At 40.0% G+C, this 57,671-nt stretch carries 41 protein-coding genes, 3 tRNA genes, 3 rRNA genes and 3 pseudogenes (1 of these 50 running past the window's edge); 9 read left to right on the forward strand and 41 right to left on the reverse strand.

What is annotated here, in order from left to right; translation table 11 throughout:
* Nucleotides 1-106 precede the first annotated feature (106 nt).
* From D0T85_RS17050 to D0T85_RS17075, 6 genes are all read right to left on the reverse strand, one after another.
* The gene (locus D0T85_RS17050; RefSeq protein WP_163214741.1) at nucleotides 107-1,954 is read right to left on the reverse strand and encodes a glycoside hydrolase family 13 protein; all 1,848 of its coding nucleotides are present in this window, start codon (nucleotides 1,952-1,954) and stop codon (nucleotides 107-109) included.
* Between the two features lie 514 nt (nucleotides 1,955-2,468).
* The gene (locus D0T85_RS17055) at nucleotides 2,469-3,095 is read right to left on the reverse strand and encodes a chloramphenicol acetyltransferase (protein WP_163214742.1); all 627 of its coding nucleotides are present in this window, start codon (nucleotides 3,093-3,095) and stop codon (nucleotides 2,469-2,471) included.
* 36 nt (nucleotides 3,096-3,131) lie between these two features.
* The gene (locus D0T85_RS17060) at nucleotides 3,132-3,914 is read right to left on the reverse strand and encodes a hypothetical protein (RefSeq protein ID WP_203558515.1); all 783 of its coding nucleotides are present in this window, start codon (nucleotides 3,912-3,914) and stop codon (nucleotides 3,132-3,134) included.
* A gap of 37 nt (nucleotides 3,915-3,951) precedes the next feature.
* Nucleotides 3,952-5,298, reverse strand: coding sequence for a hypothetical protein (locus D0T85_RS17065; protein WP_163214743.1), 1,347 nt, complete (start codon nucleotides 5,296-5,298; stop codon nucleotides 3,952-3,954).
* A 6-nt stretch (nucleotides 5,299-5,304) separates the two neighbouring features.
* The gene (locus D0T85_RS17070) at nucleotides 5,305-6,615 is read right to left on the reverse strand and encodes a tetratricopeptide repeat protein (protein ID WP_163214744.1); all 1,311 of its coding nucleotides are present in this window, start codon (nucleotides 6,613-6,615) and stop codon (nucleotides 5,305-5,307) included.
* Nucleotides 6,616-6,708: 93 nt separating this feature from the next.
* Nucleotides 6,709-8,652 (reverse strand): heavy metal translocating P-type ATPase, encoded by a 1,944-nt coding sequence (locus D0T85_RS17075; RefSeq protein WP_203558516.1) that lies wholly within the window; start codon nucleotides 8,650-8,652, stop codon nucleotides 6,709-6,711.
* A 139-nt stretch (nucleotides 8,653-8,791) separates the two neighbouring features.
* On the opposite strand from D0T85_RS17075, the gene D0T85_RS17080 reads away from it, so the two are divergent.
* The 4 genes from D0T85_RS17080 (at nucleotide 8,792) to D0T85_RS17095 (ending at nucleotide 10,862) form a co-directional block, all read left to right on the forward strand.
* Nucleotides 8,792-9,130, forward strand: coding sequence for a type II toxin-antitoxin system RelE/ParE family toxin (locus D0T85_RS17080; protein ID WP_163214745.1), 339 nt, complete (start codon nucleotides 8,792-8,794; stop codon nucleotides 9,128-9,130).
* A gap of 7 nt (nucleotides 9,131-9,137) precedes the next feature.
* Nucleotides 9,138-9,449, forward strand: coding sequence for a helix-turn-helix domain-containing protein (locus D0T85_RS17085; RefSeq protein ID WP_163214746.1), 312 nt, complete (start codon nucleotides 9,138-9,140; stop codon nucleotides 9,447-9,449).
* A gap of 116 nt (nucleotides 9,450-9,565) precedes the next feature.
* A complete protein-coding gene (locus D0T85_RS17090) occupies nucleotides 9,566-10,270 on the forward strand; it encodes a hemerythrin domain-containing protein (protein ID WP_163214747.1) in 705 nt (234 codons plus the stop codon).
* Nucleotides 10,260-10,862 carry a LuxR C-terminal-related transcriptional regulator gene (locus D0T85_RS17095; RefSeq protein ID WP_163214748.1) on the forward strand — a complete coding sequence of 201 codons (603 nt, stop codon included), beginning with the start codon at nucleotides 10,260-10,262 and terminating at the stop codon, nucleotides 10,860-10,862. The genes D0T85_RS17090 and D0T85_RS17095 overlap by 11 nt, the downstream gene beginning before the upstream one ends.
* 10 nt (nucleotides 10,863-10,872) lie before the next feature.
* Here the strand turns inward: D0T85_RS17095 and D0T85_RS17100 are convergent, their stop codons facing one another.
* From D0T85_RS17100 to D0T85_RS17110, 3 genes are read right to left on the reverse strand one after another with little or no spacing between them, the layout of a single operon-like run.
* The gene (locus D0T85_RS17100) at nucleotides 10,873-11,565 is read right to left on the reverse strand and encodes a Crp/Fnr family transcriptional regulator (protein ID WP_163214749.1); all 693 of its coding nucleotides are present in this window, start codon (nucleotides 11,563-11,565) and stop codon (nucleotides 10,873-10,875) included.
* A 42-nt stretch (nucleotides 11,566-11,607) separates the two neighbouring features.
* Nucleotides 11,608-13,257 (reverse strand): hydroxylamine reductase, encoded by a 1,650-nt coding sequence (gene hcp, locus D0T85_RS17105; RefSeq protein WP_163214750.1) that lies wholly within the window; start codon nucleotides 13,255-13,257, stop codon nucleotides 11,608-11,610.
* 34 nt (nucleotides 13,258-13,291) lie between these two features.
* Nucleotides 13,292-14,152, reverse strand: a complete 861-nt coding sequence (locus tag D0T85_RS17110; protein ID WP_163214751.1) for an ATP-binding protein — start codon at nucleotides 14,150-14,152, stop codon at nucleotides 13,292-13,294.
* 114 nt (nucleotides 14,153-14,266) lie between these two features.
* Here D0T85_RS17110 and D0T85_RS17115 point away from each other — a divergent pair, with 114 nt between their 5' ends.
* The gene (locus D0T85_RS17115) at nucleotides 14,267-14,947 is read left to right on the forward strand and encodes a Crp/Fnr family transcriptional regulator (RefSeq protein WP_163214752.1); all 681 of its coding nucleotides are present in this window, start codon (nucleotides 14,267-14,269) and stop codon (nucleotides 14,945-14,947) included.
* Between the two features lie 407 nt (nucleotides 14,948-15,354).
* Here the strand turns inward: D0T85_RS17115 and D0T85_RS17120 are convergent.
* Nucleotides 15,355-15,441 (reverse strand) — tRNA-Ser (locus tag D0T85_RS17120).
* Nucleotides 15,442-15,770: 329 nt separating this feature from the next.
* On the opposite strand from D0T85_RS17120, the gene D0T85_RS17125 reads away from it, so the two are divergent.
* Nucleotides 15,771-17,432 carry a putative transporter gene (locus D0T85_RS17125; RefSeq protein WP_163214753.1) on the forward strand — a complete coding sequence of 554 codons (1,662 nt, stop codon included), beginning with the start codon at nucleotides 15,771-15,773 and terminating at the stop codon, nucleotides 17,430-17,432.
* A gap of 74 nt (nucleotides 17,433-17,506) precedes the next feature.
* Here D0T85_RS17125 and D0T85_RS17130 read toward each other — a convergent pair whose 3' ends face one another.
* The 14 genes from D0T85_RS17130 to D0T85_RS17195 form a co-directional block, all read right to left on the reverse strand.
* Complete coding sequence (locus D0T85_RS17130; protein ID WP_163214754.1) at nucleotides 17,507-20,071, reverse strand: glycosyltransferase family 1 protein; 2,565 nt, start codon at nucleotides 20,069-20,071, stop codon at nucleotides 17,507-17,509.
* A gap of 31 nt (nucleotides 20,072-20,102) precedes the next feature.
* Entirely contained in the window at nucleotides 20,103-21,761 is a 1,659-nt protein-coding gene (locus D0T85_RS17135) for a glycosyltransferase (protein WP_163214755.1), read from the reverse strand.
* A gap of 331 nt (nucleotides 21,762-22,092) precedes the next feature.
* Nucleotides 22,093-22,545, reverse strand: coding sequence for an ATPase (locus tag D0T85_RS17140; RefSeq protein ID WP_163214756.1), 453 nt, complete (start codon nucleotides 22,543-22,545; stop codon nucleotides 22,093-22,095).
* Between the two features lie 45 nt (nucleotides 22,546-22,590).
* A complete protein-coding gene (locus D0T85_RS17145; protein WP_163214757.1) occupies nucleotides 22,591-24,438 on the reverse strand; it encodes a V-type ATP synthase subunit I in 1,848 nt (615 codons plus the stop codon).
* On the reverse strand, nucleotides 24,435-25,040 hold the full coding sequence (locus D0T85_RS17150) for a V-type ATP synthase subunit D (RefSeq protein ID WP_163214758.1): 606 nt from the start codon (nucleotides 25,038-25,040) through the stop codon (nucleotides 24,435-24,437). The genes D0T85_RS17145 and D0T85_RS17150 overlap by 4 nt, the downstream gene beginning before the upstream one ends.
* Nucleotides 25,041-25,050: 10 nt before the next feature.
* The gene (locus tag D0T85_RS17155) at nucleotides 25,051-26,370 is read right to left on the reverse strand and encodes a V-type ATP synthase subunit B (protein WP_163214759.1); all 1,320 of its coding nucleotides are present in this window, start codon (nucleotides 26,368-26,370) and stop codon (nucleotides 25,051-25,053) included.
* A gap of 11 nt (nucleotides 26,371-26,381) precedes the next feature.
* Nucleotides 26,382-28,139, reverse strand: a complete 1,758-nt coding sequence (locus tag D0T85_RS17160; protein WP_163214760.1) for a V-type ATP synthase subunit A — start codon at nucleotides 28,137-28,139, stop codon at nucleotides 26,382-26,384.
* 12 nt (nucleotides 28,140-28,151) lie between these two features.
* Nucleotides 28,152-28,991 (reverse strand): DUF2764 family protein, encoded by an 840-nt coding sequence (locus D0T85_RS17165; protein ID WP_163214761.1) that lies wholly within the window; start codon nucleotides 28,989-28,991, stop codon nucleotides 28,152-28,154.
* A gap of 9 nt (nucleotides 28,992-29,000) precedes the next feature.
* The gene (locus D0T85_RS17170; protein WP_163214762.1) at nucleotides 29,001-29,591 is read right to left on the reverse strand and encodes a hypothetical protein; all 591 of its coding nucleotides are present in this window, start codon (nucleotides 29,589-29,591) and stop codon (nucleotides 29,001-29,003) included.
* A gap of 446 nt (nucleotides 29,592-30,037) precedes the next feature.
* Nucleotides 30,038-30,148 (reverse strand): 5S ribosomal RNA (rrf, locus tag D0T85_RS17175).
* A 107-nt stretch (nucleotides 30,149-30,255) separates the two neighbouring features.
* Nucleotides 30,256-33,144: ribosomal RNA gene (locus D0T85_RS17180) — 23S ribosomal RNA — on the reverse strand.
* A 192-nt stretch (nucleotides 33,145-33,336) separates the two neighbouring features.
* Nucleotides 33,337-33,410 (reverse strand) — tRNA-Ala (locus D0T85_RS17185).
* Between the two features lie 89 nt (nucleotides 33,411-33,499).
* Nucleotides 33,500-33,573, reverse strand: a tRNA-Ile gene (locus D0T85_RS17190).
* 179 nt (nucleotides 33,574-33,752) lie between these two features.
* Nucleotides 33,753-35,277: ribosomal RNA gene (locus tag D0T85_RS17195) — 16S ribosomal RNA — on the reverse strand.
* Together the 16S, 23S and 5S rRNA genes with 2 tRNA genes alongside form the textbook arrangement of a ribosomal RNA operon.
* 745 nt (nucleotides 35,278-36,022) lie before the next feature.
* Between D0T85_RS17195 and D0T85_RS17200 the strand changes: the two genes are divergently transcribed.
* Together D0T85_RS17200 and D0T85_RS17205 are read left to right on the forward strand one after the other, a co-directional pair.
* Nucleotides 36,023-36,370 carry a translation initiation factor gene (locus D0T85_RS17200; protein ID WP_163214763.1) on the forward strand — a complete coding sequence of 116 codons (348 nt, stop codon included), beginning with the start codon at nucleotides 36,023-36,025 and terminating at the stop codon, nucleotides 36,368-36,370.
* Between the two features lie 3 nt (nucleotides 36,371-36,373).
* Entirely contained in the window at nucleotides 36,374-36,892 is a 519-nt protein-coding gene (locus D0T85_RS17205; RefSeq protein ID WP_163214764.1) for a hypothetical protein, read from the forward strand.
* An 86-nt stretch (nucleotides 36,893-36,978) separates the two neighbouring features.
* Here D0T85_RS17205 and tsf read toward each other — a convergent pair whose 3' ends face one another.
* The 5 genes and pseudogenes from tsf to D0T85_RS17230 form a co-directional block, all read right to left on the reverse strand.
* The gene (gene tsf / locus D0T85_RS17210; protein WP_163214765.1) at nucleotides 36,979-37,803 is read right to left on the reverse strand and encodes a translation elongation factor Ts; all 825 of its coding nucleotides are present in this window, start codon (nucleotides 37,801-37,803) and stop codon (nucleotides 36,979-36,981) included.
* A gap of 134 nt (nucleotides 37,804-37,937) precedes the next feature.
* Nucleotides 37,938-38,774 (reverse strand): 30S ribosomal protein S2, encoded by an 837-nt coding sequence (gene rpsB / locus D0T85_RS17215; RefSeq protein ID WP_163214766.1) that lies wholly within the window; start codon nucleotides 38,772-38,774, stop codon nucleotides 37,938-37,940.
* Nucleotides 38,775-38,894: 120 nt separating this feature from the next.
* Entirely contained in the window at nucleotides 38,895-39,281 is a 387-nt protein-coding gene (gene rpsI / locus D0T85_RS17220; RefSeq protein WP_163214767.1) for a 30S ribosomal protein S9, read from the reverse strand.
* Between the two features lie 6 nt (nucleotides 39,282-39,287).
* Nucleotides 39,288-39,749 carry a 50S ribosomal protein L13 gene (rplM, locus tag D0T85_RS17225; RefSeq protein ID WP_163214768.1) on the reverse strand — a complete coding sequence of 154 codons (462 nt, stop codon included), beginning with the start codon at nucleotides 39,747-39,749 and terminating at the stop codon, nucleotides 39,288-39,290.
* Nucleotides 39,750-40,307: 558 nt separating this feature from the next.
* Nucleotides 40,308-41,072 (reverse strand): annotated as a pseudogene (locus D0T85_RS17230) (VapE domain-containing protein); the annotation flags it as partial.
* Between the two features lie 213 nt (nucleotides 41,073-41,285).
* Between D0T85_RS17230 and yiaA the strand changes: the two are divergent.
* Complete coding sequence (yiaA, locus tag D0T85_RS17235; protein ID WP_163214769.1) at nucleotides 41,286-41,702, forward strand: inner membrane protein YiaA; 417 nt, start codon at nucleotides 41,286-41,288, stop codon at nucleotides 41,700-41,702.
* Nucleotides 41,703-41,730: 28 nt separating this feature from the next.
* On the opposite strand, the gene D0T85_RS17240 is transcribed toward yiaA, so the two are convergent.
* The 12 genes and pseudogenes from D0T85_RS17240 to D0T85_RS17290 all read right to left on the reverse strand — a co-directional run.
* Nucleotides 41,731-42,084 (reverse strand): winged helix DNA-binding protein, encoded by a 354-nt coding sequence (locus D0T85_RS17240; protein WP_163214770.1) that lies wholly within the window; start codon nucleotides 42,082-42,084, stop codon nucleotides 41,731-41,733.
* Between the two features lie 19 nt (nucleotides 42,085-42,103).
* A pseudogene (locus tag D0T85_RS23230) lies at nucleotides 42,104-43,135 on the reverse strand (DsrE/DsrF/DrsH-like family protein); the annotation flags it as partial.
* 165 nt (nucleotides 43,136-43,300) lie between these two features.
* Nucleotides 43,301-44,539, reverse strand: a pseudogene (locus tag D0T85_RS23235) (FAD-dependent oxidoreductase); the annotation flags it as partial.
* Nucleotides 44,540-44,738: 199 nt separating this feature from the next.
* The gene (locus D0T85_RS17250; RefSeq protein ID WP_163214772.1) at nucleotides 44,739-46,064 is read right to left on the reverse strand and encodes a PAS domain-containing sensor histidine kinase; all 1,326 of its coding nucleotides are present in this window, start codon (nucleotides 46,062-46,064) and stop codon (nucleotides 44,739-44,741) included.
* Between the two features lie 67 nt (nucleotides 46,065-46,131).
* Nucleotides 46,132-47,478: a sigma-54 dependent transcriptional regulator gene (locus tag D0T85_RS17255; protein ID WP_163214773.1), complete on the reverse strand. Its 1,347-nt coding sequence runs from the start codon at nucleotides 47,476-47,478 to the stop codon at nucleotides 46,132-46,134.
* A gap of 22 nt (nucleotides 47,479-47,500) precedes the next feature.
* Nucleotides 47,501-47,809, reverse strand: a complete 309-nt coding sequence (locus D0T85_RS17260) for a type II toxin-antitoxin system RelE/ParE family toxin (protein WP_163214774.1) — start codon at nucleotides 47,807-47,809, stop codon at nucleotides 47,501-47,503.
* Nucleotides 47,806-48,048, reverse strand: coding sequence for a hypothetical protein (locus D0T85_RS17265; RefSeq protein WP_163214775.1), 243 nt, complete (start codon nucleotides 48,046-48,048; stop codon nucleotides 47,806-47,808). Before D0T85_RS17265 ends, D0T85_RS17260 begins: the two co-directional genes overlap by 4 nt.
* Nucleotides 48,049-48,123: 75 nt before the next feature.
* Nucleotides 48,124-49,368, reverse strand: a complete 1,245-nt coding sequence (locus D0T85_RS17270; RefSeq protein ID WP_163214776.1) for an ABC transporter permease — start codon at nucleotides 49,366-49,368, stop codon at nucleotides 48,124-48,126.
* On the reverse strand, nucleotides 49,365-50,615 hold the full coding sequence (locus tag D0T85_RS17275; protein ID WP_163214777.1) for an ABC transporter permease: 1,251 nt from the start codon (nucleotides 50,613-50,615) through the stop codon (nucleotides 49,365-49,367). The genes D0T85_RS17270 and D0T85_RS17275 overlap by 4 nt, the downstream gene beginning before the upstream one ends.
* Nucleotides 50,616-51,284, reverse strand: coding sequence for an ABC transporter ATP-binding protein (locus D0T85_RS17280; protein ID WP_163214778.1), 669 nt, complete (start codon nucleotides 51,282-51,284; stop codon nucleotides 50,616-50,618).
* A gap of 166 nt (nucleotides 51,285-51,450) precedes the next feature.
* Complete coding sequence (locus D0T85_RS17285) at nucleotides 51,451-53,784, reverse strand: BamA/TamA family outer membrane protein (protein ID WP_370460001.1); 2,334 nt, start codon at nucleotides 53,782-53,784, stop codon at nucleotides 51,451-51,453.
* A 5-nt stretch (nucleotides 53,785-53,789) separates the two neighbouring features.
* On the reverse strand, nucleotides 53,790-57,671 hold the 3' portion of the coding sequence (locus tag D0T85_RS17290; RefSeq protein WP_203558517.1) for a translocation/assembly module TamB domain-containing protein. The gene runs 432 nt beyond the window's last position; only the last 3,882 of its 4,314 coding nucleotides appear in the window; its start codon lies beyond the right edge, outside the window; it ends in the stop codon at nucleotides 53,790-53,792.

Genomic DNA, 57,671 nt, shown 5'->3' on the forward strand with positions numbered 1-57,671 from the left:
CCTCAGTACAAAGTATCGCATGAAGCCTTCCTTTGGCGGAGACAAAGATAGAAAAAATATTTAATTTAATTTGGAATTCAACACAGTACCTCTGTGTTCAATTTACCTACAACTCAATAACCAATGACTCCCTTGCCGTCATTTTCAGTTTATTATCTAAACCAATAGTGCGGCCTGTTATCACATCTTTCCCTTGTTTCTTATCTTTCAGAACCTCTTTATAAACATGGAGTGGAAGAGTAACTTCCGAATCCTTGCCATTCAATATAACTAAAACTGTTTTTCCTTCGTGTTGACGGGCATAAACATATACACCGTGTTGAGGCATGAATTGTACCATTGAACCTTTTGCTATCACATCATTACCCTTGCGCCAGTGCAACAGTGTACGATAGAAATTGAAGCTTTCGTTCTGAATCTGTGTACGTCCCTGAGCAGTAAAAGCATTTGAGCCATCACCAGCCCATCCACCGGGAAAGTCCTGACGAATATGTCCGTCGCTACCTTTTCTTATTCCATTCATCATAACCTCTGTACCATAATACAATTGCGGAATACGACGGGTAGTAAGCAATAAAGTTACAGCCTGTTTTAATTTAGTAAGATCCTGAGTTTCGCGCAAGAAACGTTCAGTGTCATGGTTTTCGTAAAAAGCAAGAACCATTTCGGGGTTGGGATACAGGAAATCGTATACAAAGTTATTGTAAATACGGTTTAGCCCCTGTCCAAAATCATCAGTCTGTTCCTCATTAGCCATATTGATTTTCTCGAAGAAGCTGAAATCCATAACCGATTTCAAATGACTGTTTAAAGGAGCCGATATTTTAGAATCCTTCTGCCACCAGGCTGTATATGCCGGCTCGGTTACCCATGTTTCGCCAACCACATTATAATTAGGATATTGTTCGTTCAGTTCCTTCATCCAGTTGCTCATTGCATCATAGTCGGCATACGGATAAGTATCCATACGGATTCCGTCGATACCGGAATATTCAATCCACCAAAAACTGTTTTGTACCAGATAGCGGTAAACATGTGGGTTCTTCTGGTTCAGGTCGGGCATGGCAGTAACAAACCAACCATCGTTCATTTTCCAAAAATCATATTCAGAAGCATAAGGGTCTACCATAGGAGGCAAACGGAAGGAAGTTTGAACAAAATTTGTTTCGTGATCCGGATTGTTAAACCAATCTCTCGAAGGCATATCTTTAATCCATGGATGCTCAACACCACAATGGTTAAAAATCATATCCATAACAATTTTAATATCCCGGCCGTGACATTTAGATATTAACGACCTGTATTCTTCATTGGTTCCAAAACGTGGGTCAACACGGTAATAATCGGTTGTTGCGTAACCGTGGTACGAACCACCCGTCATGCTGTTTTCAAGGATGGGAGTAAACCAAAGGGCAGTAACTCCCAAATCGGTAAAATAATCAAGGTGCTGTTCAATACCTGCAAGGTCGCCACCGTGACGAACGTTAGGTTCACTGCGATTTACAGTATACGGAGCCAGTCCTTCTATCATATCGTTACTAGGGTCGCCATTGGCAAAGCGGTCGGGCATTAATAAATAAAGTGCGTCCGAAGCATCAAAGCCCATGCGCTCGGCTGGATCTTTTTCGCGGGTTCTTAGTTCGTATCCTTTCACTGTTTTTTTCTTCCCTTGTGTAAAAGTAAGATTTACTATTCCCGGCTTAACATCTTTCTCAAGATTAAGATAGACCAAAAGATAGTTTTTACTCTCAACACGAACCGTATTGCTGATATACACTCCGGGATAGTTAACCGTTACGGTTGCATCGCCAATACCATCGCCGTAAACCATGAGTTGAAGTTGTGGATTATTCATACCCACATACCAGAAAGGTGGATCGATTTTGTTAACATTAGCTGCGTACACACTCACTGTGAGCAAGAAAATGCTGAGAGATAGAATTAATTTTTTCATGATATCATTTATATTGGTTTATGTAATTTAATCCGCCTGCTAATATAAAACAATTTATCCGCTTGCATGTTTTTACCTATTTTAATAAAGACAGGTATTTTATGCAAACGTTTGTATCTTACCTGAGGCACTTTTGTATCTTACCGAAGATACTTTTGTGTCTTGCCTAAGATACTTTTGTATCTTGCCTAAGATACTTTTGTACCACCGGCGTGGTACTTTTTTCTCAAGGGTAAAAAAACGGTGGTACTGTAAGATTTTGATTTTCAGAACAATAGATTTTCATCGAAATTGAAACGCTAAGTTACTCGGAGTTTCGCGGAGTTTTTATTGCGATGCCGCAGGAAAACTCCGCGTAACTTAGCGTAACTCAGCGTTTCAAAAATTCAGCCACTAACTGAACGAGTATGAATAATGTAGGTTATAGATCTTTAAAGTAAGTGCTAATTCACAATTTTGTGAGGAGTGGTATGGCTAAATGATATAACTAGAATTTTGAATCCATGCAGATATTTTACAGCTCCAACAACTCCAAAAACCGCCCTACATGGTAACCATCCATCAACCCATGATGGCAGGTAATTGAAATGGGCATCATCAATCTATCCCCTTCTTTAAAGTATTTCCCAGTTGAAATCTTAGGTATACTATCGCCCGACCGCATACTGGTAGGATGCTTCATATCTGTAAAGTTAATCCAAGGCACGGCAGAATAATGTATGGCATTGGGTCTGTATACACCACCACCTTTGTTTAATCCTGTGGTATGTTGCAGACGTTCTATTTCGGCTTTTGCTTTCTGAACAAATACAATTTCGTTGGCATCATACTCAAAAGATGCAAAAGAAAAAGTATGATCGGCCCGGGCAACGGTTCCTTCGGGCGAAAGACTGTCGTAACAAACAATCTTATCTCCCTCTATACGATAGCGGAACTCCTCTACTTTGCATGCAGTAGTAATGATGCGGTGCAAAACTAATAAAGAAAAAGATAATCCTGTTTCTTTTGCGTATTGATAGGTATTTGTGCAGTCAACGTTGGTAGTAACTCCGAAGAAAGGATCATCAAAAGCACTAAAGTGTTCAAAGTGTTCTTTACGATTCCAGTTTTCCTTATCAATAATTTTTTCAATCTGGTTCATGTTGAAGGATTTAGTAATTATCGGGCAAAGGTAATACTACCATCCCGAAACTAATAAATTCCTAGCAGCTTTTTCACCACACTTCTGGAATTTTGAATATGCCAGATAAGCCCTTCTTCTTATTTCTTCTCTGGATTCATTGTTTATATAACCGGTTATTGCATCGTGTATGGTATAGGCTTCGGGAGCCATAAGATGCGATGTCCATACAAGAGGATTTACATTTGCACGTTTTAAATGAGGTGAGAAGAAATGTTTGCTGTAACATGCCAGTACAATTACATCTCTTGTTTGTTTATCGGTATTCTCGAAAGTGCCCGGTAGTGCAAAATCCATTAAGCCATCGTGACCGATATAAGCTATTAGTTTAGAGTTACCTGCAATGCCAATCTTTTTTCCATCAACATCAATACTTTCCTTGAGTTTACCACAACTGCTGTTCATAAAATCTTTGGTACATTGATAGATGTGTTTGCCATTGTATGCATCGGCAACCAGATAATAATCTTTAGTGGCATGTTTAAAGATAACTCGTTCCAGTTTTATGGAATCTATCTTTTCGGTTTTAATAAATTTCCACTCCTGACTTTTCTTAAAGTAGGTTCGTATGCCATAGCCACATCCCCAATAAAGGTTGTTGTCAGGGTCTTGTCCATTTCCTATTTTCACAGGAACCTTCACTATCCCCTGATATTTGTTATCGCATAAAGCTACATAGATATGAATTGTATTACTTAAAGAATCCGAAGAAACACCAAGTGCTTTGCTGCTTATTGCAACAAAGCACGTTATTAAAAGAATAATCCTATAAGATTTCATGATAGGGAATTAATGGTTATCGCTGTAAAGATAAACATCATTTTTTAATATCCTCTTCTTTTACTCCATCTCTGAAAAATTTTTCTACACGCATATCTTTCAATCTGGCATCAGCCTGAATGTAATAGTCTATTTCTTCCCTTTTCTTTTTTTTCTCTACCATTACAGGGGCAAACTTTCCATCTTCTAGTAGAAATTGGGGAGATTTTATGTCCATGCTTTCGGGTTTAGTTTTCATGAACATTTCCAGATACCGTTCAGCATTTTTCTCATCCTGTAAGAAATCGTGGTAAACAGTCCCTATCCGATATAGTATAAGATTGTTTTGCGGATCGTATCTTAATTGTTCTTTTAATGCTGCAATCTGATTTTTTCTATTTTCATCCCTACCGTACGATTCGGCTAAAGCAGCATATAACTTTGCCATTTCAATATCTTGCGGAATAGCTAAAGCAAGTGCCATTTCAAGATACATAATACCTTCTTTTACTCGTTTAGTTCTACAAGCAGCTGTTCCTACATAATACAAGAGATTAATGTTAGTTGGATCATTGGCTAATGCCAAAAGCAGATACTTGTATGCGTTTTCGTAGTCTAACAAGCTAATACAGCTTACACCGTAATAATAGCAGGTTGTTTTGCTTGTGTCTCCTCCTTCAATCAGAGGCTTGTATCTTTCTACTGCTGTTTTATAATCTTGCGCTATACAGTAAGCCTGTGCATTGACTCTGTTTACAAAAATATTGGTAGGATCAATCTTGCGATACTCCTCTGTTAACCTAAGAGCCATCTCTGTATCGACCTCAATATTTAAAGTGGCAATTCGGGAAACAGAGATATAATCGCGCGGATTCTTTTCAATTGCTTTTTGATAATGCAGCATTGCCATAGTGTCATTTAAAAGTGCGTCGTAAGATTGTGCTGTTAATCTCAAAACATAAGCAGTACTATCATTTTTTAGCATTTCCTTGCATACATCAATAACCTGATGATGTTTATCGAGCCTGTAAAGCAGGTTGATATATTGAAGTTTCAGGTATTTGTTATGAGGTTGCTTGTTTATGGCTTCTTCGTAATACTTTAATGATTCGGAAAACCTTCCTCCCAAACGATAATTGTCTGCAAGTTCAATTGTAGCCTGATTGTTTTCGGGGTCTGTTTTAAGTATTTCCTGTAAACAGTTTGCAGCCTCATCGTACAAGAATAGTCCTCTGTAAGCTTTGGCTTTAAGTAACATAAGAGGTATTGTGGATTCTTGCTGATCAATCAGTTTAATAACAGTTTCGTACTCATAGTTATCCATTGCTCTGGATATAGAATCGGTCTTTTGCGCTTGTACTACTGTACATGCTAACAAGCAAAAAAGAAAAATATTCCGTTTCATAGTTCTCTATTTTTTAATATCCTCTTCTTTTACTCCATCTCTGAAGAAACGTTCTTCTTTCAGTTTCTTTAGCCGGCTTTCTGCTATCCGGTAAGTTGCATTTGCATCAAGCACCAAAGCACCGCCTTCCATGGTTGGATCGTTGTTTGCTTCCTTTGGCTTGGTTTTCAAATACATTTCCAGGTATTTTATGGCATTCTTTTCATCCTTCATATAATCCTGATATCCGGCACCTATCATATAAATAAGGTAGTTTGTGGGCGCATATTTTCGTTGCAGGTGTAATGCTTCCATGTACTTCCCCCAGTTCGAAGCACGTTTTGCACAATCAACCATGCCGCCATATAAACTGCCAACAGTCTCGTTTGCAGGTATGGTGATATCTAAAGCCTGTTGCATATATTCAATTGCCTGATTTTTCCACGATGTTCGGGCACATGCCTTTGCCAGATAAAAAAGTATACTCACGTTTTGCGGATCGTACTTTAATGCTACTTCTAAACAATCGTGCGCATCGAAAAAGCGATCTTTCGCAAAGAAACTCACACCTGCATAATAGCAAGTGTAGCGGGTACTGTCTCCTTGATTCAGTAATTGGGTATATCTTTCAACGGCCATATCGTGCTCCTGACTAAGACAATATGCCTGAGCGTTTTGCCTGTTTATATAGATATTGTCCGGGTCTTTTTCTCTGTACTTTTCAGTAACATCGATAGCATAGGCATAGTCGTTGGTTTGTATATATATGTTAGCAAGTTTACTTACCGAAAAATAGTCGTCAGGTTCTTTCTCTATTACTTTTATATACCAGTCTCTGGCCGAAAGGATTTCAAGTAGCCCTTCATGACATTGAGCCATCATTCTTATAAATACAGTTGAACTATCTCTTGCCAAAGCATTTTCGCATACGGTTTTGGCTTTCGAATATTTATTGATCATCAACAATAAGTTGAGATATTGTATTTGAGCGTAAGTATGATTGGGATTAAGTTTAAGCAATTTCTCATAGTTTTCAATGGCTACATTGAATCTACCAGCCTGTCGCGAGCATTCTGCCAATTCCATAATAACCTGAGAATTATTGGGCAGATCGGTAATTATTGTTTGCAACAAATCAGTTGCTTCAGCATATTGATACAATCCTTTCAAAGCTTTTGCTTTCAGAAAAAGTAATTGGGGAGTGGGTGATTGCTGATCAATGAGATTGATTGCTGTTTTGTAATTGTAATTATCCATTGCCTCAGTAATGGATGTAGATTGTTGCGCCCATACAGTAGAACTAAGCAACAATAAAACTCCTAACAAATGCCGTTTCATGGTTTTATTATGTTTAAGTTTGAACTATTATACGGACGCTAAGGTAATAAAAAGATTCAGTCTACTAAAAATAAGTAGAAGCTTTAAGGATGATTAACTTAAGCTAACTTCTTTATAATTTAATACCCTCACGGCATTTAAGATGGCTAATAAAGCTACACCCACATCAGCAAAAACAGCTCCCCACATGCTTGCAAAGCCAATTGTACCCAGAATTAACACAGCTAATTTAACAGTGAAAGCCATAGTTATATTCTGTTTAACAATCCGTCGGGTTTTCTTGCTTATTTTTATTGCCGAAACAATTTTAGAAGGCTCGTCGGTTTGTATTACTACATCTGCTATTTCAATTGCTGCATCAGAACCCATTGCTCCCATGGCTATACCAATGTCACTAAGTGCAAGCACAGGAGCGTCATTAATGCCGTCGCCCACAAAAGCCACTTTATGTTCCGGATTCTTTTTTAACCGTTCTACATATTTGATCTTGTCTTCCGGAAGTAGGTTTCCATAGGCTTCATCAATACTAAGTTCGGATGCCATTTTCTCAACAATGGATGCTTTATCACCGCTCAGCATAACTGTTTTTATACCATACTCTCTCATCTTACTGATTGTATATGCTGCATCTTTTTTAACCTCATCTGCAATAGTAACATATCCGGCATATACATTATCTATTGCGATTATAACAATTGTTTCGGGAATTGAATCAATTTGTTTGTCATAACCAACATTGTATTTATCCATTAACCGGGCGTTTCCGGCAAGAATTGTTTGGTTATTTACAACACCTTTAATACCATGCCCTGCAATTTCTTCGGCTTCACTAACTGGCATAATAGGTATCTGCTTTGTATTGCAATAAGATAATATCGCTTTGGCAATTGGGTGTTTAGACTGACTCTCAATACTACCGCATATCGACATAAAGGTATCCGGATTATGGTTTGTAGCTATATTCTGAACTTCGAATACCCCTTTGGTTAATGTTCCGGTTTTATCCATAGCCACTACGTTAATGGCTGGCATCATATCCAAATAGTTGGCGCCTTTAAAGAGAATACCATTTCGCGAAGCTGCTCCAATCCCACCGAAGTATCCTAACGGAATGGATATTACAAGTGCACAAGGACAAGAGATTACAAGGAAAACCAAAGCACGGTATAGCCAGGTTTGAAAAACATAGTCGGAAATAAACAATGCCGGAACAGTTGCAATAGCTAAGGCCAAAAAGAACACAATGGGAGTATATATCCGGGCAAATCTTCTGATTAACAATTCGGTTTTGGCTTTACGAGATGTTGCATCTTGTACCATAGCAAGGATTCTTGAAAAAGCACTATCCTCATATAGTTTCTGAACTTGTACTTCAATTACCTTATCTATATTCATCATGCCAGAGAGTACTGTTTCATCTTTCCGGATGGTTCTGGGTTTACTTTCGCCTGTAAGTGCCGAAGTATTAAAGCTGCTTTCCTGCGAAAGCAATATTCCGTCTAAAGGAACTTTCTCGCCAGCTTTTACCTGAATTGTTTCACCAATCTTTACCTCCGAGGGAGAAAGAGTGATATACTCTCCATCACGAAGCACAGTTGCCATATCTGGTCGGATATCTAAGAGTGCTTTAATATTACTTTTGGCTTTGTTTACAGCGGCATCCTGAAACAGTTCTCCTACCGAATAGAAAAGCATCACTGCAACCCCTTCCGGATACTCTTTAATGAAGAATGCTCCCAGAGTAGCAATAGTCATTAAAGTAAACTCATTGAAGAAGTCTTTGTGCGAGATGCTTTCAACTGATTCTTTTAACACCGGAATACCTACAGGTAAGTATGCCAGAATATACCATGCAAGTTTTATGTATCCGGTAAAGAATGCTACATGAAAAACATGTTCTGCTAGAAGTCCTGCAACGAGCATTAAGAAACTGATTATTGCCGGAAGGTATTTTTTCCAACTTGAATGTTCATTGTTTGGTGTACAATGATCGTTATGACAACAGCAAGTATGTTGAGTTTTTATTAAATTTGCCATATCATTAATTGTTTTATATGTTTAATGAAGGCAAAGGTCGGTAAAAGTTGATGCAACTTGGTTGCAAATGGTATTGCAGGAATAGTTTCTGTTTATGGAAACATTTACTATCTTTGTATTGTTTAAACATAATGAATCGATGGAAGTAAAACGGAAATTTGAAGTTGCTTATCTACAAGAAGCCTTAGAATTCTTGCAAGATATTGAAGATAAAGCACGAGATAAGATTATTTACAACATAGATAAAGCAACCTATGTGATGGATCCTAAATTATTCAAGAAGTTAGAAGATACCGACATTTGGGAATTTAGAACCCAATATAATAACAAACAGTATCGTTTATTAGCTTTTTGGGATAAAACAGGAGAAAAAGATACGCTCGTTATTGCTACACATGGTTTCATTAAGAAAACAGATAAAACGCCTTTAAGGGAGATTGAAAAGGCAAATAATATAATGAAAGAATATTTTAAATAATATAGCTATGGAAAAGAAAGTTTATACACATGAGGAAGTTGTAAATGAGTTTATAGGCAAAAAAGGTACTCCTAAACGTGATAAATATGAGGAAGATTTAGAAATGTTTCTTATTGGCGAGGCTATTAAACAGGCACGACAAGCCAAAAACCTAACTCAAGAGGAATTAGGTAAATTGGTAGGCGTACAGAAAGCTCAAATCTCTCGGATTGAAAGCGGTAAGAATCTAACATTTTCCACAGTGAGAAAACTATTCAAGGCAATGGGATTAGCCGTCTCTTTGGAAGTGGAAAGTTTAGGCAAAGTTTCCCTTTGTTAAAACTATTATTTTATATTTTTACTCGTTTGTTACCATAAAATAGGTATCCAATACCAATAAATAGCGATTGTGAACTTAGAAAAGTTTACGTTAATTTGCATATTGAAAACAGATGCATGGATAATACACAGAAATACAAACCAACAGATAAGATGATTGACCTGATAAGCAATAATTATAATTTGTTACAGGTAATGAGTCGTTTCGGACTGTCGTTGGGATTTGGTAATAAAACAGTAAAAGAAGTATGCGAGATGAATGGAGTACATTGCCCCACATTTCTTGCTGTTGTGAACTTTGTTGAGGAAGGTTTTTCAAGGATAGACAATACACACTATGAAATTTCAATACCTGCATTGGTCGACTATCTTAAACAAGCACACATATATTTCCTTGATTTTTGCCTTCCCGGTATTCGCCGGAAGTTAATATATGCCATTGATTGTTCGGATGATGATGTTTCTTTCCTGATTCTAAAATTCTTCGATGAATACATGAATGAAGTAAGAAAACACATGGAATACGAGGAAAAAACCGTTTTTAAATATGTAGATGCATTACTCAATAATAATCCCCCCAAGAACTATCAAATCAGTACATTCTCCAAGCACCACGATCAGATAAGTGAGAAACTTACCGAGTTAAAGAATATAATAATTAAATACTGTCCGGCAAAAGCGAATAAAAATATGTTGAATGCTGCATTATTCGATATATACACTTGCGAAGAAGGACTGGACTCTCATTGCAGTGTTGAAGATTACCTTCTGGTTCCTACCATTTTGAAACTCGAAAGGAGGATATTGGGAAATGAAAAATAGCGAGGTTATACGAATTGCTATTGCCGAGTCTTCTATTATTATTCGTAGTGGTATGATGCAGGCTTTAAAAAGATTACCTAATTTAAAAATTCTGTCTGTTGAGTTGGCGTCGGTAGATGCCTTGCGAGATTGTATCCGCAGCCAACCTCCTCATATTCTGATGGTAAACCCTACTTTTGGTGATTATTTTGATGTAGCACAATTCCGCGCTGAAGCCTCTGCCCGGAACATACGTTTAGTTGCCTTGGTTAGTGCTTTCACTGATGCAACCTTGTTAAGTAAGTATGATGAAAGCATTTCAATATTCGATAGTTTGGAGGTTATTAATGATAAAATCAATTTGTTGCAGAACATTAAGCCACAAGAAGAAGAAAATCCGGACGCATTAAGTCAGCGGGAAAAAGAGATAATTGTATGTGTGGTAAAAGGCATGACTAATAAAGAGATTGCAGAAAAGTTATATTTGTCTATTCATACGGTTATTACTCACAGAAGAAATATTTCACGCAAATTACAGATACACAGTGCATCTGGTCTTACTATTTATGCTATAGTGAATAAGTTAGTTGAGTTAAATGACATTAAGATATAAGGCACTTAGTTCACACCAAGTATTCGTTTAAAGCCCTCATATCCAGCATTTGTACTGTTTTACCTTCTGCCTTAATCAATCCTTCTTTTATCAATTTATTTATTTCCTTTGATAAAGCCGGACGGGTTACACAAAGATACTCGGCAAGTTGTTGCTGATTATGTTCCATAACAGCTACAGTTCCATTGGGTTGCAGATGTTCGAAGAGATATTGCACAAAACGATTACGAACATTTTTATGCGAAAGAGCTTTTAAGCGTGTTACAGTACACTTATTACAATTCCCAGTAATACAAAGAAAGCTTTTCAGAATGCCGGGTTCTTCACTTATCAGTTTAAACAGGGAGTCTTTTGTTGCTGTAAATAAATAACCATCATCTAAAACAGTGAATGTAGCTGGCAGAGTATTATCTGTACTGAATAAATGCGGAGTAGCAAATGCTCTGGGAGCAATAATGTATTCAATCATTACTTCATTTCCCAGAGCATCTATAATATCTACCCGAAGTTTGCCTTTTAACAAAACCATTAAACGTTTGCAAGGGGTACTTTGCCGGGCAATTATATCTTTTTTTCTGATATCATATAGTGTATAATCCAATCTGTTGAGCAGAGTAGACTTTACATTTAGTGGTAAATCTCTGAACAGAGGAATATCAAACAATATTTTCTCATGTTCGCCAGTGCATTCTATTTTGTCCATGCGCAGTTATATAAATAACATTCACCAGACAAAGATAGTAAATTACACCGGATTTACCCACATTGACACATCCTCATCGGCAGTAGAAATTGTACCAAGTCCGAATTTGTCAACCAGAATATTGGTTATATTGGGCGAAACAAATCCCGGAAGTGTTGGTCCTAAATGGATATTCTTTACCCCAAGACTGAGAAGTGCCAACAATACAATTACTGCCTTTTGCTCGTACCAGGCTATGTTGAAAACCAAAGGAAGATCATTTACACTATCTAATCCAAAAGCATCTTTCAAAGCCAATGCGATAAGAACAAGTGAATAACTATCGTTACACTGTCCGGCATCCAATACACGAGGGATTCCATTGATATCACCTAATGGTAATTTATTATATCGGTACTTTGCACATCCGGCAGTTAATATTACAGTATCTTTTGGAAGAGCAAGTGCAAAATCAGTATAATATTGGCGCGACTTCATGCGTCCGTCGCATCCGGCCATTACAATAAACTTACGGATAGCTCCACTTTTAACCGCATCTACAACCTTATCGGCTAAAGCAAGAACCTGATTATGGGCAAAGCCTCCGATAATCTCGCCATGTTCAATTTCCTGTGGAGGTGTACATTTCTTAGCATGTTCAATCAGGGCAGAAAAATCTTTTGGTTTACCATCCTTACGCGGAGGGATATGAGTTGCCCCAGGATACCCTGCCGAACCTGTTGTATAAACACGATTGGTATAGGTAGCTTTACTTAAAGGCGGAACAATACAGTTGGTAGTGAAAAATATCACTCCATTAAATGTTTCGAACTCTTCACGTTGTTTCCACCAGGCATTTCCATAGTTTCCGGCAAAATGCGGATACTTTTTAAATGCAGGGTAATAATGTGCCGGCAACATTTCGCTATGGGTATAAATATCTACTCCCTGATCTTTGCTTTGTTCCAATAGTTCTTCCAGGTCTTTTAAGTCATGACCGCTTATCAGGATTCCCGGTTTGTTGCGCACACCGATATTTACTTTGGTTATTTCAGGATTGCCATAAGTAGAGGTATTTGCCTTATCAAGTAATGCCATTGCTTTTACCCCACCCTCGCCTACATTCAGTACAACACTGGTTAACTCATCAAGAGATATGTCTTTCCGGCTGACTTCGGCTAATGCGTTTTCAAGAATTTCGTATACATCATTGTCTTCATATCCCAGATTAAGAGCATGCTCTGTATAGGCCGACATCCCTTTAACTCCATAAACAACCATCTGTTTTAACGAGCGGATATCTTCGTTTGGTTCTGATAGAACACCCACTTGGGGGGCAACAGTTTCATATTCAGCCTCGGCAGGTGCAAATACTATTTCATCGGCTTCGGGAAGCTCTATTCCACGTTTCTTTGCAGTACCAATTAATTTGTTTTTAGTTTCAATAGCATGTTTAATACGTTGCTTAAGCGCATCATCATCAAAATTAGCATTGGTAATGGTAGCAAAAAGCGCATCAAGTATCTGGCGACTTGCTTCAACATCAGAAGCTCCTTTTTCGCGCAAAGCACGGTTAACAATTGCTATTCCCCGAACCGTGTACACCAATACATCCATAAGTGCGGATGTGTTGGGTTCTTTTCCACATACTCCTTTTATTGTACAGCCTTTTCCAAAAGCTGTTTCTTGGCACTGATAACAAAACATGTTCATAGTTTTTTCCATTTAGTGTAATATAATTAATTTATCAAATCCATTTCTCGCTTTGGACATCTCCCTCAACACCAAGAATAACAACTTTAATGGGAATATGTTTAGCTTGTTCGCGTGCCATTTCTGCTATCCGAAGCAAACCTCCGCAACAAGGAACTTCCATAATAAGTACAGTAAGTGTTTCCAGTTGGGCATGCTCAATCATTTGTGCCAGTTTATCCACATATATTTGTGTGTTACTATCTAATTTAGGACAGGCAATAGCTAATGTTTTTCCTTTGAGAAAACGACTATGAAAATCACCACAAGCAAAAGCTGTACAATCTGCAGCCAACAAAAGATGCGAACGATGAAGATACCCTGCTCCCGGATTGAGCAGATGAAGCTGAACAGGCCATTGTTGCAATTCGGATAACTGAGGTGCCACTGGTTTTACTCCCATACCTCCTGAAAATGTAACAGTTTGTTGAGGGCGTTTAATCTCTCTATCCATTGTTCCGGGGCATCCACAAGGTAACTTTTCCTTTTGATCTTCTTTTTGATGAAAACCTATAGAGATATGATGTGTTTGCAAATAATCGAGCCCTTCTTTCAAAAGTCCTTCTTCACCATGTTCTTTTAAATGATTGAGGTGTGCCTGAATTATCTTTTCACCTTTAGGAACCAACCGTTCCATTACGGCTACTTCGCTGTATGGTTCGGCTTCGCGTTCTTCGAGCGTAATAGCACCTACAGGGCATTCGCCTATGCAAGCTCCTAAGCCGTCGCAATACAGTTCGCTAACAATCACTGCTTTATTATCTATTAATTGCAATGCTCCTTCATGACATCCGCTTACACATTGTCCACAACCATTGCAAAGGTCTTCGTCTATCTTAATTATAGTTCTTTTCATAAGTTTCTGATTTTAATTTAGTGCAAAGGTAAAGGATGATGAAGTGAGAGAACTGTCACAAATGTTACAGATGGTTCTTTTTATTAATCGAAGATTTTATTTAAGTTTGCAAATATGAACATCAATCTAACTCCCCTAACCCAATGCAACCTTTTCAGGTCGTTGAATGAACAGGAAATAAATTCTCTGTTTTCAACTATCCCTGTTAAACAGCAACAATTTAAGAAAGGCGAAATACTCGCCTGGCAAGACGAACCTTGCAACCGATTAATCTTTTTACTCAATGGTAGTGTAAAAGCTGAAATGACCGACCCTACAGGAAAGATTATTAAAGTTGAAGACATCCATGCCCCTAACCCGCTGGCCATTCTTTTTCTGTTTGGTGACAATAACAGATTTCCAGTTCAGGCAACAGCAAATGAAGAAGTAACTGCACTTATCATCCCCCGCTCTTCTGTATTAAAAATGTTGATGGAAAATGAATCTCTGCTGAAGAACTATCTGGATATCTCGGCCAACTTTGCAACCCGATTAAGTCGTCGGCTACATTTTATGTCTTTCCGAACAATCCGCCAAAAGGTATCTGTGTACATACTCGAATTGGCTAAAGAGCAACAATCCGATACGATTGAGCTCCGAATGTCGAAAAGTGCAATTGCTGAATATTTCGGAGTGTCGCGCCCTTCACTGGAACGTGAATTAACACACATGCAACAAGAAGGATTAATTGAATCTGAAAGAAGAAGGATAACAATTAAAGAAAAGAACAAATTGATTAAGTTGATTAATTTCTGATCTAAAAAACTGTTAATACACAGTTGCATACATCATCGTTTTTTTGTATCTTTAGTTTAAGATATGCAGGTATTATATGGGAATGCGGGTAATTTGAAATTACTACCATTCCCGTATTTTATTTTAGAAAGCTACAGAGTTTTCTGTAGAAAACTACAGACTTTTCCAAAGAAAGCTACGGAGTTTTCCAAAGAGAACTACAGAACTTCCCTAAGAAAACTACAGAGAAATACGCGGATAGAATAGAAAATACTTTTGGTGAGAATGGTTAGAGGAAAAACGAGGGTTAATAATATATAAAAGCTAAAAAAGTTGAGAGGTAATTCAAGGTCTATGGCATCTTAATAAACTTTCTTTAAAACAAAAAAGGCCTACAACACGTAAAACGTAATTGTAGACCTTTTTAGCGGAAGCGGCGAGATTCGAACTCGCGGAACAGTTGCCCGTTCGTCAGTTTAGCAAACTGGTGGTTTCAGCCACTCACCCACACTTCCTTGAAGTGTCATTCCCTCTGGAATGCGGATGCAAATATAGAGCGAACTTTTGAACTATACAAATGTTTTCAGAAGTTTTTTTTGCAAACAACAGTACGAGTTATTATAACAGTCTAGCTTTCAATCTCATAAGTTTTTAGTTTATTTTTATAAGATTCAAACAATAACAATTGGGGCGTTATATCGTTACTTTTAAATAACTTTGCGCCTCGAAAGCCCAAAGGTATGACAAATACGTTTTTAAAATTGCTAAAAAATACAATTTCACTCGAAAATGCATTTGGGTAAAATCTTCTATTGATATTTAAAACAACAAAAGAAAAGTCAAGATGGAATGGCTTAACAGTATATTATTCGAGCACTCAGCAATACAGGCAATCGTAGTATTGGCTTTGGTTTGCGCAGTTGGTTTGGTATTAGGGAAAATACATTTTCTGGGAATTTCGTTAGGAGTTAGCTTTGTGTTTTTTGCCGGAATTCTTGCCGGTCATTTCGGTCTTTCCATTGAACCGGAGGTACTGACCTTTGCCGAAAGTTTTGGCCTTGTTATCTTTGTCTATGCACTGGGGCTCCAAGTAGGTCCTGGTTTTTTTAGTTCATTCCGAAAAGATGGAATTACACTCAACAGTTTAGCAATCAGTGTAGTGCTTTTAGGAACCTTTCTTACGGTGCTAGCCAGTTTCATTACCCAAATATCTTTGCCCGATATGGTAGGCCTATTATGTGGAGCCACAACAAATACGCCTGCTCTTGGAGCTGCTCAGCAAACCTTAAAACAATTAGGTGCAGATAGTAACTCACCGGCTTTGGCATGTGCAGTGGCTTATCCACTAGGTGTTTTAGGAGTAATACTAGCCATCATTTTTATTCGTAAGGTACTGGTTGATAATAAGAGTTTAGAATTAAAAAAGAAAGAAGAGATTAATCGTCCATACATAGCTGCGTTTAAAGTTAGAAATCCGGCTGTATTCGATAAAAGCATTCAGGAAATAGCTTCGATGGGACGTATAAAGTTTGTTATTTCGCGCGTATGGAGAAACGGAAACGTATTTATCCCTACCTCGGAAAAACTAATCAGGGAAGGAGATCAGTTATTGGTTATTTCATCAGAAAAGAACCTTCCATCACTTAAAGTTCTTTTCGGAGAGCAAAATACGGACGACTGGAACAGTGAAGATATTGATTGGAATGCCATAGATAGTCAACTGGTTTCGCGACGCATAGTTATCACCCGCCCCGAACTGAATGGAAAGAAATTAGGAACCTTGCGTCTTCGTAACATTTATGGTATTAATGTGAGCCGTGTATTCAGATCGGGGGTAGAACTACTTGCAACCCCGCAACTGACATTACAGTTTGGCGACAGACTTACTGTTATTGGCGAAAAAGTAGCTATCCAAAATGTAGAAAAAGCATTGGGAAACACAGTTCAGAACCTTGAAGAACCCAATCTTGTAACTGTATTTATCGGAGTAATTCTGGGATTAGCACTTGGAGCTGTACCTGTGTTCCTGCCGGGAATGAGTATGCCAATTAAACTGGGACTTGCTGGTGGTCCGATCATTGTTGGTATATTGATTGGTACATTTGGTCCAAGATTGCATATGATAACCTACACCACACAAAGCGCCAACCTGATGTTACGTGCATTAGGTTTATCATTATTCCTGGCTTGTTTAGGAATTCGTACCGGAGGCGATTTCTTTGAAACTGTTTTCCGTCCCGAGGGTCTTTTGTGGGTTGGATTAGGATTCGGACTAACTGTACTCCCAGTACTGCTGGTTGGAACAATAGCACTTAAAATATTAAAGATTGATTTTGGTTCGGTCACCGGAATGATATGTGGCAGTATGGCCAACCCTATGGCACTTAACTTTGCCAACGAAACTATTCCGGGTGATAATCCTTCGGTGGCTTATGCAACTGTATATCCTTTAAGTATGTTCCTAAGAGTTATTCTGGCGCAGATTACTTTGATGTTTTTCTTATAGCTATGGCTATTGAGTAAAATAAAAGGAGGTAAAACAGATTGTCTTACCTCCTTTTATTATTTCAATACTTTATCTTAGTAGAACCAACGCACATAACAGAAATCCTGTCTGTGAGGTAGATCCTGATTTTTAGGGAACATACGATAAGCAATCTTGAAGCTTCCGGCATTAGACAAGCTATGTTTTACCTGGAATGTGTACAGATTACCTTCTTTCTTAATTACATCAAACGGTTCAACAGAATAGATGTGTTGTTTTCCTTCTGCATTGGTGAAGGTAGAAACCAGTTCTATACCAATTGCATCATTCAAACCTTTTTCGTCAACAACATACGTTATTGTGTATTCCTTACCACTTTCAATTGATCCGTTGATAAGTTCTTCTGTTTTCTCGGCCGATACAATTTCTATCGAATCCCACTTAGCAACTACTTCTTCTTTCCATGCAGCCAATTCTTTTGCTTTTGCATTGTTATTAGCAGATAGAAGTTTGAAACGGGTAGCCAGTTTTGTATAGAACTTGCTATAATAATCATCTAACTGACGCTTCATTGTATAATGAGGAGCAATCTGAGCGATAGAGTTCTTGATGAATTTCACCCAACCTTCAGAGTAACCTTTCTTGTTATGAGCGTAATACAACGGAAGTATTTCTGTTTCAAGAATACTGTAAATTGTAGCAGCATCTAACTGGTCCTGATGATCCTGATTTTGATAAGTGCGTTTTTCTGTCAAAGCCCATCCAGCACCTTCGCGATAGCCTTCCAGCCACCAACCGTCGAGTACAGAGAAGTTCAATACACCATTCATTAACGCTTTCTCGCCCGATGTACCCGATGCTTCTAAAGGACGGGTTGGAGTATTCAACCAAATATCAACACCGCTCACCAACCGACGGGCAAGGTGCATATCATAGTTTTCGAGGAATATAATCTTTCCTAAGAATTCAGGACGACGAGATATTTCTATAATTCTTTTGATTAATCCTTGTCCGGCTCCATCGTGTGGATGAGCTTTACCGGTAAACAAGAATTGAACAGGATAGTTGGGGTTGTTTACAATCTTAGCCAAACGGTCCAGATCGGTAAACAAAAGATGTGCACGTTTGTATGTAGCAAAACGACGTCCAAAGCCAATCAGCAATGCATTGGGGTTGATTTTATCCATCAATGATACAATGCGCGAAGGATCTCCCTGGTTTTTCAACCATGATTCGCGGAATTGTCGGCGGATATAATCAACTAATTTATTCTTCATGGCCTGACGGGTACCCCAGATCACTTCATCGGGAACATTATAAATAGCTTCCCAGATTTTAGGGTTCGACTGGTCGAACATGAAGTTTTCGTTGAAATATTTACCATAAAGTTGCTTCCACTCAGTAGCACTCCATGTTGGGAAATGCACACCATTGGTAACATATCCTACATGACTTTCTTCTGGGAAATATCCTTTCCAAACAGTCGAAAACATTTCCTGAGATACTTTTCCATGCAACCAGCTTACACCGTTCACTTCCTGAGAAGTGTTACATGCAAATATAGACATACAGAAACGTTCGTTTTTATCACCCGGATTATTACGGCCAAGGTCCATTAAATCGTCCCAGGTTATACCCATTTTTTCGGGATAGCCACCCATGTATTTGCCAAAGAGTGATTCGTCGAAATAATCATGTCCGGCAGGAACAGGAGTATGAACAGTATACAATGACGATGCACGAACAAGTTCAATGGCTTGGTCGTACGTCATTCCATCGGCCACATAATCACAGATACGCTGTACATTAATTAAAGCAGCATGTCCCTCATTGCAATGATATACATTTTTTTTGATTCCTAATGTTTTCAGTGTTAGCATACCGCCAATACCCAAAAGTATTTCTTGTTTCAAGCGGTTTTCCCAATCGCCACCATAAAGCTGATGTGTTATTGAGCGGTCGAATTCACTGTTCATGTCGTTGTCGGTATCTAACAAATAAAGAGAGATACGACCTACATTTACTTTCCATACATACGCATGTACAAAGTAATTAATATAAGGTACAGTAACAATAAGTTGTTGACCGTCTTCGCCCAATACTTTTTCAAGAGGAAGCTGACCAAAGTTTTGTGCTTCGTAGTTAGCTATTTGCTGACCGTCCATTGCTAACGACTGAGTAAAATAGCCGTATTTATATAAGAAACCAACCGCACACAAATCAACATTACTATCAGATGCTTCTTTTAAATAATCACCTGCAAGCACACCTAAACCACCAGAATAAATTTTCAACACGCTTGTCAATCCATATTCCATACTGAAATATGCAACAGAAGGACGTGTTGAATCTGGCTTCACACTCATATATTCATTGAACTTAGCATACACCTCGTTCATTCTTTTAATGATAACTTTATCTTTTGCCAGTGCTTCAAGTTTTTCATAACTCATACTTTCCAGCAAAAGAACAGGATTATGACCTGAATTTTTCCACAACTCAGGATCAAGATCTCTAAAAAGTTCTGTGGCCTCGTAATTCCATGACCACCAGATGTTTCTTGCTATTTCTGATAGTTTTCCCAATTCCTCCGGCACGAAAGATCTAACTGTTACATCTTTCCAATTCGGAGTATTTGCATTACTCACTTTAACCTTCATAAACTCGTTTTTTTATTAATACCTAAAATACCTAATTTAACTGACGTTTCTCAGCATTGCGCAAAGCAATATCGTATGCTTCGTAATAATACTGTATAAAATGTTTCCAAAGTGCTTTCTCGGCTACTTCGCTTGCATTTTTACGTATTTCTTTTATTTCATTTTCTGTTTTAGACGAAAAGAAAGCTATTGTTTCTGTTATTCCATCTGCTACATCAAAATAATTATTGTCCGAACGATGTATAACTTCTACTCCATCGTTTATTCCATGATTCTTGAAACTTTTTACCCATAATCCAAACCCAGCTAAATCTGTAGTTATGGTGGGCACCTTAAATGCTACACTTTCTAAAGGAGTATATCCCCATGGTTCATAATATGAGGGATAAACACTGAGGTCTTGTCCAAGAAGCAAATCGTAATATTCTTTATTAAATATACCGTCTTTACCATCCAGGTAACATGGTACAAAAATAACTTTCACATTATCATCTGCACTATTATGCATGTTCAGATATTGTAACGTTCTTAACACATTATCGTGTTCCATATTATGAAGCCAATGTGTTAAATACGGACATTCCAAAGGGGTAGTATATTTTTGTTTGCTTTTCAGGCGTACTTGCAAATCCTCACGGGCACCTGCTACCCACGCCGGAACATTAATAAATGCCAGAACATTTTTCTTTAAGTTTTTATCTTGTCTTAATCTACTTAAAGATTCCAGAAAAACATCAATCCCTTTATTTTTGAATTCATATCTTCCGCTGGTACCAATTATCAATGTATCATCTCCCCAATCTGTTCCCATTAATTTATTGGCAACATTCAACATGGCTGCACGAGCGCGCTTACGCTTTCCCGAAAAAGTAACACCCTTTGGCACAAAATCATCTTCAAAACCATTCATTAAAATAACATCAGCAGGTTTTTCCAATAACTCCTTACATTCATTGTTAGTGATTTCGCTCACTGTTGTAAAACAATCCACATAATGGGCTGTTTGTTTCTCAATAGAATGTTTGGATTGCATATTAAGTTCCTGTGCCATCTGATCGCCATTATATGCAAAAAGATAATCATATAAGGGTTTGTTATTTCCTGCTATCGACCTTCCGATAGAGGTTGCATGGGTAGTAAAGATATTGGCTATTTCAGGGACACGCGTTCTCAGATAAAGAGCAGCAATTCCGGTCATCCACTCGTGCGCATGGAAAATAACTTTATCTGTTCTTGATAGGTTATACAGATAGAAGCTTTTCACTACTTTTCCTGCTGCGTAGGCAAACATGGATGCTTCATCGTAATCACCATAAGCGTGTAAAGAATCAACTTGATAGAATTCCCAAGCTAAAGTATAAATTTCATTTTTACTTTCAAAGAAGGAATTAAAATCTACCAGTATAACAATTGGATTTCCGGGAATGTTCCAACGACCTATCCGGACCGAGAGCCCTGACTTTTCTTTTGCATACTCTCTCCATTCTGCAAAGAGGGTTTCTGACTCAGTGAATAAGGGATTTTCCTTATCTTTCCAAATATCCGGTCCTACAAAAAATAATCTATCTCTAAAGATTTGTTGTAGTGTATTTGCCCTGGTAGACAATACAGTGTATATACCTCCTACTTTATTACATACTTCCCAACTTGCTTCGAAGATGTAATCGGGAGTTAATAACTCGTTTATCATATAATGTTCTAGAACTCATTTAATTCCGTGCAAAAATAGGGAATATTTATTAAAAAATCATAGTTTCTCAAAAAAAACAGTACAAACAGCCTACAAACGTTTGCGGTATTCAACATCTTTGACCTCTTTATTACACAGATACTACATTAACTAAACTATTTGTATTTATCCTACCGGGATAAAGCTGTTGTCCTACCGGGATAAACCGTTTCTCCCGGTAGGATGAAGCCTCTATCCCGGTAGGACAAAAGAGTTATCCCGGTAGGATAAAAAAAACCGGAGCAATCAACAGTAATCGCTCCGGGTTCTAAGCTTTATAATAAACTGTTTTTTAAGCAGGAATTAATCCTGAGATCAAAATCAGTACTAATAATCCAAGAATAGCATAAAGTTCAGGGAATACGGCAAGTACCATTGTTGTACCAAACACATTGTGGCCTGAACCAATAGCAGCAATACCGTTTGCACAAACCTGTGCCTGACGAATGGCAGAGAACAATGCTACAAGTCCTAAACCTAATCCGGCTCCGAATATAGCTGCTGCTGCATACCAGGTAATACCTTCAACAAGGAAAGCACTTAACAAGAAGTATCCAACAAATCCATATAGTCCCTGTGATGATGGTAATGCAGAGAGTGCAATATAAGATCCGGATGCACCAGGATTTTTCTTCAAAGCGCCTACAGCAGCATTACCACAAATTGTTACTCCATAAGCACTTCCGGTACCTGATAACCCTACCATCAGTGCAATTCCTAAATAAGCTAATACAATTGGTTCCATAATTTTCTGTTTTATATTATTATTATTAATTTATTTGTTTGTTTTCTATTTCTTAAATGGTTTATATGTTCTTCCACCACCTTCGAAACCTGCATTTTTATAAAATTCGACAAAAGTAAGACGCATAGGATGTACTAAAGACGAGATTAAGCAAAGTCCAAAGTTTATTGAATGCCCAAATATAAGAATCAGGAATGCTGCAATAAACCGGGGAACAGGCGATAACGTCTCTGTTAAATCGAAAGCTAAAGAGTTAAAAACTCCACCTAAAATACCTCCGGTTAATCCTAACGCAAATAAACGAATGTACGAAAGTGTATCTCCTAATAGCCCTGTAGCCATATTATATGTATCCCACAAGCCAGAACCGAAGTTCGAGAAAATACTCTTATCGGGCGAATTGTAGAACATTATAAACAACACACTAATAGCTATAATGCCATATAACAAGTAAGTTACTACAGCCGGAAATGCTACACCTAAAGCCGGAACACCAAATGTAACTGCAATAGCTAAAAGAAGCACTACCCAAGCTATTTTGGCTAAAGCATACTTAATGCCAAATTGTTTAGTAATCTTAATTGCATTTACACACATACCAAAGAGTATTTGTACAAGCCCGATAACAATGGCAAATACCATTAGCGGACTATACCCTCCTAATAAATGAGCATAGTTCTTTTCAGTAATAAAATACTGTTTAACTCCTTTCAGCCACGACCACTCTACCGAGTCTAAAGCTATTCCAAAGAATGAACCGGTAAGAATACCTACCACAATGGTAGCTAATCCGAAAAATTCGCCAAGGGTACAGAAACTCTTTGCCGATTCGGGTACTTTCTTTTTCAGGAACCAACAAGCCAGGAAGATTAATAAGCCATATCCTCCATCGCCCATACACAATCCAAAAAACAGCATAAAGAATGGAGCAAACAAAGGTGTCGGATCTAATTCACTGTAATTCGGCAAAGCGAACATGCGTGTTATAGGCTCGTATAATTTTGAAAAAGAATTATTTTTCAGCAGAATAGGCACATCATCAGTCATTGCAACTTTTTCTTCCTGATAAAAATGGTGTTCCCCTTCAAGGAAATCAATTAATGCGGTTTCCTTATCTTTGGGTATCCATCCTTGTAGAAGAACCAGTTTATCGCCGGCACATTTATCGCCCCCCAAAACTATTCTGGAGAACTCAATTTCGGAAAGCACTTCATCCTTTGCCAGTTCTAAAGATTCGGCTTCGGTATTTGAAAGAGTAGCTAGTTTGTTCTTTAACGCTTCCAACTCTTCTTCAATGTGCTGGTGTTGTTCTTTCAATTCCGAAAGAGAATGTGTGCTTAATCTGGCACGTTCAACAGGAATATCTATATATTCTCCATCTTTGCTGAGTACAACAAAACAATAATGAGAACCCGTTTGGTTTATAATAACTGCCTGATAAAGATCAATCCATTCCTGCTTGAAATCTCTTGTTGTAGAGATATAGAAATGCAACTTATATCCGGCTTTTTCAAGGTCTTTAAGTACAGTCCAACTAAACTCTCCCCAAGGTTCCATTATATCTGCTTCCTTTTGTACAGATTGGAGTTGTTGGGTTAGCTTTTCGGACTTTTGTTTAAGTACCTCTACCTCTTTAGCCAGTTCCAAACCTCTTTCAACAGATGCCGGTTGAGTTGTTCCTTCTAACTTTTTATCAGTAAACTTTTGCAGATAAGCAATGGAAGAGTTTATCGATGAATATGTTTTCATCGACTCTTGCAGTTCAGGATTAATAGCCTGTCCTTCTTGCTTTTCTTCAATGTGTACTGCTCCTAGTTCACGCAGTTTGAGCAAAAAATCTTCGTATTCCTTGTGAAAGATCAGGAAGGTAAATTTCTTCATTTTCGTAATCATACCTCAGCCTCCTTTCTTTTCGCTTGAATTGACTTTAATATTTTCTGAGAAGATTTAGAAAGGTTTTCTTCATCTTCCATGAACCGTTTTATCTTCCGCAAAGCATCTTCATAACCAGGTATTTGCACTTTCTCAAAAAGATTCACTTTTTGAGTGGTTTTCCTACGGGCATGTTCAAGTAAACTAAGTTTTGCCAAAGTAAACTCGCGTTCAATAGCCGTATGAGCCAGTTGCTTAAGAATATGTATTCCATCGGCATACCATTTAGGGCTTGTAAAAAGACTAAATGAACGTATCTCGAAATCAATATTATCAATTAACGGAACTCTTACTCCAGCAATCTTTTTTATTCCCAGATGAACATCTTTTACTTTTAACAATGATGGATCAAACTCGTTCCAAAGTGCAAACATGGCTTCGTATGCCTGGATTTGTTTCTCCAGTTTCTCTTCATATCCGGCAGCTTCTTCTTTACTCTTTTTTACCTCCATACGAAGCGCACTTTCCTTATTCTTAATAATAGGGAGTGTTCGCTTCCGGACTTTGAGTTGTTTCTCAAGCTGCTGAAGTGAAGTTTTATTATATTGAAATTTTATAGCCACTTTGTTTTATTTATTTCTTCCAGTATTTATCAACCAGTTCTTTCTTGATGTTTACTTCCTCAGGACGGAAATATTCTCCAAACAATCCCCAGGCAGTATCAAGCATCTCTGTTGTATTAACATTCACATCAATCGCCAATAATTTATCGGCATACGATTTTGCAAATGCCAGCGTACGTTCGTCATAGTTGGTCAGGTCGAAACCATTCTCCATTTTGGTTCTTGCATTCGAAGCATCAGCATACAAACGAACCGCAGCGTTCATTACCTGTGGATGGTCTTCGCGGGTTTTCTTTCCGATAACCAATTGTTTCAAACGTGAAAGCGAACGGAACGGATCAACTATTACTTTACCAATGTCACTATCACGTCTCAGGAACAGCTGTCCTTCTGTAATATAACCGGTATTATCGGGTACAGCATGGGTAATATCTCCACCCGAAAGCGTTGTTACAGCAATAATTGTGATAGAACCACCATCGGGGAACTGCACTGCCTTTTCGTAAATCTTCGCCAAATCGGAATATAACGAACCGGGCATAGAATCTTTAGAAGGGATCTGGTCCATACGATTCGATACAATAGCCAAAGCATCGGCATATGAAGTCATATCTGTTAAAAGTACAAGTACTTTCTGATTATGCTCCACAGCAAAATATTCGGCGGCAGTAAGTGCCATATCAGGAACCAGCATACGCTCAACAGGAGGGTCTTCGGTTGTATTGATAAAACTTACAATTCTGTCGAGTGCACCTGCATTAGAGAATACATTCTTAAAATACAGGTAGTCGTCATTGGTCATCCCCATGGCTCCCAGAATAATTTTATCTGTTTCGGCACGAAGGGCAACATTTGCCATTACCTGATTAAAAGGCTGGTCGGGATCGGCAAAGAATGGAATCTTTTGTCCAGACACCAAAGTGTTGTTCAAGTCGATACCTGCAATACCTGTTGCTATCAGTTCTGATGGCTGTTTACGTCTTACCGGATTTACTGATGGACCACCAATTTCTACTTCTGTACCTTCAATCTCTGGTCCACCATCTATCGGTTCGCCAAACGGATTAAAGAATCTTCCGGCCAGTTGTTCACTTACTTTAATGGTAGGAGCCTTGCCCAGAAATACTACTTCAGCATTGGTAGGAATACCTTCTGTACCACCAAATACTTGTAGTGTTACCTCATCACCGGCAATCTTAACTACCTGAGCCAGTTTACCGTCGATAATTGCCAGTTCGTCATAACCAACACCCGTTGCTTTTAAAGCACAGGTAGCTTTTGTTATCTGGCTAATCTTAGTGTATATTTTTTGAAAAGCTTTTGTTGTCATATTCTTATCTCTTATCCAACTTTTTTCTCGGCGATTAATGATTCAAGTTCCTTTTTGTATCCTGCATACTTATCCGATTGAAATTCCGAATAGTTCATTTGTTTGCATATATTGATCATCTTCTTGAAGTAATCCATAACGTTTATAAAGTTTTCGAACTTAAATTCGGTATGGCAAATATCCATTACCATATTAAGTATCTCTTCCTGACGTTCCATTGGTGTTACTGCATCAATATCGTCGAATGCATCTTGCTGAAGGATAACAAAGTCTATCAGTTCCGACTTCCAGAATGTAACGTGGTATTCAACCGGAACTCCATCATCACCAAGAATGTTTATTTGCTCGGATATTTCCTTACCACGCAGAAGACGGGTTTTGATTTCGTTAACCTTGCCAGTCCATTGGTCATTGATTCTTTCGGTAATATATTCTTCGAACTCCGGATATTCCAGGTATTTGGAGTAAGAGTCGATAGGATTTACTGCCGGATAACGTTTTCTGTCGGCACGTTCCTGTTCAAGGGCATAAAAACATCGTGCAACTTTCTTTGTATTTTCGGTTACCGGTTCTTTGAGGTTACCACCTGCAGGCGATACAGTACCTATAAATGTAATTGAACCTGTTTTATCATTATCCAATATCACATATCCGGCACGGCCATAGAAGTTTGAGATAATAGATGATATATCCATAGGGAAAGCATCCGGCCCTGGAAGTTCTTCCAAACGATTCGACATTTCGCGTAGAGCCTGTGCCCAACGTGAGGTTGAATCGGCCATCAACAATACTTTCAATCCCATTGCGCGGTAAAACTCGGCCATTGTCATTGCTGTATATACAGAAGCTTCACGGGCTGCAACCGGCATGTTCGAAGTATTTGCAACAATGATAGTACGTTCAATCAGTTTACGTCCGGTATGTGGGTCTATCAGGTGAGGGAACTCAGCAAAGATTTCCACTACCTCGTTAGCACGCTCTCCACAGGCAGCCATAATAACGATATCGGCTTCGGCTTGTTTAGAGATGGCATGCTGAAGTACCGTTTTACCAGTACCAAATGGTCCGGGAATAAATCCGGTTCCACCTTCAACGATAGGGTTTACAGTATCGATAACCCTCACTCCTGTTTCCAGTAATTTAAAGGGTCTGGGTTTTTCCCGGTAGTTAGTCATGGCTTTCTTAACCGGCCATTTCTGGACCATATTTACTTCAATGTCTTTACCATTTTCATCGGTAAGAACAGCTATTGTATCTTCAACTGTATAGTCTCCTTCTTTGGCTATAGACTTAACGGTAGCCGTACCCACCATGGTGAAAGGAGCCATTATTTTAAGTGGTTGAAAGTTTTCGTCAACTTCGCCAAGCCAAGCTGATGATTTTACTTTATCACCTGGAGTTACCAAAGGTACAAAATGCCATTTCTTTTCCTTATCGAGCGGATATGTATATTCGCCACGTTTAAGGAAAACGCCAGTCATTTTATCCAAGTCGTTTTGCAAACCATCATAATTCTTTGATAGCATTCCGGGGCCTAATGTTACTTCCAGCATGTGCCCGGTAAACTCTACTTCAGCACCAACTTTTAATCCGCGGGTGCTTTCGAATACCTGAACATACACATTGCTCCCCACTACTTTAATCACCTCAGCCATTAAATTATCGCCACCTGTCGAAATATAACATATTTCGTTTTGTGAGACAGGGCCGTCAACAGTGAGGGTAACCAGATTAGATATTACGCCATTAACAGTTCCTTTTGTTGCCATATATTTGTATATTTATTTTCTGAATTCTTCAGGTATCCGAACATCGTCTTTTAAATTCTGAATAAACTCCCTGAATTGTTTACTTCCTGCTTCTTTATCAAGATATAACCAACGTTCAATGGTTTCTAGTTTTACAAGAAAAACAAATAGTTTTTCTACAGTAAAATAGTTGAAGAAAGATTCTTCTTCCATCCAGCCCCATTTAAGCAGGTCTATTTTCTTTTCTCTTTCTGTTAGTTCATGGATTTCACTTATTCGAACCAACTCTTCCCAATAGGTTATTGTACCTGTAAGTCCAAAATCGCGTGCGTTTGATGTTTTCACTGCTTCACTTACTTCGGTATTCCCTATAATATGAGTAGCTATTTCATATTTATACTTCCGGGCTATTAATGCAGCAAATATGTTGTTAACATTAAGATTAAATTCAAACCAGGAAGATACAAACTGATTTTTGTTTCCTATCGCATATTCATAATAATATGCTGCAAGTATATTTTCCGGCAATCGTTCATCATCATCCGAAAGTTGGAAGTACTCAGTCAGGAAAAAGAAAAGATAAGATGGGTATTTTTTGTCTGGTTGATCACCATCTTTAACGCCATCTATTAAGGCCAGAAGTTCATCAGCCGAGTAATTCCCTTTTGTATTGATGGACGATTCTTTGTTTTTCAACAAATCCAGTAAATTAGCGTTATCATATTGCAGATAGAATAAATCAATAACCTTTTTGTCATTATCGGTTAACTCCGGATAAATCTCTGTTTTGAAATTCTCTACCGTATAACTTAATTTACCATCATCCAGAGTAATGTCGGGTAATCCGGCAATTAGATAATAGTATTGAGCCATAAATTTCTTTTAAAACAACATTTCGATTAGTTGAGGACGGAGAAATGATTTGAAGTAGTTTTCGAACTCTTCTTCACCAAAATTCACCTTGTAAGAGCCGTCGGCAGGCGATACGGAAAACAATGTTTTCATGCCGTTAACCTGTTCAATAGTAACTCCTTTGTCTAGCAAATCTTTGGCTTGAGATGCAAAATGTTTTTTCAATGAATCCGCATCTGCTGTAGAAATAGTAATGGCTTCTGTTTCACACCACTTGGAAGCCAGCGAAAGTATAAAGTTATTTAGCAAATCTTTATCTGCTGTGAATGCTTTTACCGAATCGGATATGGTTTGATTGGTTAATAAAGTTGTTATTTCCGATTTCAAAGCATTTACTGCCTGTCCTGCAAACAACTTTAATTCCGACTTGGTGTTTTCTGCTAATTCGTTAGCCGACTTATTAGAGGCTGCCAAAATAGAATCGGCTTCTTTTTTAGCGTCTTCTATAATTTTCTTTGCTTCTTCCTGAGCTTTTTCAATAAGACGTTGGGCTTCTTCGTTTCCTTTCTCAACGCCTTCACGATAAATCTTATCAGTCAGCTCTTGAATTTTGTTTTCCATATGCACGGGTACTATTTAATGTTTATATTATATTTTGTTACTTAACTAAGATTTTGGTCAAATTTAAAAAAATTAATCCGATAATAGAAAATTGAAAGAATAAAAGTCGGCTAAGTTTAGAAAAGTTTTATGGAAGGATGCAGTTTTTGGCGAAAAGAGGCTAAATGATGAACAAAACATAAAGAGTTTCCATGTTTTTAGATGCTATCTTTTTAGAGATGCTATCTTTTTAGACACGGATTACACGGATTGCACGGATTAAAAAACACGGATATAATTTAGTTTTTAATAAGTAAGCAATTACCCCTGCCGGGGTAATTGCTTACTTACAATTTTAATCCGTGTTCTTAAATCCGTGCAATCCGCGTAATCCGTGTCTAAAAAACACAAACTAGCATAAACAAAGAAATCCCTCTCAATCTTTCGACTAAGAGGGATTCTCATTAAAACGGCAACTACCTACTCTCCCACTATTACGCAGTACCATCGGCGTAACAAGGCTTAACTTCTCTGTTCGGAATGGGAAGAGGTGGAACCCTTGTGCTATAGTCACCTAAATAAGTTAGACACGAAGCAAAGCAAAAAATAAATAGAATATTATAATAGTTATGTTGACTGTAGTCGAAACAGATAGTCAACTAAACCAAAAGTATCAAACAACCAATAAAAAAAGTGACCGGGCAATTAGTAACGCTCGGCTAAACACATCTCTGTGCGTACACCTGCGTCCTATCAACGTTGTAGTCTACAACGACCCTAGAGAAATCTAATCTTGTGGCCGGCTTCGTACTTAGATGCTTTCAGCACTTATCCGATCCCGACGTAGATACTCGGCAATGCAGCTGGCGCCACAACCGATAAACCAGAGGTCAGTCCAACACGGTCCTCTCGTACTAGTGTCAGAGCCACGCAAATTTCATACGCCCACGATAGATAGAGACCGAACTGTCTCACGACGTTCTGAACCCAGCTCGCGTGCCACTTTAATGGGCGAACAGCCCAACCCTTGGGACCTTCTCCAGCCCCAGGATGTGACGAGCCGACATCGAGGTGCCAAACCCCTCCGTCGATATGAGCTCTTGGGAGGGATCAGCCTGTTATCCCCGGAGTACCTTTTATCCTTTGAGCGATGTCCCTTCCATACGGAAACACCGGATCACTATGCTCTAGTTTCCTACCTGATCGACGTGTATGTCTCCCAGTCAAGCGCCCTTATGCCATTACACTCTACGGACGGTTACCAATCGTCCTGAGGGCACCTTTAGAAGCCTCCGTTACGCTTTTGGAGGCGACCACCCCAGTCAAACTACCCACCAAACAGTGTCCACCTTACTAGGTGTTAGAGCTCAAACAACCAAAGGGCCGTATTTCAAGGATGGCTCCACAAATACTGGCGTACCTGCTTCAAAGCCTCCGGCCTATCCTACACATCAATTGCCCAAGCTCAATGTTAAGCTATAGTAAAGGTTCACGGGGTCTTTTCGTCCCATCGCGGGTAATCGGCATCTTCACCGATACTACAATTTCACTGAGCTCACGGTTGAGACAGTGTCCAGATCATTACACCATTCGTGCAGGTCGGAACTTACCCGACAAGGAATTTCGCTACCTTAGGACCGTTATAGTTACGGCCGCCGTTTACTGGGGCTTCAATTCAATGCTTCTCTTGCGATGACATCTCCTCTTAACCTTCCAGCACCGGGCAGGTGTCAGGCTATATACTTCATCTTTCAATTTCGCATAGCCCTGTGTTTTTGATAAACAGTTGCCTGGACCGATTCTCTGCGCCCTCCCATCGCTGGGTAGGGACCCTTTATTCCGAAGTTACAGGGTCAAGTTGCCTAGTTCCTTAACCGTGAATCACTCAAGCGCCTTAGAATATTCATCCCGACTACGTGTGTCCGTTTACGGTACGGGTACCTTAAAGATTAAGTTTAGCGGATTTTCTTGGAAGTATGGTTACATGTACTATTGGATTGTTCAAAGAACGCTCCATACTATCAGGTTCGACTCAGATTGCGGATTTGCCTACAATCATCAACATCTACACCCTTCAACGGCCTATTCCGTCAGACCGCGACACTTTCACAACTCCGTCCCCACATCACTCTAAAAGGTAGTACTGGAATATTAACCAGTTCTGCCATCGGCTGCGCCATTCGGCTACACCTTAGGACCCGACTAACCCTGATCCGATTAGCGTTGATCAGGAAACCTTAGTCTTTCGGCGAGGGGGTTTCTCACCCCCTTTATCGTTACTTATACCTACATTTGCTTTTCCACACGCTCCAGAGTAGCTTACGCTACGCCTTCAACGCAGAGTGGAATGCTCCCCTACCGATGTAATTAATACATCCCACAGCTTCGGTAACCTGCTTATGCCCGATTATTATCCACGCCGGAGCCCTCGACTAGTGAGCTGTTACGCACTCTTTAAATGAATGGCTGCTTCCAAGCCAACATCCTAGCTGTCACTGGGCCCTGACTTCGTTAGTTCAACTCAGCAGGTATTTCGGGACCTTAGCTGATGGTCCGGATTCTTCTCCTTTCGGACATGGACCTTAGCACCCATGCCCTCACTCCCTGTCTTAACTTGTACGCATTCGGAGTTTATCAGGACTTGATAGGCGGTGAAGCCCTCGCATCCAATCAGTCGCTCTACCTCATACAAGTAATAAACAGAGGCTGCACCTAAATGCATTTCGGGGAGTACGAGCTATCTCCAAGTTTGATTAGCCTTTCACCCCCACCCTCAGGTCATCCGGAAGCTTTTCAACGCTTATCGGTTCGGTCCTCCAGTTAGTGTTACCTAACCTTCAACCTGCCCAAGGGTAGATCACTTGGTTTCGCGTCTACTCCTACTGACTACTCGCCCTATTCAGACTCGCTTTCGCTTCGGCTACTGCTCTCAAGAGCATTAACCTTGCCAGTAAAAGTAACTCGTAGGTTCATTATGCAAAAGGCACGCCGTCACACCATAAAGATGCTCCGACCGCTTGTAGGCACATGGGTTCAGGAACTATTTCACTCCTCTATGCGAGGTGCTTTTCACCTTTCCCTCACGGTACTGGTTCACTATCGGTCTCTCGGGAGTATTTAGCCTTACCGGATGGTCCCGGCAGATTCACACAGGATTCCTCGTGTCCCGCGCTACTCAGGATACTACTAGGGTTACTATATCTTCAAGTACAGGCCTGTCACCTTCTATGGAGCAACTTTCCAGATGCTTCTTTTCGATATAGGTCGTCCCACAACGTAGTCCTACAACCCCAACAATGCCGTAACAATGTTGGTTTGGGCTAATCCGCGTTCGCTCGCCACTACTAGCGGAATCATTTTTATTTTCTTTTCCTACAGGTACTAAGATGTTTCAGTTCCCTGCGTTTGCCTCCTGCATAGCAGGATGACTGGTCTTCAACCAGCCGGGTTGTCCCATTCGGAAATCTTGGGGTCAAAGGTTATTTGCACCTTACCCAAGCTTATCGCAGCTTATCACGTCCTTCATCGCCTCCGAGAGCCAAGGCATCCACCATGTGCCCTTATTTACTTTCTTTGTTCACAGTAGCTAGGAGTTAGGAGCTAGTAGTAAGTAGCCTTGCGGATACTTATATACTAGATAACACTAGCTAAGTGGGTTGAATCATACTTTTAGCTCGTTACTAAAAATATTGTTTACTTTTTGCTTGTACATCATGTCAAAGATCGTGTATTAAATGGAAAATTATCAATTTTCAATTTAAAAGAGTGGAGAATAACGGATTCGAACCGTTGACCCCCTGCGTGCAAGGCAGGTGCTCTAGCCAGCTGAGCTAATCCCCCGAAAGTAATGAAGAATGAAAAATTAATAATGAAAAATTTACATTAAAGCGAATTCTTAATTCTTAATTCATAATTCTTAATTTAATTCGTAGTCCCAGGCAGAGTTGAACTGCCGACCTCTACATTATCAGTGTAGCGCTCTAACCAACTGAGCTATAGGACTAGTTCAACCTAACCCCACGGGGCTCGGCTTCTAATTTCTCTTGTTACAGATCATATATATAAACATAACAAACAAGAAAGTACAAGAAAAAACCTTGTAACGATAAGTCAACTCCAATTAAAAATAGAATTACGAATTAGTAATTCCAAATTCCTAATTAATAACAAGACATGCTCCAGAAAGGAGGTGTTCCAGCCGCACCTTCCGGTACGGCTACCTTGTTACGACTTAGCCCCAGTCACCAGTTTTACCCTAGGACGATCCTTGCGGTGACGTACTTCAGGTACCCCCGGCTCCCATGGCTTGACGGGCGGTGTGTACAAGGCCCGGGAACGTATTCACCGCGCCGTGGCTGATGCGCGATTACTAGCGAATCCAGCTTCACGAAGTCGGGTTGCAGACTTCGATCCGAACTGAGAGAGGCTTTCAAGATTAGCCAACTGTTACCAGTAAGCAACTCGCTGTACCCCCCATTGTAACACGTGTGTAGCCCCGGACGTAAGGGCCGTGCTGATTTGACGTCATCCCCACCTTCCTCACATCTTACGACGGCAGTCTCATTAGAGTCCTCAGCATGACCTGTTAGTAACTAATGATAAGGGTTGCGCTCGTTATGGCACTTAAGCCGACACCTCACGGCACGAGCTGACGACAACCATGCAGCACCTACACAGATGCCATTGCTGGCTATATCGTCTCTGATATATTCATCTGCATTTCAAGCCCGGGTAAGGTTCCTCGCGTATCATCGAATTAAACCACATGTTCCTCCGCTTGTGCGGGCCCCCGTCAATTCCTTTGAGTTTCACCGTTGCCGGCGTACTCCCCAGGTGGAATACTTAATGCTTTCGCTTGGCCGCTTACTGTATATCGCAAACAGCGAGTATTCATCGTTTACTGTGTGGACTACCAGGGTATCTAATCCTGTTTGATACCCACACTTTCGTGCATCAGCGTCAGTTAAAGTCCAGTCAGCTGCCTTCGCAATTGGAGTTCTTCGTGATATCTAAGCATTTCACCGCTACACCACGAATTCCGCCAACCTTTACTTTACTCAAGACTCCCAGTATCAACTGCAATTTTACGGTTGAGCCGCAAACTTTCACAGCTGACTTAAAAGTCCGCCTACGCACCCTTTAAACCCAATAAATCCGGATAACGCTCGCATCCTCCGTATTACCGCGGCTGCTGGCACGGAGTTAGCCGATGCTTATTCATATGGTACATACAAAAACGTACACGTACGTCACTTTATTCCCATATAAAAGAAGTTTACAACCCATAGGGCAGTCATCCTTCACGCTACTTGGCTGGTTCAGACTTGCGTCCATTGACCAATATTCCTCACTGCTGCCTCCCGTAGGAGTCTGGTCCGTGTCTCAGTACCAGTGTGGGGGACCTTCCTCTCAGAACCCCTATCCATCGATGCCTTGGTGAGCCGTTACCTCACCAACAAGCTAATGGAACGCATCCCCATCTATTACCGAAATTCTTTAATAATCAAAACATGCGAATTGATTATACTATCGGGTATTAGTCTCCCTTTCGAAAGGTTATTCCCGAGTAATAGCCAGGTTGGATACGTGTTACTCACCCGTGCGCCGGTCGCCATCAATCTATTGCTAGATCATGCTGCCCCTCGACTTGCATGTGTTAAGCCTGTAGCTAGCGTTCATCCTGAGCCAGGATCAAACTCTTCATTGTAAAAATATTGTTGATTTGTAATATAAACCTATTCTATCACCTTTATGCAAAGTGTAAAATAAACAAATTATACAAAAATCTTAGCTCTGTTAGGATGTCTTATTTATTGAACTTATCACCTGATATAAATCAAGTTATTGACAAGGTTATTTTTTTCCTCTTTACTTTATTATACATAAAGCAAAGATGCTTGTACTACTTGTTGTTATGAAAATAATTCAAAGAACGATTGCTTTTTAAGAGCTGCTTCATTTCTGAAAGCGGATGCAAAGATAAAGACTTTTTAGTTTAACTTCCAAATTTATTTTAGATTATTTTTAGAAAAGTTTTAAAGGCTTCTAAAACTTAAAATAAATGTGAACAATACTTCAATCTTTTTGTTGCTGCTGTACTCTCTTGTAAAGCGGGTGCAAAGGTAGGAACTTTATCCGTAAATCCAAATTTTAAAGAAGAAAAATATGAAAGTTTTTTAGAGATAAACGCTAAGTAACTGATAATGAAATGTGTTGTAGAACATAAATTTTGGAAGATTAATTAGGGAGCGAAAAAGGTACACCTTATTATATGTATAGGACTTACTAATACTATGTGTTTTTTCTATCTACCCATATAAATATTGAGAATAATAACAGCAGTCACTTCATAGTTTGGGTTTTATCTTTTTGTTTTTAGACGAGCAAAGCTGGAAAAAATTGCAATCTTAGCAACTAAATATTACTTTTGAACCTCAATAAACAATAGATATATGAAAAAGAACGATTGGAAAGACAGATTAAATGTTGTATACTCCACGAATCCCGATTATAATTATCAATCCGAAGAGGAAGAAGAATTGGAAACTCTTGAACCTGCCAAACAAAACCTGCGTGTACAGTTAGACCGTAAAAACCGAGGTGGCAAAGTTGTAACCCTTATCACCGGATTTGTGGGTACAGAAGATGATTTAAAAGAGCTTGGTAAACTTTTGAAAACCAAATGTGGTGTGGGTGGAGCAGCCAAAGATGGAGAGATCATAATACAGGGAGATTTTAAGCAGAAGATTCTTGATTTACTCATAAAGGAGGGATATTCCAAAACCAAGCCCAAAGGTTGAGCAATGAAACGAAGAGAATTCTTAAAACTATCCGTATTTGCAGGTATTGCCCTTGCCGGATGTTCCAATAATTCTAAGGGCACACCTGTTGCGCATTACCTGGACAGCAAAGTTGGGAAAGATATTAATCTGGAAGGACAGATTGTACATGTTTGCCCCATTGAAAAGCGCATGATAAAATTAAAGCTTGCTGATGGTGAAATTATACGTGTGATAAATCCGGACAACTCGGTATTCGATACAGAGCTCAATAATAAGGAAGTCCGTGTTTCGGGAAGGTTAAGCCTTGATAAATTATCAAGAGAAGAAATTGCTAAGAACTTCAACGAAAAAAAGCTGCTTTGCCATATAAGCCATAAACCCTGTCTTGATGAAAAATGGGTTGCAAACCGTTGGAAGGATGGATCGGCAGAGAAAATGCTTAAAAGGGATAATAATAAACTGTTAATGAGGATGAAAGAGTATAAGGTCGATTTTGTAAGAGTGTTTACTATTACGGTAGGGAAACTGACGATGTTATAATAGCCTTAACTTCAATAGTGACGAATTTGGCATTAAAAAAGCCGCACTGTAACCAGCGCGGCTTTTCTATTATATAGACCTTGTTTTTATTCTACGTTCAAAGTGAAACGTTTGAAATCAACTACAGTTAAACCAGCACTTGTTTTAGTAAGGTATTCACCGATAGTCATTTTAGCGTCTTTTACAAATTCTTGTTCAAGCAAGCAAACTTCTTTGTAGAACTTGCTGATACGACCTTCAGCAATTCTTTCGATCAGGTTTTCTGGTTTACCTTCCTGACGAGCTTTGTCGGCAGCGATAGCTTTTTCTGATTCAAGAACGTTTGCAGGAACACCATCAGCGTTGATAGCGATAGGGCTCATTGCAGCAATCTGCATAGCAACATCTCTTGCAACTTGTGGGTCAACGTTTGGTTGATTGAAAGCAACGATTGTAGCCAGTTTGTTACCTGGGTGGATGTAAGAAGAAACACTTTCGCCTTTAACGATTCCGTAACCATCTACTTCCATTTTTTCGCCTGTAATACCGCTACGGTCAGTAACAGCATCGGCAATAGTTGCACTTCCAAGAGAAAGGGTCTTCAATGCTTCAAGATCAGCTGGTTGGTTGGCGGCAGCGATGTCAAGGATTTCCTGAGTTAAAGCAACGAAGTCGGCATTTTTAGCAACAAAGTCAGTTTCGCATTTCAAAGCTACCATTGCAGCAAGGCCATTTTCATGTTTTGCCAATACGCAACCTTCAGCAGCTTCACGATCCGAACGTTTTGCAGCCACAGCCTGTCCTTTTTTACGGATAATTTCAACAGCTTTGTCGAAATCGCCATCCGAGTCGTTCAATGCATTTTTACAGTCCATCATACCAGCTCCGGTCATTTTGCGCAGCTTGGTTATTTCAGCCATAGTAACAGCCATAGTATTTTTCCTTTCTTTATTTTTAAATAGTTAGTAAAGATAATAAAGGAGATAAAGTTAGGTAAAGTTTAACAGAGAAAGTCTTTTTACTTTATCTCCTTTACCTATCTTTACCTCCTTTTATTCTATATATATTATGCTTCTTCGTCTTCCTTAATGAAAGCTGCTGCTTTTGCAGCATTGATTGCTTCTTCGTCAGACTTATCGAGTCTTGCTTTTGCAGATTTTCTCTTGCCTTTGTTAGCAGGAGCTTCACCGGCAGCTTCCATATCTATTTTTTCAGCTTTTCTTTCTTCCAAGCCTTCAGCGATAGCTGCACAACAAGCTTCCAGAATTACTTCGATAGATTTTGTTGCATCGTCATTTGCAGGGATTACGAAATCGATATCACTAGGATCCGAGTTAGTATCAACGATACCAAATACAGGAATACCTAAACGATTAGCTTCGCGAACAGCAATATGTTCTTTCATTACGTCGATAACGAACAATGCAGATGGCAAACGGGTAAGATCGGCAATTGAACCTAAGTTCTTTTCCAATTTAGCGCGTTGACGTGAGATTTGAAGAACCTCTCTTTTAGACAGGTTTGAATAAGTACCATCGTTAGTTAGTTTGTCGATAGTAGCCATTTTCTTCACAGCTTTACGGATTGTTGGGAAGTTAGTCAACATACCGCCTGGCCAGCGCTCGATTACATAAGGCATATTTACAGAAGCAGCTTTGTCAGCAACAATCTGTTTAGCTTGTTTTTTAGTAGCAACAAAAAGTACCTTCTTGCCCGATTTTGCAATTTGTTTTAAAGCATCAGCTGCCTCATCTACTTTAGCAACTGTTTTGTGGAGGTCAATGATATGGATACCATTGCGTTCCATGAAAATATAAGGAGCCATTGCTGGGTTCCACTTTCTTTTAAGGTGTCCGAAGTGTGAACCGGCTTCCAATAATGTATCGAAATTTGTTCTTGACATTTTTTTATTGTTAAATTGTTTACCTTCTTTTTTGTTTTTCTAAACCAACCGCCGAGTAGCCAAGGTGTGGATCTCAGTGGTTTAGATACTAAACTCCTAACTTTAAGCTCATAACTCCAATTAGCGTTTACTGAACTGGAATCTTTTACGAGCTTTCGGACGTCCTGGTTTCTTACGTTCAACAGAGCGTGGATCGCGAGTCATGAAACCTTCGGCACGAAGAGCAGCTTTATCGTCTGCATTCATTTTTACCAACGCGCGAGCGATAGCCAAACGTAATGCTTGTGACTGACCAGTGTAGCCTCCACCGTACAGGTTTACTTTAATATCATATTTTTCTGCAACGCCTAATTTGTTCAATGGTTGTTTCACAACATATTGAAGTATAGAAGATGGAAAATACACTTCAAGATCTCTCTTGTTAATAGTAATTTTTCCGGTACCTTCGCTTACATAGATACGGGCTACAGCTCTTTTACGTCTGCCTAATGCATTTACTACTTCCATTATATCTTATTTAAGTGAGTTTATATCAATTACTTTAGGGTTTTGAGCTTCGTGTTTGTGTTCGCTTCCAGCGTAAACATACATGTTACCCAATAATTTAGCTCCCAGTTTGTTTTTAGGTAACATACCCTTTACAACCTTTCTCAGCAATCTGTCGTCGCCATTAGGTCTTGATTGTAAACGTGCGGGAGTCATTTCTCTTTGACCGCCAGGATAACCGGTATATGATAAATATACTCTGTCATTCCATTTGTTTCCTGTCATTTTAACTTTGTCTGCATTGATGATAATTACATTATCGCCGCAGTCAACATGAGGGGTAAAGTTTGGTTTGTACTTTCCTCTCAACAATTTCGCAACTTTAGAACCGAGACGGCCTAATACCTGATCGGTTGCATCAACAATAACCCATTCTTTGGTTACAGTTGCTTTGTTTGCAGAAATGGTTTTGTAACTTAAAGTATCCACTCTTAATTTAATTTTTTAATTGTTACTACTAAAAAGCTTCACCACAACTTACTTTTCCCCGGACAAAGGATTGGCTAAGTTGCTATGAATTAATCTCTTATATGCTTCTGATAATAATCGGCTTGCAAAATTACGGCTTTTCTTTTAATTGGCAAACTATTTCTTTCTTTTTTTGGGAATCAGGGGATTAGGGAGAAGGACTACTTTTTCCTGATTATAGTATGAATAATTCAGGTTAGATTTGACCTGCATTACTCATACTTCATCAATTGGGTTCAAATCAGATTGGTGTTGAACCGCTGAGTTACGCTAAGTTACGCAGAGTTTTATTTCGATGCCGCATGGAAACTAAAACTCCGCGTAACTTAGCGTAACTTAGCGTTTCAAAATTTCAGCCTCTAACTGAGCATCATTTTAGAAAAATATAACCTCATTTTTTCCCTCTCCCAGAGAATAAAAACCGTTTTTTCTCGTCACATCAACACGCACGCGCATATCTCACTGAGCAACAACTAATTACCCCGTGTTGAAAAGCGTGTTGTCAAAATAGAGGAACCTTTATTCGTCACGCTCTACTACATGATAGAATATACCGAACCGGGTACGCTTGAATGGAATGCTGTGCTTGCGTAATATCCTTCCGAACATCCGTACTTTACCGGGCGACAATGGCATTTTCAGTTTCCCCAGTATTTCGGCAGGCGATAACCACTTACCCTCATCATCATTCTCTGCAATACGAAAATAGCGATCAAAGAGTTGCTCTTCGGCCGGGATCTGTTCAAAATCACGGTTGTGCTCAGTCATAATCTGCTCTTCCTGTTGGTTGAACCAATAACGTTCGCCATTATCTATTTCGTGCATAACCTGAGCATAGAGTTGGTTGTAATCTATGGGGCCGGTATTGATAACGCCAATTACCTCGATACAAATAAAACGGCGGCTGCCCGATGGGTCGGTAAGCAAATCCATCTGGTTGCTGGTAGCTATAAACGATGCATAACGTTGCATCTCCAGTACAGCATTGGCATACGGCTTGCGTACATTTACTACAGGCTTTTGCAGGATATGTTTTAAAAAACCTTGCTGGGTAGGGCTAATCTGATCGAACTCATCAATATTGATCAGCGCAAAACGGTTGAGGTAAAGTTCGGCATCGCGCTTGCGCGAAAAATCAATGCTATCTGTGTAGTAGTTACGAAGCTCGGGCGGAATAAGGTTACGGCAGAAAGTAGATTTCCGTGTTCCTTGCGCTCCCACCAACAAGGGCGATACGTTATTGGCAAACCGCTTGTCGGTATTGCCCCGCCAGTGTGCTACCATCTATGATACAAAAGTACCACCCCGGTTGGTACTTTTGTTTCATGCTTAAAATAACCAGTGAAACTTTTGTCTCAGCGTTAAAAAAATAGTGGTACTGTAATTTGTTGATTGTTAGATTATTGGTTGTGCTGTTTTAAATTTCCTTATAGCTTATCTTGTTTTTCTGAAATATACCTTTAAATTTGCCCTCTCATTTATCAATACTTAAAAACCATGGAAGAAGAAAGACTAAAAAAGACTGAAACACCCAAAACTAAAAGTCCATCACCCGCTTATGTAACAGCAACCTGGCTGGTATTGATTGTTGGAGTAGTAGCTTATCTGGTAGGTTTATACAATGCCGAAATGCAATTGAATGAAAAAGGATATTATTTCACCCTCCTGCTTTTTGGTCTTTTCTCGGTAGTTGCTTTACAAAAAAGTGTACGCGATAAGATGGAAGACATTCCTGTTACCAACTTATTTTTATATATCAGCTGGTTTGGTACACTTGCATCCATTACCCTATTAATTATTGGTTTATTCAATGCCGAACTTCTTTTAAGTGAAAAAGGATTTTATGGCATATCCTATATGATGAGTGTTTATGCTGCTATATCTGTGCAGAAAAACATCCGGGATAGTGAATAACTAAATCCTGAAGTCGCAAATTGCGGCATCAAGCTAACAAAGGACGCAACGTTTCAGGTATTGTAATAGCATCGCACGAAACTGTATTCAGTTTGTCTCTTCCTATAGTGGTTAGCGAGAAATACATCTGCCGTTTATCTACCTTACCAACAGCCCGCTCTATCAATCCTTTATCCTCAATCGAGCGAATCACTTTCGATGTATGCGATGTTGTCATCTCCGTTTGTTCGGCAATGGCGGTTGAGGTCATACCCTCTTCTGTATCTTTTAGTAAACACAAAACCATGGCCTCATTCAGTGAGAGGCCATAAGTTTTTTCAAACCCCATTTCAAATGTGGTGATGGCCTTGTAGATATCCCTCATTACACAAATTGATTTCATAATTAAAAGAAGTCCTTTTTTATATAAATAAATTAATATTCGACTGATCGGCACGCTCCATATATGTGGCAACACCACCTATTGTAACCTCATCCAGTAGTTCTTCCTTCTTTACCCCCATTACATCCATAGACATCTGGCAGGCAATAAATTCAACACCACTATCCAATGCTTGTTGGCGGAGCGATTCTAAAGAGTCGATTCCCTTTATCTGCATAATGTGACGCATCATCTTTCCACCCATACCGCCCATGCTCATTTTAGATAATTTCAGTTTCTTAGAGCTCGAAGGCAACATCATACCAAACATTTTTCCCCATATATCTTTCTCTACTTTGGGCTTGCGAGGTTTCTTTATCACATTCAGTCCCCAGAAGGTAAAGAAGATGGTAACCTTCTGTCCGGTGGCAGCCGCTCCGTTTGCCAGCACAAAAGTAGCTAAAGCTTTGTCTAAATCGTCGCTAAACATGATAAAACTTTTGTTTTTACTGTCGCACGATGAAACAGTATTGCATGCTTTCGGTTCATCTTTTTCAATAACTACAGTTGTTTTTCCGCCTTCCGAATTCCGGGAAATAAACTTGTTGCCTGTGCTTCTGGCCCATGCTTCGGCATCGCGTGCAAAACCCGGATCGGTTGCAACAATCTCTGCGCGCTCGCCTGTGCTTAAGGTGTCGATGGTCTTTTTCATTTTCAGGATAGGACCCGGACATTGCAAACCGCAAGCATCTACACGAATGGTTTTAAACGGAACTTCTGCCAAAGGCTCAGCAATCTTATCCGGTTTATCCTGCCAGTGAATAGCAACCGGCGCTGTTGCTGCAATGTAGGTTTTGTACCCACCCGAAAGATTCCTGACATCCTTAAAGCCGTGCTGCATTAAAATGCGTGTGGCTAGATTTCCTCTTAATCCAATTGCACAATACACATAGATTGGTTTATCGGTTGGTATCTCGTGCAAACGGTCGCGCAATTCATCTACCGGTATATTAACCGCTCCCGGAATGGCACCCAGCATAAACTCGTGTTGGGTACGGGCATCCAGTACAAACACATCGCCCGGCTGCATACCTGCCAAATCACGCCAGTAGTAAAGCCTCATCCTATCGGCCATAATATTGTCAGCCACATATCCGGCAATGGCTACCGGATCTTTTGCCGATGAAAATGGAGGTGCATACGCATGTTCAATCTGCATTAAATCGTAAATGCTTCCCCCATGTTTAATAACCATAGCAAGCTGATCAATACGTTTATCAACACCATCGAACCCCACTATCTGAGCCCCATAGAGTTTGCCTGTCTTTTTATCGAAGGTTATTTTAATACTTAATGGCAGCGAGTCGGGGTAATATCCGGCATGCGATGATGAATGCGTTGTTGACGATACATACTCAATACCTTCCTGCTTTAAACGTTTAGCCGGAAGTCCGGCAGATGCCACCGTCATATCAAACACTTTAGCAATAGATGTTCCGATGGACCCTTCGTAGGCCGTTTTATTACCTAACACAATATTATCGGCAACAATACGGCCTTGCCTATTGGCCGGCCCGGCCAGATAATTTAACCAAGGTTTACCTGTTATGGGATGCGGATATTCGATAGCATCGCCAATGGCATAGATAGCCGGATCGGATGTTTGCAGGTAATTGTTAACCGCTATACCACCCGCTTCGCCAATAGTTAACCCGGCAGATTTAGCCAATGACGTTTCCGGACGAACACCTATTGACAGTATAACGATATCGGCAGGAATCGATTTACCATCTTTAAACATCACTTCAATATGATTATTTACTTCTTTAAACGAGGCTACTGCATGTTCCAGATACAGGTTTACTTCCTTCTGCATTAAATGCTGATGCACCAGCGAAGCCATAGAGTAGTCTATCGGTGCCATTACCTGATTGCCCATTTCAACAATAGAAACAGCTGCCCCAAGTGTATGCAGGTTCTCGGCCATTTCTAAACCAATAAAACCAGCACCTACCACTACGGCCCGTTTAATGTTATTACGGGTTACATATTCTTTTATAACATCGGTATCGTTAACATTGCGCAGGGTAAAAATTCCCTTTGTTTCTATTCCTGGGAAAGGCGGCCGCACAGGGTTGGCTCCTGTAGAGATTACAAGCGTATCGTAACTTTCGCTATATGTTTCTCCGCCCGGTTGGCGCACCGTTACTGTTTTTGCATGCTTGTCGATAGAAAGCACTTCGTTTTCTACACGCACATCAACCCTGAACCTTTTCGAGAATGTTTCGGGTGTTTGCACAAAGAGTTTCTCACGATCTTCTATAACTCCACCTATATAATAAGGTAGTCCACAGTTTGCATAAGAGATATACTGCCCTTTTTCGAGCAGTATAATCTCTGCAGTTTCATCCATTCGTCTTATTCTTGCTGCTGTTGTAGCGCCTCCTGCAACACCGCCGATAATAATTACTTTCATTGTATATGGTTATTTGTTTTAAATCGAAATAGTTTCCATTGGAAATAACATCTGCAAGATATAACTTGTTCAAAAGATGGGCAAATATATGCTGATAGAAACTTTCTATCAGTAGTAAGAGTTTATGTATGTACTCCGATTTTTCGTAAATGAGAAACCGGAGTTTGATAAGGAAGTGCAAATGTTTTAAGGAAGAGTTTTACGATGCCGACGGAGTATCAGAATCAATACAGTGAATAACAAACCGTGTCCAGCCATCCCCTGAATTCAAACTGAATTTACACCCATGGTTCATTAAAACATCCCTAACAAACATTAGTCCAATACCTTGGCCCGTAGATTTCGTTGTAAAGAAAGGAGTGAATAATTTTTCTTTAACTTCCTGCGGTATCCCCGGCCCATTATCTTCAATAGTAATTGTTGTGGGATAAGATTGGGTGCTGATCTTTATCTCTCCATCTGAGCCTATTGCTTCATAAGCATTCTTAACTATGTTCACCAATACCTGTTCAAACTGAATTCCATCTATATGAACCAATCTATCCTTTATATCAGGCATAAGGGTTAACTTGATGTTGCGTTTCTGACACTCCATACGGGTAAGAGCATCGACAGAACAAACCAATTCATTCAACGAAACACTGGTAACAGACGGCTCAGGTATTCGTACCACATGTGCCAGATTACTGATGAATTGTGCCAGATTACCACACCGGTCATGCGAAGCCTCAACTGCCGGAAGAACATCTTCCCATTCTTTTTCCTCTCCCTGCCGAAATATTTCTGAAACAACACTTAAGGTTGATCCTATGGCACCTACGGAATTATTCACTTCGTGAGACATCATGCGGATAATGCGTTCGTAAGATTCCTTTTCGATCCTCAAAAGATCACGTGTGAGCTCTTCAATCAAAATAAACGGATGTTCAAACCCTTGGTCAACAAAGGCCGACCGCACACAACGGTATATGGATATACTGGAAGTGCGAACCACAATTTCATCTTCCTTCTTCATGGCTCCCAGTTGTTGTGCTAGCTCCAAACCCGATTCCTGAAGAAGCTTACCTTTCACCAGAGATAAATCTTTGATATCCAACAAATGAAGCCCAGCGGGGTTAATGTCGCTTATTCGTTCATCAAAGTTAAGGATGATAATTCCTTGTGGAGATGCTTGAATAAGTAGATCAAGGAATTTATTCTTTTCCCTCACCAGTAGCCTTTCTTGCCGTAAGCTAGTCATCATACGGTTAAAAACCTCTATCATCTGATTGGCTTCTTTGCCTTTAACGGGGCGTAAACGTGTAGAAAAGTCTTGCTCATTCAACATTTTTAGCCCATTAATGATTAACTGATAGGGCTTAATCAATTTCCTGTTGAGAAAGAAATAAATAATAATAGGGACAACAAGAATACCTGGTAGAATCCATAAAGGTTTGGATTCCATTTTTAAATACATATAAACGGCTCCCATGCCGATACCTGCCAGGAAAACAATAAGTAAGCCCAAAAAGAGTTTGTATCTCATATTATAGTTATGAGTTACAAGTTATGAGTTACAAGTATGCTTATTACTTGTAACTCGTAACTAATAACTACTCTGGTAATTTTATGTCATATTTCTCAAGCCGCCGATACAAAGTCTGTCTGGTTAATCCTAACGCTGTAGCTATTTTCGAATGATTGCCACCATATAGGGCAATGGCTTTGCGGATCATATTTTTTTCGACAGTTTCCAACGATTGCACAGAGTCGGGTAAGGAACCTGCTGACATTGGTATCTCGGTATATTGTTCTTTAAAGTCAATATCTGTAATAACATCCTTGCCGGATATAAGAATGGTTCGGTCTACAAGATTTTTAAGTTCGCGTATATTACCCGGATAAGGCAGGCGTTTTAAGTAACTGATAGCCTCGGATGATATCTCAATTTTATTCTTCCCCAGCACACTGGCCTGTTTGGTAGCAAAGTGATTAACCAGCAATGGAATATCTTCCAAACGTTCGCGAAGTGCCGGAACCCTGACTGTTATCAAATTAATACGATAAAAAAGGTCTTCACGGAAAGCACCGTTTACCACCATTTCCGGAAGGCTGCGGTTGGTTGCACTGATTATCCGGGTATCAACCTGATGAGTTTTACTATCGCCCAACGGCTCGAATGTTTGATCTTGCAATACCCGTAGCAATTTTACCTGACAGGTGAGGTCTAGTTCACCAATCTCATCCAGAAAGATACTGCCTTTGTTGGCCATTTCGAACCGACCGATACGGTCATGGTGTGCATCAGTAAAAGCCCCTTTCTTATGGCCAAACATCTCACTTTCGAATAAAGATTGCGAAATTCCTCCCAGGTTTACTTTTACAAAAGGGCTTTTATTCCGGTTGCTGCTTTCATGTATAGCTTCGGCAATCAGTTCCTTCCCAGTTCCACTTTCTCCTGTAATAAGTACAGGGGCATTGGTGTTTGCAATGCGGGATACTGTATGTAATACCTGTGTTAACAGGGGTGACTTACCTATTATTTTATGGAAAGCATCGGTTTGGTTTGACATGTCTTCTTTTCCGCTTTCTTCGTATAGTTGAATGGCGGTTTCTATGCTGTTAAGAAGCATCAGGTTATTCCATGGTTTAGTAATGAAATCGAAAGCACCAGCTCGTATGCCTTGAACTGCCAAACCTATTGATCCCCAGGCTGTGATTAATATTACAGGTACATCGGGGCAGAATATTCTTACTTTGGCCAGGAGTTCCAATCCTTCTTGTCCGGTAGTGGTATTGGAGTAATTCATGTCCATCAATATAAGTTGCGGACAAGTATGGCGCACAAAATCTATAACTTCTTTAGGGGTAGCGGCTGTAGCTATCTCGTAGCCGGCCCTTTTTAGAACAAGGGTTAACGAAGAGCGTACAGTTGCGTCATCATCACAAATTAATATCATGGCTTAAACTTTCTGCTACCTATCATAAATCTAATTTCTTGGGGTCTTGCCGACAGTTCCATACACGAGCTATAACAATATATTTACCTTCAACATAATAGAACATCTGATACAAACCATCAAGAATAACAAGTGAACGTACAACTCCCGGAGTATTTGAAAAGCGATGGTCTATTTTACCTATATTAGGCCAATTAAGTAGCTGTTCGGCTTCGTCAATAACTTCGTTATATAAGCGGGTAGCCACTTGAGGTGCAAGTACATAATAATAGTTGTATAAAGTATCGAGATCATTTAAAGCTTTAGAAGACCATTCGAGTTCTAATGTCATAATACCTTACGCTTAACTTGTTTGTGCGGAATTGTTTTTCTTTGATGGAATTCATCTATTGCTTCAGATATGCTTTGATGCAGTTCTTCCTGAGTTTCACAATGGTTATTATCTTTGTTAGAAGAAACAAGTCGTTTTAATAAAGCGATTGCTTCTTGTAACATATCCTCTGTGTCTATCTTATTGGCTATAAGTTTGAAGAGTTCTGTTTTCCGAGTTTCCAATTCTATTGTTGTCATAATATTCTCCTCTTTATTATTGTTATCTCTAACAAAGATAAGCAAAAAATAAATCAGTTTCAAACTGTAAATAAATTATTCCTCCCTTAAAGCATCTGCCGGATTCATATCAGTAGATAGCTTTGCCGGAAACCATACGGCTATTCCTGATAATAAAGCAAGTAAAACAAAAGTTACAATATAGTTAATAAAGTCCTGCCCTGATCCTATGCCTGCCATTACCCTATCAGCCAGTGGTATACCTAACCCTTGCAGTATTTCGGTCTGTCCAAGGTTGAGACAGATATAAGTAGATACAATGCTGGCAAGAAATAACATTAACAAGGCCTCGGTGAGCATCATCCAACGAATTTGTTTTTTCGATGCTCCCAATGCTAAACGTAATCCTGTTTCGGCTTTGTGCGATTGTACTTTCACCCAGAAAGTACCGATAATACCCAACAGAATATTGGCCACCAGAAAAATTATAATGGCTGATATACTTTTCACATTATTATCGGCTCGCCATGAGAAATATTGTTCTTTCCGTTCGCTTATTTTTGATAATTTGGTAAAGCTATAAGGAGGTATTGCAAGCTGAGCCTTCATGTCGGCACTGAACCGGATAACAAAATCTGTATTATCCGCTTGTGGAGATACTCTGATAACAATTTCCTGCTCGGGGCTTATGTCGTCTTTTTCCATTGGAATAAAAATCCCACTATAAAAGGGATCAAGGAAATGTGTTCTTACCCTTTGAGTAACCCCTGATACATTATATGTTTTTTCACCATAACTAATCGTTTGCATATCCATTGCATTGATACTGGCATTGGGATATTCGCCAAACTTTCCGTTACGGTCGGGGAATACCACCAACTCTTTATCGCTTTCGTAAGGACTGAAAGCTTTTCCGCGTTCAAATTCTATTTTAAATACTTTAAAGAAATCGGGGGTTACTCTTCTTACCTGTGCTGTGTAATAAGTAGAGTCATTATTTACCCGAACACCCCATGAACTGCTGCTCCATGCATAAGGTATGGCTGCACTCGATATGCTAACACATTCAACTCCGGGGTAATTTCTTATACGCTCTAACAGGGTGTTGGTAATTGAATATTGCGTATCTTCATCGGGCTCTTGTTCCAACGAATTAGCACTTATATCTACTATATATGTGTGTTTATCATCGTATCCGGAATATTCGAAATAGCTTTTCCCCAGAAAATAAAAGTAATCAATACAGAACCAAAGAATACAAAATACCACAATAAACTCCAGTACAATCCAAGCATTGGTTTTACGCTCGTGCCATATTATTTTAAATAGATGTTGTATCATACTTCTCTGTCGTTTTGATTAATAGAATTGGTGATAGGCAACCGGGATGCTTTCCAGGCTGGCAGCCCTGCCGATAAGAGGTTTATAATAACACATATACCAAATACAGCGATAAATATCCATGGAGACACCAGGGTGTTGATTGGAATATTGCTATCTGTTGGAATATCCAGAAGCCAGGTTCGCATATGATAAATCACCAGATAAGAAGCCAACAATCCCAGTATGCCACCAATAAGTGAAGTGATAAAGTTTTCGTAAAGAACCTGCATTAGTATCACATACTTTTTGGCCCCAAATGCTTTGCGTACACCAATCTCGCTCATTCTCTTTTTAATACGCGATAAACTGAATCCCGACAGATTAATGGCAGGAACAAGTAACAGGATGATAAATATGAATATCTTTTTGCGATACTGAACAGCAAGTTTACTTTTAAGCTCTTCCTGATTATTGGCATTGATTTGCATAGCGAATGTTTTATGATTGTAAGGCCCTGCCCATGCTATTGTCAAGGGTTTATTATCTGCATTAAATTTCTGCTCCGCCTCTCTTGTTTCGGCATAAATTGCCGGGAAATCTTTTTTATCTTTGGCCTTAATAAAAACACTAAAAGCCTTTTGTTTATGTGGTACCGAGGTATATGGTAACCAAATAGGTGCATAAGCATTACGGAATATATGCGGAACATCTTTTACTATGCCAATAACCCGGTAAGGAATGTTATTCAGCAAAATGTCCTTGCCCAGAATATTTTCTCCTTTGGCAACCTTACGGGCGGTACTTTGAGATACTACGGCATATTTTACACCCGATGCAAATTCTTCAGCAGTATAACCTCTTCCTTCAATAAAAGTAAAAGCAAACAAGTTCCAGTATTTTTCGTCGGTTAGTTTGGCATATACATTTAGTTCTTCCATTCCTGGTATGGATAACTTGAAAACTCCCGTAGTTAGCGCTGATACATATTGAGGAGTTTTCATCTGCGACAGATAGTCGCGATAAGGTGCGTATCCAATATAACCACTGCTGGTTGAGTTATTAAGTGTATCTTTTTGCACTTCCCGGCTCAAATAGAATGTAGTATTTCTGTTTATTTCAGGTGCTACACTTATATTCTTTATTTCTTCGGATACTATAATAGTCATTATCATCATAATGGCCAGTGCCGTACCTAGTATGGCAATGATACTCATCAGTTTATTCTGTTTTAGTATCTGTATGGCCTGCTTGAAGTATATTTTCATTTACTCAATTCTTCTTCCATCAAAAAAGCGGATAATGCGTCCGGTTTCTTTAGCTAGGTGTTCATCGTGTGTTACCATTACAATGGTGGTTCCTTCTTTATTCAGTTTGTGAAGAATATCCATAATCTCGCGTCCCATTTTGCTATCCAGATTTCCCGTAGGCTCGTCGGCAAGTATAATCTTGGGGTTACCTACAATAGCGCGGGCAATGGCAACACGCTGGCACTGTCCGCCCGAAAGTTGAGTTGGATAGTGCCTCATACGATGAGTCAATCCCACTTTTTCCAGTACTTCTTTTGCCAGTTCCCGACGTTGTTTTTCGCTCGACTTCCGATAAAGCAAGGGCATTTCTACATTATCGAGCACATTAAGAGAGTTAATAAGGTGAAAACTCTGAAACACAAACCCCAATGTTTTATTCCGGAACTCCGCCATTGGGCCATCTTTCATACCCGATGTATCTATATTGTCGATATAAACTTTCCCTTCCGAGGGTAAGTCCAGCAATCCGGTAATGTTTAGCATCGTACTTTTTCCACAGCCCGAGGGGCCCATAACCGAAAGGAATTCGCCTTGTTCTACTTCAAGATTTACATTTTCCAGTGCAATAGTCTCCACCTCGTCTGTATGATATATCTTGGTAATGCCTTCTAAATTGATAATTCCCATATTCGTTTTTTAAATTGTGAGTTATGCTTTTATAAGGCAATGAGTGTGCCAGATTGATTTTATGGCTGATAATGAGATGATTATAAAATAGTACGGGTGTCCGAACGCGGACAGTTTTGTCCACACAAACACCCGGTTTTACCATTACATACTTACACAATCTTTTTTAAAACGGATAACCAATAGCCAGATGCCACCCCATTCCATCTTTAAACTTTGGTATATTGTAGTATCCGCTTTTGCCGGTTTCGTAGGGAAGATGCAGAGCCACTCCACAATCTAACCGGATTACAAGGAATGACAGATCATAGCGGAGGCCGGCACCTGTACCTAACGCAATATTGTTTCCAAAGCCTTTGAGGGTAAATTTACCACCCGGATGGTCATTGTTCTGATCGCGCATAAGCCAAACGTTACCGGCATCAAGAAATATGGCGCCATGCAGATCTTTGATTATGCGGAAACGGTATTCAATGTTTGCCTCCATCTTAATATCACCTGTACGGTCGAGGTAGGAGTATCTGGAAACCTCGTCGGGTGCATAAGAACCGGGCCCTATGGTGCGTACGGTAAATGCCCTGATACTGTTTGCTCCTCCTATAAAGAATTGTTCGGTATATGGAATCGTTTTATTTGATCCGTAAGCATAAGCTACCCCACCTGTTAAACGGGTGGCAACAGATTGATTTTTATCGATATTCCATGTATAGCGTATTTCGCTGGTTAGTTTAATAAATTGAGCCATCTTTGAACCAAGAAGATACTTCTCCTCGCTAAACTTTTTACCAAAAATAGCTCCAACGGCCGATGTAACATTGCCTGCCGATGTAAAACTGGTTTGCCACCAAAAGCGGTTAGTACGTCGGCGCAGGGACATATCATCGTATGTATAGGTATAGTTCATTGCCGGAATAAACTGGTTTTCCATGCTTTGTGCTAATGCCTTGTTGTTGTCCATTATGGTTTTAAAAGTATCGGTGGTACTTTGCAATACATTAAATGTTAGCTTAGCCGGTGTTATAGAGTGTTTACTAACTACTGTGGGCTGAAAATTATAAGTTACATTCCCTCCAAAGGCAAGCATTTTGAAAAAGTTGGCTCTGTTCAATAAGTCGGCATTCAGGCTGAATGTGGTTGTTGCCGGAAAGTTCCATTCTTTACTACCCAAGTGCGGAAAAACAATCCGGGGGAAGTTTAAAGAAGCATTTAAACCTACCTCGTACGAATTGATTTTCGAATCGCTTGCTCCGGGGGTAGACTTGGTTTGCCATTCGTAAGAACCTTTTATGCCCACTGTAAGACTTTCGCCACCCCGGAAGATATTCTTTTTAGTGACAGTGAATGTGGCACCGGGCCCGGCATAATCGTTGCTTTTGGTGGCCAGGTTTAATTCCAGCTGACTGTCGTAAGGCAAATCGAAAGCTGTTTTAATATCAAGATTCAACAGGTTATTGGTTGCAGTGCTGTCTTTTGGGCTAAACTGCATTTCGGTATAGCGGAAGATACCCAGTTCGGCAAACCGTTCCTGGGTACTGGTACTCCGGTTTTGCGAATACAATTGTCCACTTTGCATCCGGATGCGGTTTAGTAGCACCTTAGGACGTACTTGTAACTTATCGTGGTAATGAATCGTCAGGTTTTTGTACAAGGTAGAGTCATTAGGTGCTTCGCCATTCACCCCGAAAAGAAGTACAGATATATCGCCAATGCGCCATTGCTTGTTGGCAGCCATGGGTATTCCTACTTTGGGTTGCACACGCAAATCAACCAGACCATGTACGCGAGTTGTGTCTGCCTGATAACCAATAAAGTCGGGCCGGAAATAATAATATCCTCTGTTACGGAGACGGGCACTTATGCGCTGACGCTCGTTCTCCAAATCGTCTACATTAAACTGGGCTCCTTTTCGCAGCAAACTACGGTTCTCCGAAAGTTGTTGCTTGCGCCTGCCTTGTCCACCCATAATGATGCGCATGGCGTTGTCAGAGAAGTTACGGTATTCTATAGAATCAAGAAAGAAAGGGTCTTTCATATCTATAAAGTACGAAACATCGGCTGTTTTCTTGTCCTTTCTCTGATTAACGGTATGACTAACTGTACCGTTAAAGAATCCGTAGTTGCGCAGTTGGTTGGTTGCAATCTGTGTACGTAACCCCGGATTAACAGTAGATATGTAAATTGGTTTAGAACCGAACTTTTTCAGAATCCACTGGGACAGTTTGCTTTGAGAGTCATTGTATTGATTAAAAATCCACAACCCTATGGGCAACGGTTTGGGTAGTGTTGCCGAACTGCTTCCAAACAATGCTCCATTGGGTGCTTTGGCCAATGCTGCTTTTACCTCGGCAATGGCTTCGCTGCCTACGGCCGATTTGGGGTCGTTTGCTATTTCGGTTTTTTTGATTCCTTTGTAAAGCATCTGACCCTCGTCGAGATTCTTGGTGGTTGAACAGGAGGAAAGGAGCAACGCTATTGCTATAAGGCTTTGGATATTCTTTATCATAATTACTTCTTCTTTTTAAATATAAACAACTCGCCCAACCTGTTTACCTTCTTGCGAAGCACCAGGCCGACACCTGTTTCAACAATCTCGCCTTCGAACACATTCTCGTAATTGCGGTCGTGGTAGAGGCGTACATATCTTGTTCCTGAATTATCCAAACGATATTCAAGCGAAACATTATCTATAAACGATTCTGCCTGTTCGGCTGTATCTGCGGTCGACACTTTTCCTCCGATAATAACCTGTACCCGATCGTTAAAGAAACGCTGAGAGTATTTAAAGTTAAAATCGGTGCGGGTTCCCGAGGCATCGTTGTATGTATCTGTATCAATCGAGAAGTTCGATGAGTTAAGCAAATCGCCTGCAAACCCAAAAAGCTGTCCTTGAATAAAGTTGCTTAATGCCGACATATTCAGTCCTCCGCCAGCCGAACCGCGGGCAAGGTAAATACCGGCCGCCATTATGCCAACGGCTTGCTTGCTTCGTTCTTCGGGTGCCATGGCTTGCAACTCGGCTTGTATGTCCGAGTTTTCGGGAGCACTAACATCGAACTCTAGTTCCAGATTCTCCAATGTATTCTTTATTACAATAGAGGGCTCAAAAAATACCATCTGCGATGTGTTGTTATCGCCTTGGTCGGGCACTTTTACCCGTACTTTCTCCGAGGCTCTGATGTTTAAATTGGGGTTCATCAAATTGTTTGTCCATTCTACATAACTGCCTTCATCAATCGAAAACTCTTTCAAAGGAATAACAGGTAAGGAGTATTTTAAGTTACCACCTGTAAGTGTGTACCGGCCCGTTAGTGTTACATCGCCCTGAGGAGTGTACTGAAATGTTAAATTGCCACCCCCTTCCAAGTCAACATAATTGCTGCGGTCGGTAGTGAGGTCGACCCCTATCTTTACAGCCTGATCTATGTTTATAGTCATTATCATATCCAAACCGCCCAATGCAATGGTTGGTTCGTTTTGTGCAACCGAAACAGTATCGGCAAAAGATACAAACTGAACCATATCGCCCAACCTATCTTGTACGGTAAGGGGCGAGTCGGTAAGCACATAATTAATATCGGTTGTGCCAAGTACATTTATATTACCGCGCATAACCAGTTCGCTCAATGGCCCTTTTATGGTAGAATTAAGGTCGAAATAGGCTTTTCCATAAAGTAACCGACCGCTGCGGCGACGGGCATTGATTAGTTCGTAGTTTCGGGCTGTTAGTGATAAATCGGCTCTGGCATTGCTTGGATTACTGAAGTCAACAACACCATCAATCGTAAATGGATTATTGCCCGAAGTATATATTCCATACTTGTCTAGCACCAAACGACTGTTCTTAATCTTTACCGGCCGGTTTTCGAAACGGAAGGTTAATCCATACGGGTTAGAATAGAATTCTACATTATCCAGTATCAACTCACCATTCATTAGTGGTTTATTGATAGAACCTTCAAGGTTTAAGTTACCATCCAGATCGCCGGCAAACTCAATGAGGTCTTCGTTCACAAATAGATTGGCAAAGTACATTGGCACATGTTCCAGATTGGTATTTATATCGAATTCATCTTGCTTACCACCCTGATAACTGCCATTTGCTGTTAGTATCTGTATATCTTCCAACGTTACATAGGCATCAATGTAATGTTTGTCTTGGTTGCCTGGTAGCCAGGTTGCACCAATGCCAATGTTGCCGGCCCGTTTTCGTTCGTAAAAAAGGTCGCCTATGCGCATTTCGGTAGATAGTTGTATGTTCTCTTCCGACTGCTGAAAAGTAGCTTCGGCCGAAAACAGTCCCGAGAAACTGGGGTAGTAAGGCAATAGTTTGCTGATATCTTCTAACTCTATTCTTCTAACCTCAATATCAAGGTTTTGCAGATATGTGGTATCGGGCAACGATTGCACACTGAGGCCCATGCCTTCGTTATTAAACATCTGCACATCGGCCAGTACTCTTCCGTTGTTGCGGATAAATACCTGGTTGTGATTGTTGAAACTGAACTCACGGAATGCTACAATAGGATTCTCGGGAATGAGTTGCACCTGAAAACCATTGCTTGCAGGCTTAACGTTGGCACCCAACCGAAGTCCGGTTATACCTTTTTCGTTTTTAAAGTCTAACAATACTTCGGCGTCGTTGCTTCGTACCTCTCCGGTTATGGATGCTTTGAAGGTATATTGTGGATTCCTGGGACCATTTGCTACACCGGCACGAAGGTTTAACCGGGCAGTATCCTGGAAAGCAACTATAAATACAGTGTCCAGTTGCAGGGTATCGGCATGTAAACCGTAAATCCTTGCGGCACCGTTAATTCCCCGGTTGGGGTTTACTACAAAGCCCGCTCTGAAGTTGGCAAAGCGGATGTTATCGGGTAACATAAAGCGGCTCACCGGATTCTTTTGTCCGGCTTTTATGTTGAGGTGGGCAGTAGGTAACGAGTTCCTTAAATCTTTGTGATTTAATTCCTGCGCTTCTATTTGCTTGGCAAGTTCTTGGCTAAAAGCCATCGACTGGTTGATCAGTTTTTGCAGCGGACCCTGTGCGCGCAGTCTGGCTTCCAAATCACCGGATACTAAAAACAAGTTCACCGAGTCTTGTTGCGCCTCGGCGGCGAGGGATAAAGACAGGGTGTTGGTCATTGGTTTATCAATCAACCGCAATTCATATAAGTCTGCATCGGCTATGTTTACAGAGGCGCGTGCATCTAAGTTGCGCGAGTTCGTTTTGTATTCGCCCCAGGCATCCATAACCAAGAGTGCGTTGTTACTGGTAAGGCGGGCAGTTGCCAGTGCATTCTTTAACTCTGCCGTAAGATCAATGCCGGTTATGTTATAACGGCCATACTGCAACGCATTTACAGATGCTTTGGCCGAGGCTGTTGTGCGGGTAGATTGGAAATTGATTCCTCGCCCGGTAACACTGGCAGTAGCCGATACGCTGTAAATGGAATCTTTAGGCATAAAATGGTTTACTTGTAAAGAATCTATTTCCAGATTGGCTTTGTATGCTTCGCTGTTTAGGTTGTAATCAGCATTTAGTTGTATGGTTCCTACGCTTTCGCGCGCCAGAAGATTGGCTACCAACTGCGGGCCATTCATCTTAATGTTGGCATTGGCTGCTAGTGGAGGAATTACAATCGACCCGTCTTGGGCTACATCGGCCATACTAAATAGGAAGTCAAGACGCTGGGTTTGCATCTGCATGTTTATATCGGCCGAACGGTTCAGGCTATCTTGCAGATTAAGTATTTGGCCTTCGCCTTTCAGGCTGAACGCTCCCGGAAGGTCGGCAGTAAGGCGGGATATCTGTATCTTTTCCATATTTCCTTCTGCACCGATTTGTACAACCAATGGCTGTTCCGGATAATCTTTTTGAAAGGATGCAGGCATATTACCTGCAAATAATAGAACATCTTGTTTTCCCAGTCGGGCATCGAAGTAGGCCTCTAAGCTATTTATATCGAATGGTGTATTGGAGTTCCAAAGTGTCTGGGCACGCAGGTTCAGTTCCGAATATGGTGTTTGCAGGTTTAAGTTGGGCACCATCAATTTTACAGAATCCATATAAAACTGTCCCGACATGGATGATATGTTTACTATATTATCCTGTCCGTAAATTGCCCGGGTATTATTGATTGAGATATTTTGCACACTGTATAACTGTTGCCCCAGGTCGGCAAGAATGTCTTTTATCTTTCCATCGCCAATGTAGGTAGCTACCTCCATACTATCGGCAGGCATATTTAGGGTAAAAGCAACGTTTTTTACTTCAAGGTTTGGCAGGGCAATTTTCCAGTTGGCAGTCTCAGTACTATCCTGCGATACTACTACGGTATCTTTCATTGTCAGTAACAGGGTAGCATCGTTCAGCTCGGCTGTTTCAAG

Source organism: Bacteroides sp. 519, from assembly GCF_010500955.1.
GTDB lineage: Bacteria > Bacteroidota > Bacteroidia > Bacteroidales > Bacteroidaceae > Bacteroides.

Bases quoted from the DNA above. Each gene is read 5' to 3' on its own strand.
- D0T85_RS17160 (WP_163214760.1), bottom strand. From the start codon at position 28,139: ATGGCAACAAAAGGAACTGTTAATGGCGTAATATCTAATCTGGTTACC.
- D0T85_RS17135 (WP_163214755.1), bottom strand. From the start codon at position 21,761: ATGATAAACGAGTTATTAACTCCCGATTACATCTTCGAAGCAAGTTGG.
- D0T85_RS17100 (WP_163214749.1), bottom strand. From the start codon at position 11,565: ATGGACAAAATAGAATGCACTGGCGAACATGAGAAAATATTGTTTGAT.
- D0T85_RS17155 (WP_163214759.1), bottom strand. From the start codon at position 26,370: ATGACAACAAAAGCTTTTCAAAAAATATACACTAAGATTAGCCAGATA.
- D0T85_RS17260 (WP_163214774.1), bottom strand. From the start codon at position 47,809: ATGACATTAGAACTCGAATGGTCTTCTAAAGCTTTAAATGATCTCGAT.
- D0T85_RS17240 (WP_163214770.1), bottom strand. From the start codon at position 42,084: ATGAAATCAATTTGTGTAATGAGGGATATCTACAAGGCCATCACCACA.
- D0T85_RS17145 (WP_163214757.1), bottom strand. From the start codon at position 24,438: ATGATTACGAAAATGAAGAAATTTACCTTCCTGATCTTTCACAAGGAA.
- D0T85_RS17280 (WP_163214778.1), bottom strand. From the start codon at position 51,284: ATGGGAATTATCAATTTAGAAGGCATTACCAAGATATATCATACAGAC.
- D0T85_RS17205 (WP_163214764.1), top strand. From the start codon at position 36,374: ATGAAACGAAGAGAATTCTTAAAACTATCCGTATTTGCAGGTATTGCC.
- D0T85_RS17060 (WP_203558515.1), bottom strand. From the start codon at position 3,914: ATGAAATCTTATAGGATTATTCTTTTAATAACGTGCTTTGTTGCAATA.
- D0T85_RS17115 (WP_163214752.1), top strand. From the start codon at position 14,267: ATGAACATCAATCTAACTCCCCTAACCCAATGCAACCTTTTCAGGTCG.
- D0T85_RS17200 (WP_163214763.1), top strand. From the start codon at position 36,023: ATGAAAAAGAACGATTGGAAAGACAGATTAAATGTTGTATACTCCACG.
- D0T85_RS17070 (WP_163214744.1), bottom strand. From the start codon at position 6,615: ATGAAACGGCATTTGTTAGGAGTTTTATTGTTGCTTAGTTCTACTGTA.
- D0T85_RS17270 (WP_163214776.1), bottom strand. From the start codon at position 49,368: ATGATACAACATCTATTTAAAATAATATGGCACGAGCGTAAAACCAAT.
- D0T85_RS17250 (WP_163214772.1), bottom strand. From the start codon at position 46,064: ATGAGATACAAACTCTTTTTGGGCTTACTTATTGTTTTCCTGGCAGGT.
- D0T85_RS17130 (WP_163214754.1), bottom strand. From the start codon at position 20,071: ATGAAGGTTAAAGTGAGTAATGCAAATACTCCGAATTGGAAAGATGTA.
- D0T85_RS17265 (WP_163214775.1), bottom strand. From the start codon at position 48,048: ATGACAACAATAGAATTGGAAACTCGGAAAACAGAACTCTTCAAACTT.
- D0T85_RS17255 (WP_163214773.1), bottom strand. From the start codon at position 47,478: ATGATATTAATTTGTGATGATGACGCAACTGTACGCTCTTCGTTAACC.
- D0T85_RS17055 (WP_163214742.1), bottom strand. From the start codon at position 3,095: ATGAACCAGATTGAAAAAATTATTGATAAGGAAAACTGGAATCGTAAA.
- D0T85_RS17050 (WP_163214741.1), bottom strand. From the start codon at position 1,954: ATGAAAAAATTAATTCTATCTCTCAGCATTTTCTTGCTCACAGTGAGT.
- D0T85_RS17140 (WP_163214756.1), bottom strand. From the start codon at position 22,545: ATGGAACCAATTGTATTAGCTTATTTAGGAATTGCACTGATGGTAGGG.
- D0T85_RS17065 (WP_163214743.1), bottom strand. From the start codon at position 5,298: ATGAAACGGAATATTTTTCTTTTTTGCTTGTTAGCATGTACAGTAGTA.
- D0T85_RS17170 (WP_163214762.1), bottom strand. From the start codon at position 29,591: ATGGAAAACAAAATTCAAGAGCTGACTGATAAGATTTATCGTGAAGGC.
- tsf (WP_163214765.1), bottom strand. From the start codon at position 37,803: ATGGCTGTTACTATGGCTGAAATAACCAAGCTGCGCAAAATGACCGGA.
- D0T85_RS17095 (WP_163214748.1), top strand. From the start codon at position 10,260: ATGAAAAATAGCGAGGTTATACGAATTGCTATTGCCGAGTCTTCTATT.
- D0T85_RS17165 (WP_163214761.1), bottom strand. From the start codon at position 28,991: ATGGCTCAATACTATTATCTAATTGCCGGATTACCCGACATTACTCTG.
- rpsB (WP_163214766.1), bottom strand. From the start codon at position 38,774: ATGTCAAGAACAAATTTCGATACATTATTGGAAGCCGGTTCACACTTC.
- rpsI (WP_163214767.1), bottom strand. From the start codon at position 39,281: ATGGAAGTAGTAAATGCATTAGGCAGACGTAAAAGAGCTGTAGCCCGT.
- D0T85_RS17110 (WP_163214751.1), bottom strand. From the start codon at position 14,152: ATGAAAAGAACTATAATTAAGATAGACGAAGACCTTTGCAATGGTTGT.
- D0T85_RS17085 (WP_163214746.1), top strand. From the start codon at position 9,138: ATGGAAAAGAAAGTTTATACACATGAGGAAGTTGTAAATGAGTTTATA.
- D0T85_RS17275 (WP_163214777.1), bottom strand. From the start codon at position 50,615: ATGAAAATATACTTCAAGCAGGCCATACAGATACTAAAACAGAATAAA.
- D0T85_RS17080 (WP_163214745.1), top strand. From the start codon at position 8,792: ATGGAAGTAAAACGGAAATTTGAAGTTGCTTATCTACAAGAAGCCTTA.
- hcp (WP_163214750.1), bottom strand. From the start codon at position 13,257: ATGAACATGTTTTGTTATCAGTGCCAAGAAACAGCTTTTGGAAAAGGC.
- D0T85_RS17090 (WP_163214747.1), top strand. From the start codon at position 9,566: ATGGATAATACACAGAAATACAAACCAACAGATAAGATGATTGACCTG.
- D0T85_RS17125 (WP_163214753.1), top strand. From the start codon at position 15,771: ATGGAATGGCTTAACAGTATATTATTCGAGCACTCAGCAATACAGGCA.
- yiaA (WP_163214769.1), top strand. From the start codon at position 41,286: ATGGAAGAAGAAAGACTAAAAAAGACTGAAACACCCAAAACTAAAAGT.
- D0T85_RS17075 (WP_203558516.1), bottom strand. From the start codon at position 8,652: ATGGCAAATTTAATAAAAACTCAACATACTTGCTGTTGTCATAACGAT.